Below are 41,555 nucleotides of genomic sequence, written 5' to 3'. Positions count from 1 at the left end.
TTAGAGTAGAGAAAATAAATCTGTCCCCTTTATGCTCCTTTATGGTCCTTTGCCCCTGAGTCACTATTAGGGGCTCCACATGCTTGCAGGCCCCGAGCGTCTTCTTTTGTACCTGATTGAGCGTCAGTACGCCTATGCGTCCCAAGGTGCGCCTTTTGGGACGCCATTTCATGCTCTGCTCCAGCTTCCCTCGCCGCTTCGACAGTCCGCTTGCCGTCACTTTCTCCGATAGCTTTTCTTGCCGCCCGGCGTCAGGCAGTACACCCCTCCGCGCGGGCCCGTGCAGAACGAGCCGCTGCCACAGGCACAGCCCTGCGTCGTGCCTTGCAGACGCTGTACGGCGGGTTGTCCGGTACGTCCGCCGGCGTTGCCGAAGTAGGCCGCGCAACTGCGCTTCGAGGCGCTGATGGAGCCGTCGTTGCAGAGGAAGATATCGCCGTCGCAACCGGCGATACCGCCTTTCTTTCCCGAGCAGGGGCTATTGGCAGCCAGCGCCGGAAGTGCGCAGACCGACAGGAGGAAGAGGGCGATCGAGGCGAAGAGTCCGAATTTCATTGGCGAAGCTTCCGTGCGAATGATGGCTGCATGCTATCTCAGGCGCGCGCCGTGCGCTTTCGCGAGCGCGCCGATTACATGGTCTTACCCGAGCCTTGACAGGTCTTTTCAACGGGGCTTATAAGTGGCGCCATCAGGTCATGCGCATCAGCGTCGATGTCGCGGGACCGAACCTAACGCATACGTACAGAGCAAATGGGCTCTCCCGGGGTTACCCGGGAGGGCCTTTTTTCGTCCCGAAAAAATAACAACAAGAGGTGATATCCATGCGTCACGGCGATATTTCCAGCAGCAACGACACCGTCGGAGTAGCGGTGGTCAACTACAAGATGCCGCGCCTGCACACCGCGGCGGAGGTCCTGGACAACGCCCGGAAGATCGCCGACATGATCGTCGGCATGAAGCAGGGCCTACCCGGCATGGACCTGGTGGTGTTCCCCGAGTACAGCCTGCAGGGCATCATGTACGATCCGGCGGAGATGATGGAAACCGCGGTGGCGATCCCCGGCGAGGAAACCGAGATATTCTCCCGCGCCTGCCGCAAGGCCAACGTCTGGGGCGTATTCTCCCTCACCGGCGAACGGCACGAGGAGCATCCGCGCAAGGCGCCGTACAACACCCTGGTGCTGATCGACAACAACGGCGAGATCGTCCAGAAGTACCGCAAGATCATTCCCTGGTGCCCCATCGAGGGCTGGTATCCCGGTGGCCAGACCTACGTCAGCGAAGGGCCGAAGGGCATGAAGATCAGCCTGATCATCTGCGACGACGGCAACTACCCGGAAATCTGGCGCGACTGCGCGATGAAGGGCGCCGAGCTGATCGTGCGCTGCCAGGGCTACATGTACCCGGCCAAGGACCAGCAGGTGATGATGGCCAAGGCCATGGCCTGGGCCAACAACTGCTATGTGGCGGTGGCCAACGCCGCCGGCTTCGACGGCGTGTATTCCTACTTCGGCCACTCGGCGATCATCGGCTTCGACGGTCGTACCCTGGGTGAGTGCGGCGAGGAGGAAATGGGTATCCAGTACGCCCAGCTGTCGCTCTCGCAGATCCGCGATGCGCGCGCCAACGATCAGTCGCAGAACCACCTGTTCAAGATCCTCCACCGCGGCTACAGCGGCTTGCAGGCATCCGGCGATGGCGACCGGGGCCTGGCGGAATGTCCGTTCGAGTTCTACCGCACCTGGGTCACCGACGCCGAGAAGGCGCGCGAGAATGTCGAGCGTCTGACCCGCTCGACTACCGGCGTGGCGCAATGCCCGGTCGGCCGGCTGCCCTACGAGGGACTGGAGAAGGAGGCCTGACGGCAGACGCCGCCAGCCCGGCGTGCCGTCGCGCGGCACGCCGTCTCCGCCATTTCCCCCCTGTGGCAGAAGGAGTTTCATCCATGCCTTTTCTGAGCGACATGCTCGACCAGTCCCGCCGGCAGCAGGACGAGGAACAGGCCCTGGCGCGGGAGAATCTCGCCGAGGCGAGTCTGCTCCAGGCCCACCTGAGCCACCGCAGCGCCCTGCACAGCCGCTTCCGTTTCGACCCGGCGGCGGTGATGGACTGCCTGCGCGCCGAGGTGCTCGGCCAGGAACCGGCGCTACAGGCCGTCGAGGACATGCTCAAGGTGGTTCGCGCGGACATCGCCGACCCGCGCCGTCCGCTGTTCAGCGCGCTGTTCCTCGGCCCCACTGGGGTCGGCAAGACCGAGATCGTGCGCGCCCTGGCCAGGGCCCTGCACGGCGACGCCGAGGGGTTCTGCCGGGTGGACATGAATACCCTGTCCCAGGAGCACTATGCCGCCGCCCTCACCGGTGCGCCGCCGGGCTACGTCGGGGCGAAGGAGGGCACCACGCTGTTGGAGCAGGACAAGCTGGACGGCAGTCCCGGGCGCCCCGGCATCGTTCTCTTCGACGAACTGGAGAAGGCCAGCCCGGAAGTGGTCCATGCGCTGCTCAACGTGCTCGACAACGGCCTGCTGCGGGTCGCTTCCGGCGAACGCACCTACCATTTCCGCAACACCCTGGTGTTCATGACCAGCAATCTCTGCGCCCATGAGATCCAGCGCTACGACGAGCGTCGCCAACGCCTGCCCTGGCGCCTGCTGCCGGTCGGCGGCGAACGCCGGCGGCGGGACATCGACGGGATGGTCCGGGCCCGGCTGCTGAAGACCTTCTCGCCGGAGTTCGTCAATCGTCTCGATAGCGTGGTCACCTTCAACTGGATCGAACGCAACGTCGTCGCGCGCCTGGTCGAGTTGGAGGTGCAGCGGCTCAACCGGCGCCTGGAGAAGCATCGCTGCCGCCTGGAGGCGACCCCGGAGGTGCTGGCGAAGATCGCCCGCGCCGGCTTCGACCGGCAGTTCGGCGCCCGTGCGTTGCGCCGCAGTGTCCGTCATCATCTCGAGGTACCGCTGGCCGAGCATCTGCTCGACCACCACCAGCCGGGCGACGGGAACTGCACGACCTACCTGGCGAGCCTGGAGCACGAGCGGGTTCGCTTCGTGCGGCGCTGAGCGACAGTCACAGGAGAGGAAACGGATGGGATCGCACCAGGAGCGGCCGCTGATCGGCCTGCTGTTCTCCGAAACCGGTGTCACCGCCGATATCGAGCGCTCGCAGCGCTATGGCGCATTGCTCGCGGTCGAGCAACTGAATCGCGAGGGCGGCGTCGGCGGTCGCCCGATCGAAACGCTGTCCCAGGACCCCGGCGGCGATCCGGACCGCTATCGGCTGTGCGCCGAGGACTTCATTCGCAACCGGGGGGTACGGTTCCTCGTGGGCTGCTACATGTCGCACACGCGCAAGGCGGTGATGCCGGTGGTCGAGCGCGCCGACGCGCTGCTCTGCTACCCGACTCCCTACGAGGGCTTCGAGTATTCGCCGAACATCGTCTACGGCGGTCCGGCGCCGAACCAGAACAGTGCGCCGCTGGCGGCGTACCTGATTCGCCACTACGGCGAGCGGGTGGTGTTCATCGGCTCGGACTACATCTATCCGCGGGAAAGCAACCATGTGATGCGCCACCTGTACCGCCAGCACGGCGGCACGGTGCTCGAGGAAATCTACATTCCGCTGTATCCCTCCGACGACGACGTGCAGCGCGCCGTCGAGCGCATCTACCAGGCGCGCGCCGACGTGGTCTTCTCCACCGTGGTGGGCACCGGCACCGCCGAGCTGTATCGCGCCATCGCCCGTCGCTACGGCGATGGCAGGCGGCCGCCGATCGCCAGCCTGACCACCAGCGAGGCGGAGGTGGCGAAGATGGAGAGCGACGTGGCGGAGGGGCAGGTGGTGGTCGCGCCGTACTTCTCCAGCATCGACACGGCCGCCAGCCGCGCCTTCGTCCAGGCCTGCCATGGCTTCTTCCCGGAAAACGCGACCATCACCGCCTGGGCCGAGGCGGCCTACTGGCAGACCTTGCTGCTTGGCCGCGCCGCGCAGGCCGCAGGCAGTTGGCGAGTGGAAGACGTGCAGCGGCACCTGTACGACATTTGCATCGACGCGCCGCAGGGGCCGGTCCGGGTGGAGCGCCAGAACAACCACAGCCGCCTGTCTTCGCGCATCGCGGAAATCGATGCGCGCGGCGTGTTCCAGGTCCGCTGGCAGTCGCCCGAACCGATTCGCCCCGATCCTTATGTCGTCGTGCATAACCTCGACGACTGGTCCGCCAGCATGGGCGGGGGAGCGCTCCCATGAGCGCCAACTCGCTGCTTGGCAGCCTGCGCGAGTTGCAGGTGCTGGTACTCAACCCGCCGGGAGAGGTCAGCGACGCCCTGGTCTTGCAACTGATCCGCATCGGTTGTTCGGTGCGCCAGTGCTGGCCGCCGCCGGAAGCTTTCGACGTGCCGGTGGACGTGGTCTTCACCAGCATTTTCCAGAATCGCCACCACGACGAGATCGCTGCGCTGCTCGCCGCCGGGACTCCGCGCACTACCCTGGTGGCGCTGGTGGAGTACGAAAGCCCCGCGGTGCTCTCGCAGATCATCGAACTGGAGTGCCACGGCGTGATCACCCAGCCGCTCGACGCCCACCGGGTGCTGCCTGTGCTGGTATCGGCGCGGCGCATCAGCGAGGAAATGGCGAAGCTGAAGCAGAAGACCGAGCAGCTCCAGGACCGCATTGCCGGCCAGGCCCGGATCAACCAGGCCAAGGCGTTGCTGATGCAGCGCCATGGCTGGGACGAGCGCGAGGCGCACCAGTACCTGTCACGGGAGGCGATGAAGCGACGCGAGCCGATCCTGAAGATCGCCCGGGAGTTGCTGGGAGACGAGCCGTCCGCCTGAGCGATACCGGCCTGTTTTCTGGCAACAGGCCGGGGCATGCCGATGTCGGAACGTTCGTCGAAGCATCTTCCTTGGGTTGCGGCGATTCTCTCCAAGTTCTTCGATTCTGTTTGGGAGTGGATCGTTTTCCGCAGGCGCTCGGGTAGAATTCGAAGCCGCTGTCCAGTGCGACTTTAATATGCCCGGAAGTTCGGTAGCGTTCGGGCGGGAAAGCGCAGGCTTGCCCTGGACAGACGCGGGGGCGGCGCGCTTGCGGGCCGTCGCTGTGCGAAGAGGCGCAGATGAACTGCGGCTCCCGCGGTTAGGGCTTCTCAATATTCCGGAGCTGGGTTTTCCTGCGCACTCATAACAGTTCTGAAATGAAAAGGTATTCGCTCTTCGAGAGTTGCGGAGCAATTCCGAATATAGCGTCGGCAAGCGATTTCCGTTTTTGCAACTTCTGCCTATATTCTGAGCGACTCGCTCTCGACTGAGCGTTTTCCATTGTTCGGCGACATTCCTTTCCCTGTTCGAGGCTCTTAATGAAACGACTTCGAGTTGCCGTTTCCTGCGCGCTGCTGGCGGCGCTGGTGGGTTGTTCCAATGGTCAGGTCAAGCCGGAAAACTACTCGGGCTTCATCGGTGACTATTCGACGCTGGCGCCTGCCACCGCGCCTTCCGGAGCGCCGCTCCTGCGCTGGGTAGACCCGCAGGCGGACGTGCGGCGCTACCAGCGGATCTACATCGAGCCCAGCAGGTTCTATCCGGTCCCGAAACCGAACGACAAGGTTTCCGCGAAGACGCTTGCGGACATCACGACCTACTACGATCAGGCATTGCGCCGTGAGCTGGGCAAGAGCCTGCCGCTGGCCAGCGCCCCCGGCCCGGGTATCCTGGTGCTGAAACCGGCGATCACCGCAGTTTCCAGCCATACCCAGGGTCTACGGCCATACGAGGTCATCCCCATCGCGCTGATCGCTGCTGGGATGAGCACGGCGGTCGGGATTCGCGACCAGGATACCCAGATCGCCACCGAGGCCATGCTGCTCGACGGTGGGGACAACAAGGTATTGGCGAAGATGGTGCGCCAGGGCACCGGCAAGGCGCTGGACGATTCCGATCAGCCGATCACGGGAGACGATGTCAAGGCGGTGCTGGACGGTTGGGCGGCCGACATGCGCATGTCGTACGAGAAGACTCTCGGTTCTCGTCGATGACGGTCGGCGGGGAACTGGCTAAGCGTCCCCGCCGCCTTTTCCGACGCTAGCCGAGCGGCCAGTTGATCACCACGACGGCGTCGTTGTAGTCGTTGTCGGTGCTGTCTTCAGAGCCGACCAGGGCGAAGTTCAGCTCATTGGCCAGGATCACCTGCGCCGAAACCAGATCCGAAGAGCGGCCATTGACGCTGACCAGGATCTGCACCTTGCCGCCGCCGCCCGAGTTGAGCACCTTGCTGCCGATGATGGCGTTGTTGGTGCTTTGCCCGGTGAAGGTCGCGACGGTTTCGTTGTTGACCTGCACGTTCACCGTCTGGGTTCCGGCCGAGTTGGCGAAGGCGGTGACGCCGAACTGGGTGTTGGCGGGAAGGGTGAACACTCCTTGTGTTGCCATGATGTATCTCCACTGAATACCTGGCCTGCCTTTTCAGGCAGCCGTCTGGCGCGCGGTATGGCGTGTCGGGAGAGATCCGCAGTCCTTGGCGGCAGGCGATGCGCAGGCAGGAAGGACGCATCGTTCAGCCAATCTACGCCGTCGACCGGGCGCGACCACTGCTAGAGTTCGCAGGAGGGCTACAGGGGTGTCCTGGCACTGGCGATGCATGGCCCGGTGCCGGTCTATGGCAGCCGCCTGCCGGCCCACTCGTTCGATTGTTACGCTGTCTGTAATGATCTATTGCCGATGCCGGCAGGCCAGGGGCGATTGTCTCGAAATATACTGCGTCACCTGGTCGCCGCAGCGGCGACGGCTACCCACTGGCCGTCGTCCGGGTCGCCGGTTCCATCCCGGCCGCGCCAACCCCCGCATTCAGGCCCCGCTGCGGCGACTGCATTCCCGCTGGATTCGAGGCTCGTACCCTATGACTCCCGATCAACGATTTGCCCGTTGGGTTCAAGTCGCTATCGCGGTATTCGTGTTGCTGTTCGTCTACTTCCTGGTCGCCGACCTGTGGATGCCGCTCACCCCGCAGGCCCAGTTGACCCGGCCGGTGGTGCGCGTCGCGCCGCGTGTCAGCGGTCAGGTCGCCGAGGTGCTGGTGTCCAACAACGGCCACGTGCAGCCCGGCGAAGTGTTGTTCCGCCTCGATCCAGAGCCGTTCCAACTGGCCGTGCGCCAGGCCGAACTGGCACTGGAGGAAGCCGAGCGCACCAACCGCGAGCTGGATGCCGCCATCGCCTCGGCCAAGGCCGACCTCCTGGCCGCGCGCAGCAGCGCCGGCGAGCTGGACAGCGAGGCGCGCCGCACCGCCCAACTGGTGCAGCGCCACCATGTGTCGCAGCAGATGCACGAGCAGGTCAGCGCCCAGGCCCAGGCCGCCCGTGCCCGGGTCGCCGCGGCCCAGGCGCGGATCGGCGAGCTGACCGCGCGACGCGGCACGGCCGGCGAGGACAACCTGCGCCTGCGCCAGGCGCGTAACGCCCTGGCCCAGGCCCGTCTGCAACTGCAATACAGCAGCGTCCGGGCCGACCGCGCCGGGACCCTGAGCAACCTGCAACTGACCCCGGGCACCTACGTTCCGGCCGGTACGCCGGTGGCGGCGCTGGTGGACGACCGCATCGACATCGTCGCCGACTTCCGCGAGAAATCGCTGCGCTACGTGCGCCCTGGCGACCGTGCGGCGGTGGTGTTCGATGCGCGTCCCGGCGAAGTGTTCGGCGCGCGGGTGGCGGCCATCGACGCCGGGGTCAAGGAGGGCCAGCTGGACGCCAACGGCGACCTCGCCGCGCCGGTCACCTCCGACCGCTGGGTCCGCGACGCTCAGCGCCAGCGCCTGCACGTGGTGCTCGACGAACTTCCCGAAGGCTTCCTGCCCACCGGTGCCAAGGCCACCGTGCAGCTGTATCCCGGCGACGGCCTGAGCCACCTGCTCGGTCGCGCGCAGATCGTCGCCATCAGCCTGCTGCACTACGTCTACTGACGCCATGCCGGCCAAGCTCGCGATGTCCGCCAACGACCTGCGTCAGTGCCTGCGCATCGCCGGCGGCGGCACCCTGGGGTTCTTCGTCTGCAAGCTGATGAACTGGGACTACGGCTCGTTCTTCGGCGTCTACCCGATGCTGCTGCTCGGCCTGACGCCGGTGATCAACCTGCACATCGTCCGCCAGTTCCTCGCCAACTCGGTGGTGATCAGCGTCGAGGTACTGGTGCTGTACGGGTTGTTCGGCGACCGGCCGCTGCTGATGACGCCTATCGTCTTCGGCCTCTTCGTCTACCGCTTCGCCCTGATGGCGCGCGGCCCGCTGTTCTTCTTCGGCGCACTGAGTTCGGTGTTCCTCTCGATGCTGCTGCACTTTGCCAGCTATCCGGACGTCGATCTGTTCGACATGCTCGCCAGCAACATGGTCGCCACCTGGCTGACGGTGGCCATCGCCGTGCTGATGTTCTACCTGTTCCCCGACGTCGAACCGCGGCCGCCGCGCCAGGCGCCGGCCAAGGACGCCCCCAGCCGGCGCCACGAGACGCTGCTCGGGGCCACGGTGGCGACCCTGTCCTTCGTGGTCTTCCAGACCTTCGACCTGAAGGACTCGCTGTCGGCGCAGATCGCCTCGATCCTGGTGTTGTTTCCCATGCACTGGAAGGGCGTGCACTTCGCCGGGCGCATCCGCGCCCTCGGTACGCTGCTCGGCTGTGCGCTGGCGGTGGGCTTGCAGGTGCTGCTCTACGATCACTACGACATCCTGCCCTTCGTCGCCCTGTTGCTGTGGATCTCGGCGATGTTCTGCGCGCGCATCCACATGCTGGAGAACGGCGTACCGGGGATCGGTTTCGGCGCGCTGACCACCCTGGCGATCGTCCTCGGCCAGTACCTGACGCCGACCCACGACATGATGTACAGCGTGCTCTACCGATTTACCTCGGTGTGCTTCGCGGTGCTGATCACGCTGATGACGGTGCTGGTGATCCACCTGTTTCTCAACCGCTTCGCCGCCACCCGGCACTACAGCCACTGAGGCCTCAGGCGCGCCGGCCCGGCCAGTTGACCAGCGCGACGCCGAGCATCACCAGCAGCATGCCGCCGATCGCCGCCGGCGCCAGGGGCTCGTCGAACAGCAGCCAGGAGGCCAGCGCGGTCACTGGCGGCACCAGGTAGAACAGGCTCGCCACCTTCGACGCGGCGCCATGCCGGATCAGCGTGTAGAGCAGGCCGACGGCGCCGAACGAGAGTCCCAGCACCAGCCAGCCGAGGGTCAGCACGAACGGCGTGCTCCACTGCACCTCGCGGCTTTCGAAAAGCAGCGCGGCGAGGCCGAGCAGGGCGCCGCTGGCCAGGTACTGGACGACGCCGCCGGTGCGCAGGTCCATGCCGCCGCAGAAGCGCTTCTGGTACAGCGTGCCGCAGGTGATCGCCGCCAGTGCCACCAGCACCGCGGCCCAGGCCAGGCCGTCGGCGCCACCGTGGATGCGGCCGAGTACCACCAGGGCTACGCCAGCCAGGCCGAGCGCCAGTCCCAGCCATTGCCGGCGGCTGACCTGCTCGCCGAGCCAGATGCCGGCCAGGGCCGCGGTAGCCAGCGGTTGCAGGCCGACCAACAGGGAGGTCAGGCCGGCCGACATGCCGTGCTCGATGGCGAGGAACACCCCGCCCAGGTACAGGCCATGGACCAGCAGGCCGGCGACCGCGACATGCCCGGCCAGCCGTGCCGAGCCCGGCCAGGGCGCACCGCTGAGCAGGGCGAAGGCGGCCAGCAGGGCGGCCGCGAGGAGCAGGCGGATGGCCAGGAAGGTGAAGGGCTCGGCGTACGGCAGGCCGAACTTGGCGCCGAGGAATCCAGTGCTCCAGAGCAGCACGAAGAGCAGCGGCATGCCGCTGCCGAGCCAGGCGGGTGTGCGCATGCAAGGTCCTCGTCGGGAGGTGGCGGGACGGTCGTGGCGCCCCGCGCGTGTCGGTGTCAGTCCAGCAGCGAGCGGCCTCGCTTCAGGTAGGCGCGCATTTCCGTCTCGGGCACCATGCCGCCGCCGGTGGCCCAGACCAGGTGGGTGGCATTGGCCAGGCGCGCCGAGGTCAGCCCCATGCGTTCGCGATAGCCCTGCGGCTCACGGGTGACCCGGGCGATGCCCGGCGCGCCGGCCAGGGCCGAGGGTTCCAGGCGGATGCCCTGGCTGCGCTCGAGCAAGGCGAGCAGGCGGAACAGTTCGTCGTCGTCCACCGTGTAGTAGCCGTCGAGCAGGCGCTGCATGGCGCGGCCGACGAAGCCCGACGGACGCCCCACCGCCAGGCCATCGGCGGCGGTGCGGTTGTCGATGCCGAAGTCCTGCACCGAAACCTGCTCGTGGCGGCCGGTATAGACGCCGAGGAACATGCAGGGCGAGTGGGTCGGCTCGGCGAACAGGCAGTGCACCGCGTCGCCGAACGCCAGCTTGAGGCCGAAGGCCACGCCGCCGGGACCGCCGCCGACCCCGCAGGGCAGGTGGACGAACAGCGGGTGCTCGCTGTCGACGCGGATGCCGGCGGCGTCCAGCTGGCCGCGCAGTCGCTCGGCGGCGACGGCGTAGCCGAGGAACAGGTCGCGGGAGTTTTCGTCGTCGACGAAATGGGTGTAGGGATCGCCGGCCGCTTCGCGGCGGCCCTGTTCCACCGCGACACTGTAGTCGGAGGCGTACTCCACCACCGTCACGCCGTGGGCGCGCAGCTTGTCCTTCTTCCACTGGCGGGCGTCGGCGGACATGTGCACGCTGGCCTGGAAGCCCAGCGCGGCGCCGATGATGCCGATGGAAAGGCCCAGGTTGCCGGTGGAGCCCACGGCTATCCGGTGGCGGGCGAAGAATGCCCGGCAATCCGCCTCGGCCAGCCGCGAGTAGTCGTCGTCGAGGCCGATCAGGCCGTGCTCCAGGGCCAGGCGCTCGGCATGGGCGAGCACTTCATAGATGCCGCCGCGGGCCTTGATCGAGCCGGAGATCGGCAGGTGGCTATCGCGTTTCAGCCAGAGCCGGCCGGGCAGTTCGGCGGCGTAATGCTGGCGCAGGGCATCGTGGAAGGCGGCGACCTCGACCAGGTCGGACTCGATGATGCCGCCGCTGGCGGCGGTTTCCGGAAACAGCCGGGCGATCAGCGGGGCGAAGCGCTGCAGGCGGGCGCTGGCGTCGGCCACGTCGGCGGCGCCGAGGCCGACGTCGGCCAGGGCTTCGGCGCTCGGCGCGATGGCCGGGTTGAACCACTCGCTCGGGCGCAGGGCGATCAGGTCGGCCAGGCGCGGGAATTCGGCGAGCCAGTCGGCCTTGGGTGTTCCGAGAATCAACGGCAGTACTCCTGTGGCGGGTAGGGCGGCGAAGGCACAGAGGATATACGCCTGGCCGGCGTTTTTCCTCGTACCCGGCAGGCAAGGCAGAACGCCTCTGCGGCGAAAGGCTTTGCACACGCGAGAATGTGCCGCATGCTTGATATCTTGAACAAGCGATGCGTATTTTGTACGCGGCCGCCGCCCGGTGCGGCATCCGCGATACCAACAAGGATAAGAAGTCATGACTATCGAAGGCCAAGGCTCACTCGCCGAACGGCTGGCTGGAGTTGAAGAAATCGAATGCGTCACCCCCGACCTCAACGGGGTGCCGCGCGGCAAGGTTATGACCGGCGAGGGCTTCCTCAGCGGCCGGCGCCTGCAGCTCGCCCGTGGCGTGCTGCTGCAATGCATCATGGGCGGCTACCCGCCGGCGCGCTTCTATGGCAGCGACGATGGCGACCTGGCGCTGGTCGCCGAGCCGACCCAGGTCCATCGCCTGCCCTGGAGCAACACTCCGCGCGCCTTCGCCATCTGCGATGCGCAGGAACTGGATGGCTCGCCGTCCGGGCTGTCCACCCGCGGCCTGCTCAAGCAGGTGGTGGCGCGCTACGCCGCCCACGGCTGGCAACCGGTGGTGGCCACCGAACTGGAATTCTTCGTCTTCGCCCCGAACACCGATCCCAACGAGCCGTTCCAGGCCCCGCTGGGGCCGGATGGCCGGCGCGAGCTGGGCTATTCGGCCTTCAGCGTGTCTTCCAACAACGGCCTGCGGCCGTTCTTCGAGGACGTCTACCGCTGCATGGATGCGCTGGGCCTGGTGCGCGACACCTTCATGCACGAGATGGGCACCAGCCAGTTCGAGATCAACTTCCTGCATGGCGACCCGGTCCTGCTGGCCGACCAGACCTTCCTGTTCAAGCACCTGCTCAAGGAGGTCGCGCTCAAGCACGGCCTGATCGTGGTGTGCATGGCCAAGCCGCTGGCGAAGACGCCGGGCAGCTCGATGCACATCCACCAGAGCATCGTCGAACTGGACGGCGGGCGAAACATCTTCAGCGAAGCCGATGGCGAGCCTTCCGCCGCGTTCCGCCACTTCATCGGCGGCCAGCAGGCCTGCCTGGCGGACTTCACGCCCTTCTTCGCGCCGCACGTGAACTCCTTCCAGCGCCTCTGCCATCCCTACGCATCGCCGAACAACGCCTGCTGGTCCCACGACAACCGCGCCGCCGGCCTGCGCATCCCGGCCAGCGGAGCCTCCGCGCGGCGCGTCGAGAATCGCCTGCCAGGCGCCGACGCCAACCCTTACCTGGCCATCGCCGCCAGCCTGGCCGCCGGTCTCTACGGCCTGGAGCACGAACTGGAGCCGAGCCCGGCGATCCAGGGCGAGTTCGAGGTACCGGAGGAACTGACCCTGCCCTGCACCATGTACGATGCCCTGCGGCGTCTGAAAGGCAGCGCGCTGGCGCGCGAACTGTTCGGCAGCGAGTTCGTCGAAGGCTACGTGGCGACCAAGAGCATGGAACTGACCAGCTTCTTCGACGAGATCAGCCCCTGGGAGCGTCGTGTCCTGGCAGCCCAGGCCTGATCCACCGTGGTACTTTCCTAGCCCTGTGTCACCCCCTGCCGCCTCGCGGCGGCAGGGTCGTGGTGTCGGGTGCCGGCTTCGGCATCCCGCGTCCTGTCCCGGGGCCTCCCCGGGACTCCAACGCTGTGCGAGCCGGGCAGTCCGCGAGCGGCGCCGGCTCCCTTGTACGGGACCGGAGGTCCGATGCGGCGGATTTTCTTCTCTTTTCGCGCTCTCTATTTCGCTACCCTGCTGATGCTCACCGGCTCCGGCCTGCTCAGCACCTACCTGGCGCTGCGCCTGGCGGCGGACAAGGTCGACGGCCTGTGGGTCGGCGCGCTGATGGCAGCCAACTACTTCGGCCTGGTGCTGGGCGGCAAGGTCGGTCACCGGCTGATCGCCCGGGTCGGCCACATCCGCGCCTACGTCGCCTGCGCCGGGGTGGTCACCGCCGCGGTCCTCGGCCATGGCCTGCTGCCCTGGCTGCCGGCGTGGATCGCCTTGCGCATGGTGATGGGCCTGGGCCTGATGTGCCAGTACATGGTGATCGAGAGCTGGCTCAACGAGCAGGCCGATGCCAGCCAGCGCGGCGCGGTGTTCGGCGGCTACATGGCGGCTTCCTACCTGGGCCTGGTGCTCGGCCAGATGATCCTGGTGGCGCATCCGCAACTGGGGCCGGAATTGCTGATGCTGGTGGCCTTCTGTTTCGCCCTGTGCCTGGTGCCGCTGGCCCTGACCCACAAGATCCACCCCGCGGCGCTGCGCCCGGCGCCGCTCGAACCACGTTTCTTCATCCGCCGGGTGCCGCAGTCGCTGACCACCGTATTGGTCTCGGGGCTGGTGGTCGGCTCCTTCTATGGCCTGGCGCCGCTGTACGCCAACCAGTTGGGGTTGCCCAACGAGCAGGTCGGCCTGTACATGGGCGCCTGCATCTTCGCCGGGCTGCTGGTGCAGTGGCCGCTCGGCTGGCTGTCCGACCGTCGCGACCGCGCCTGGCTGATCCGCGCCTGCGCCATCCTGCTGTGCCTGTTCGCCTTGCCGCTGGCATTGTTGCAACAGATGCCGCTGGCGTTGCTGCTGGCCCTGGGAATCGCCGCGAGCATGTTGCAGTTCACCCTCTATCCGCTGGCAGTGGCCTTTTCCAACGACCATGTGGAGACCGAGCGACGGGTTTCGCTGACCGCCATGCTGCTGGTGACCTTCGGCGTCGGCGCCTGCATCGGGCCGCTGGCGGCCGGCGCGCTGATGCGGCTGTTTGGCGCTAACATGCTATATGCGTTCGTCAGCGCCTGCGCGCTGATCCTGGTCTGGCGGGTCCATCCGGAGAAGGTCAGCGGCCTGCACCGGGTCGACGACGCGCCGCTGCACCACGTGCCGACCCCGGACAACATGACCAGCTCCCCGCTGGTCGCGGCGCTCGACCCGCGGGTAGACGAACAGGCGGTGCAGGAACAGATGGTCGATGGCGAGCCCGACGCGCCGCAGGCCGACGGCGCGATGCAGAACTGAATTCCGCTCGCCGCGGGAGCCGATAGGCAGGAGAGGTTGCGATGAGTCCGACGCTTTCCCTTCACCTGATGGTGCGCAACCTGCCGCCCGGGCAGCGGCGGCCGAAGATCGCCCAGGCCATCGGCGAGGAGAGCGCGGGACGCTTGCAGCGGGTATTGCTGGAACGCGCCCTGCGCCTGCCCGATCGCGGTTTCAGTGCCCGCATCCTCTGGTTCGACGACGATCTGGACAGCGATCTGCAGGCGCTGGCGGTGGCGTTGGGCTGGAGCCTGATGAGCCAGCCGGCCGGCGATCCCGGCGAGCGCATGCGGCGTATCGCGGCGCTAGGGTTGGCGGAAAGCGAGGCGGTACTGCTGATTCGGCACGACTGCCCGGTGCTGGACGGCGACTACCTGGAAGCGGCCTGCACCGCCCTGGGCCGCCACCAGGCGGTGCTGGGGCCGGTGGAGCGGGGCGGCTACGCGCTGCTCGGCCTGACCCGGGTCGACCCGCTGTTGTTCGAAGCGATGCCCTGGGGCGGAGACCGCCTGCTGGCGCTGACCTGCGAGCGTCTCCGGCAACTGGGCTGGGAGCATCACCTGCTGCCGGCGCTCTGGGACGTCGACCGTCCCGAGGACCTGCCGCGCCTGGCGGCGCTGGGAGTGGTCCTGTGAGACTCAGAACAGTTCGTCTTTCTCGAAGCGCCGGGCTTCGCGTTGCAACTGGTAGACGAAGCGATCCACCTGGCGCTGGGCGAGGCCGCTCATCTCGCTGAAGCGGACGCCGGCGAAGGTCGCGTCGAGCTTTTCGTCGAAGCGCACGTGACGCAGTTCGATCGCGCTGCTGATCGCGCCCTGTGGCAACTGGGCGCTGAAGTCTTCGTAGATCTCGCCGGGATGCAGGCGTTCGGCGACATTGCCGGCGAAGCGCAGCTTGGCGCCGGTGGCGGAGATATCCAGCAGTTGTCCGCTCAGCGGCGCGCGGAGTTTCTCCCCGGCGATTTCCGCGGCGATCGGCTGGCTCTGCTTGATGCTGGCGCGGTAGGCGTTGCGGCGCTGGTGGTAGAGCACTTCGGCGGGAAGGGCGGCCCAGTAGCAGGGGACGCCGTCGTGTTCGCCGAACTGCACCGGGCGCTCGCATTCCCAGGCGATACGCACGCCTTCGTGGAAGGCTTCGACGCGAAACGCCTCGCCGTTCTGCAGGAAACGTTCGCCGGTGTTGGGGATGAGTTCGTCCAGCGCGACCATCCCGCGGTCGCGGTCGATGTCCACCAGGAAGCTCTGGAAGCGCTGGTTGCGATCGGCAAAGGTGATCAGCAGGGAGTCGCGGCTATCCTGCAGCAGGCGCAGGTTGGCCTGGATTTCCACGGGGGCCTTGAGCACCTTCGGGGGTTGCGGCCCCGCTTCTTCGACGAACGGGTTGGGCACCTTCAATGCTCTCCTGGGGCACGAATGCCTCAATGATAGCACTGTGCCTTGATACGTGTGCTGGTCGGGTTCAGGCCTGGCTGAGCGGGCGTTGCCGGCTGCTCGAGGCGGTGCCGCCGCGGCTGTCGTACAGGCTAGGGGCGTCCTGGCCGCGGAGGATGTTCAGCAGGCTGCCGGTGGAAGCCTGGTTGGCGCGGATGATCCGCCCGTTGCGCAGGTTGGCCTGCTGGCAACGCTCCAGCAGTTCGCCCAGTTCGTCGCCGCGCGCCAGCAGCTCGGCGCCATCCGCGCGCTCGCGGGCGTAGCGGGCAAGGCCTTCGCGGTCGAGGGAAACGCCGGCTTCGCGGAGGATTTCCGCGCGGGCCCGGCCATTTCGCTCCAGTTGCTGCATCAGTGGCTGCTTGGCCCCGAGAAGCTGTTGCAGGACCGGCAGCTCGCGCCGTTCCAGGGCCTGGAATTCTTCGTCGACCAACTGCAGGAGTTGGCTGGCGTGGCCGATATCCTCGGCGAACAGATCGAGCAGGGTAGGGGAGTCAGGCATCTCGGGCTCGGGAGTTCATTCGGCGTCCAATGTCCTCCAGCGCGTCCTTCGAGGTCAGCGCTGGGATTCGAAGTCGAGCAGCTTGCTGGCAACACGCTCGCTGTCGACCTGATAAGTGCCATCGGCGATCGCTTGCTTGATCCGGGCAACCTTATCGTTGTCGACCACCGGCAGGGTCTGCAGCTGGTCCGTGACTTTCTGCATGTTCTGGGCGGTTTCGCTGATCTGCACCGACTCGCCGCTCTTCGGAGCGGAAGTCGCGGCCGGGCCTGCCTTGTCGGCGCCAGTGGCGTCGGGACGCCCCGCGGCGGTGCTGCCGGTACGGCCGGTGGTGGCTGGCGTGCTGCCGGGATTCAGCCGGTTGAAGTCGATGACCATGGTTGTAAACCTCGAAGGTATTGGACGCTTGCCTAGCTTTTCGGCGAAGGCTTGAAAAACTTTAGGACTTATTTTCGTGCGTCGTTTCCCAGTTTAGAGAAACCCGCCGGGGTAGCGCCAGCGCTACCGGCCACGGCTTTCCCTCTACATATTCACCTCGACCGTGCCGGGCTCTATCACGCGGGCCTTGATCACCCGCTGCGAGCGCAGGTTGCGCACGCGGATCTGCTGGCCCGGGGCGCCATCGGACAGCGCCTCGCCGGGCATCTTGACGTTGATGGTGGCGGTGCGCGCGAGAATCACCACCTGATCGCCCTTGCGCACGGCTTCGGCCTGCTCGAGGAAGACCGGCGCCAGCACCTGGTCGTTGACCACCGGTCGGCGCAGCTTCTGCCCGACGACGCGGGCCGGATCGGTCAGGTAGCCCTGGGTCAGCAGGCCGACGTCGCGCTCGACCAGGGCGATGTCGGCATCCTCCAGCACGTGCGCGCGCTTGAGAGGCTGCACTGCGACCACCACCTGGCGGAACAGCTTCACCTGCGCCGGCATGAAGATGGTCCAGGGCGCACTGCCTTCGCAACCGATGCGTACGGTGACCCTGCCGATCGGTTGTGCCGGACTTTCCTGGCTGAGCGTCAAGTCCCTGTCGCATTCGGCCAGGCGCAAGCGCGGGTCGACGCGATTGACCTGAATCTGGTAGCGCCCGTCGAGTCCGCTATTCTGCAGATATTCTTCTACCTTGAATTCAAGAAACCCCTGGGTGGAGCCGATAAGTACCTCGGGAGCGGTAAAACCCTGGGCCTGGCTGTTGTTAGCCGCGCACAGGTAGCCGAGCCCGAGCAAAACGGGTAAAAACCGTAGAGAAGTATGGCTACGGGCCATTATTCGTCGAAAAACTGTCGTTGCCTGTTTCATGCAACGGGTAAAGCAATGGTCGTGCCGGAGTCCGGTACGACCGTCTGAGGGGAGCGCCAATGGCCGGTGTTTTGGATTCAGTCAACCAGCGCACGCAGTTGGTCGGACAGAACCGTCTGGAGCTGCTTCTGTTCCGTCTGGACGGTAACCAGCTCTACGGCATCAACGTGTTCAAGGTGAAAGAGGTGTTGCAATGCCCGCGCCTGACGGTGATGCCCAAGTCCAGCCCGGTGGTGCGCGGGGTGGCGAACATCCGCGGAGGCACCATTCCGATCCTCGACCTGGCGCTGGCCACCGGCCGCCGCGGGTTGCAGGACCTGACCAACAGCTTCGCGATCATCACCGAGTACAACACCAAGGTGCAGGGCTTCCTGGTGCGCTCGGTGGAGCGCATCGTCAACATGAACTGGGAAGAGATCCATCCGCCACCCAAGGGCGCCGGCCGCGAGCATTACCTGACCGCGGTGACCCGGGTGGACAAGCAGTTGGTGGAAATCATCGACGTGGAAAAAGTGCTCGCGGAGGTCGCACCGACGTCCGAGGAAGTGTCCCACGGAGTGGTGGACGCCGAGACCCAGAGCCGCGCGGTGACCAAGCGGGTGCTGGTGGTGGACGATTCGTCGGTGGCGCGCAAGCAGGTGACCCGTTGCCTGGAGGCGGTCGGCGTGGAAATGACCGCGCTCAACGACGGGCGCCAGGCCCTGGAGTACCTGCAGAACATGCTCGCCGAGGGACGGCGTCCGGAAGACGAGCTGCTGATGCTGATCTCCGACATCGAAATGCCGGAAATGGACGGTTATACCCTGACGGCGGAAATCCGTAGCGATCCCCGCCTGCAGAAACTGCACATTCTCTTGCATACTTCGTTGTCCGGGGTCTTCAACCAGGCGATGGTGAAGAAGGTCGGTGCGGACGACTTCCTCGCCAAGTTCCGTCCGGACGATCTGGCGGCGCGGGTGGTGGAGCGGATCAAGGCGGTGGACGCGGGCTGAGCGATCGGCCCTCGACAACAATGTGAATACGGGCGACCGGCTGCGTTCCGGTCGCCCAGGGCGAAGAGGCTTATGCGTGTCGGCAGCTAATGCGGATTTCGAGTTGTTCAGGGTCTTCCTCGAGAAGACCTGCGGCATTGTGCTGGGCAGCAACAAGCAGTACCTGGTCTCGAGCCGGCTGAACAAGCTGATGGAGCAGCAGGGCATCAAGAGCCTGGGAGAGCTGGTGCAGCGCATCCAGACCCAGCGCGGCGGCCTGCGCGAGATGGTGGTGGACGCGATGACCACCAACGAGACCCTGTGGTTTCGCGATACCTACCCGTTCGAGGTGCTCAAGCAGCGGGTTCTTCCCGAACTGATCAAGGCCAACGGCGGGCAGCGCCTGCGGATCTGGTCGGCGGCCTGTTCGTCCGGCCAGGAGCCGTACTCGCTGTCGATGGCCATCGACGAGTTCGAGAAGACCAACCTGGGGCAGTTGAAGGCGGGCGTGCAGATCGTCGCCACCGACCTGTCGGGGTCGATGCTCACCGCCGCCAAGGCCGGTGAATACGACACCCTGGCGATGGGCCGCGGCCTGTCCCCGGAGCGTCTGCAACGCTATTTCGACGCCAAGGGGCCGGGGCGCTGGGCGGTCAAGCCGGCGATCCGCAGCCGCGTCGAGTTCCGCGCCCTGAACCTGCTGGACAGCTACGCCAGCCTCGGCAAGTTCGACATGGTGTTCTGCCGCAACGTGCTGATCTATTTCTCCGCCGAGGTGAAGCGCGACATCCTGCTGCGCATCCATGGCACGCTCAAGCCTGGCGGCTACCTGTTCCTCGGCGCCTCCGAGGCGTTGAACAACCTGCCCGACCACTACCAGATGGTGCAGTGCAGCCCGGGCATCATCTACCGGGCCAAGTAGCGCAAGGAAGCGGACCCGCGCCAGGTTGCGCCGGGGGTGACCTGGCAGCCTGGCGCGGGTCCGCTTGGGACGGGCAGGTGGGACGAGACTTTCGCCCACTGCCCAGGCTCCGAGCGCCACGCGCGGCGGCGCCGTCGCAGCCCGCTCGGCACAGGACGGCTGGCTCGGAGCGGGGCAGTTTAGGACTGCGCGATCTAGTTGTATTGACAGATATTTCTGATAGTCAGGTGATCTGGCAAGTTGCCGCTTTGCCGGGGAACTGCTTACATGATTCAAGCGTTCCCTCGATCCGCCACGCCTACCAGGAGACTTCCATGGCCATCACTGCGCTGCCCTCGGCCGATGGGCAAGAGTTGACCATCCAGATCCAGGGGCGCTTCGACTTCGGGGCCCATCAGGATTTCCGCGACGCCTACGAGCGCGTCGCGATCACTCCGCGACGCTATGTCGTCGACCTGCGCAACGCCACCTACCTGGACAGCTCGGCCCTCGGCATGCTCCTGCTGCTGCGCGACCACGCCGGCGGCGAGAACGCGCAGATCAGCCTGGCGAACTGCAGCCCGGAAGTGCGCAAGATCCTCGCCATCTCCAACTTCGAGCAGTTGTTCAAGATCAGCTGAGATGAATCCCCCGGCGGCGCGGATCGAGAGCCTGACGATTCTCATCGCCGAGGACAACGCGGCCGACCGCCTGCTGCTGTCGACCATCGTCAGCCGCCAGGGGCATCGCGTGCTGACCGCCGGCAACGGCCTGGAGGCGGTGGCGCTGTTCGAGACCGAGCGGCCGCAACTGGTCCTGATGGACGTGATGATGCCGGTGATGGATGGCTTCGAGGCGGCCCGGCGGATCAAGCAGCAGGCCGGCGAGGAGTTGGTGCCGATCATCTTCCTCACCTCCCTCAGCGAAACCGAGGCGCTGGTGCAGAGCCTGGAGGCGGGCGGCGACGACTTCCTCTCCAAGCCGTACAACCGGGTGATCCTCGAAGCCAAGATCAACGCCATGGGACGCCTGCACCTGCTGCAACGAACGGTGCTGGAGCAGCGCGACCTGATCGTCCGGCACAACGAGCACCTGCTCAACGAACAGCGGGTGGCCAAGGCGGTGTTCGACAAGGTGGCCCATTCCGGCTGCCTGAACGCCAGCAACGTGCGCTACCTGCAATCGCCCCTCGCGCTGTTCAACGGCGACCTGCTGCTGGCCGCCTACAAGCCGTCCGGCGGCATGCACGTGCTGCTCGGCGACTTCACCGGCCACGGCCTGCCGGCGGCGATCGGCGCGATGCCGCTGGCCGAGGTGTTCTACGGGATGACCGCCAAGGGCTATCCGATGGCCGACATCCTCCGCGAGATGAACGCCAAGCTGAAGCGCATCCTGCCGGTCGGCGTGTTCTGCTGCGCCACCTTGCTCAACCTGAGCTTCCAGCGCGAACTGGTGGAGGTCTGGAACGGCGGCTTGCCGGACGGCTACCTGCTGCGCGCCGCCAGCGGCGAGCGGGTCGCCCTGGTGTCCCGCCACCTGCCGCTGGGAATCCTCGAGCCGGCGGCGTTCAGCGACCGTTGCGAAACCTATCCGCTGGATATCGAAGATCGGATATTCCTGTTTTCCGACGGTGTCCTCGAGGCCAGCAACAAGGCTGGCGAGATGTTCGGCGAGGCGCGGCTGCTCCAGCTGTTCGAGCGCAATCGCCAGCCGTCCGCGCTGTTCGACGAGATCCAGCGCAGCCTGGCGCAGTTCCGCGGCGCGGTGCAGGACGACGTGAGCATGCTCGAAGTGCGGCTGCAGCCGGATAGCGGCCTGCAATGCCCGCCGCTGGCGTTTTCCGATAGCGGCGTGAGCAGTCCGCTGGACTGGTCGGTGAGCTTCGAATTCCGCGCCGAAACCCTCAAGCATTTCAACCCGCTGCCCCATGTGCTGCAACTGCTGCTCGAGGTCCACGACCTGCGCGCGCGTGGCGGTGCGCTGTATACGGTACTCGCCGAACTCTATTCGAACGCCCTGGAACATGGCGTCATCGGCCTCGATTCGACGATGAAGAGCGACGCGGCGGGATTCGCCCGCTATTACCAGGAGCGGGTCAGCCGCCTGCAGGCCTTGCGCGACGGCTACGTGCGGCTGCACCTGGACCTGGCGCCGCATGGCGCGGGGGGGCGTCTGCTGGTGCGGGTCGAGGACAGCGGCGAAGGTTTCGACGTGGAGCGCGCGCTGAATGCCGTGGAGCGTCAGGAACGCCTCTGCGGCAGGGGTTTGCGCCTGATCCGCGAATTGTCCGATCGTTGCCAGTGGTCGGCCGACGGAAAGGTGGTGTCCGTGGAGTTTTTCTGGTCGCCTCAGGCATAATCGCGCTTTCGTCGCGGTGCTCCTAATGGGTAGGGCATCGGAAGTCGACTTCAGGGAGCGATCGAATGTCCGCGCCGCATCTCGATGATCGTGTTCTGGCTTCGTTGCAGGAGGTCATGGAGGACGAATATCCGGTCCTGCTGGATACCTTCGTGCTCGACTCCGAGGAGCGCCTGCGCAGCCTGCATGCCGCCCTCCAGGCCGGCGATGCCCAGGCTTTGCGGCATACCGCACACAGCTTCAAGGGAGGCAGCAGCAACATGGGCGCGGTACTCCTCGCCGGCTACTGCAAGGAGCTGGAAGAAAGCGCCAGGCGCGGTGACCTGCAACGGGCGCCGGCGCTGATCGAACAGATGGAGCGCGAATTCGCCATCGTCCGCATCCTTTTCAAACAGGAACGTCAGCGCTATCGCTGAGGTTTTCGTCCTTTCCGGCGACAAGGTACCGGCCCGATCGAGCCTCCCTGGCGTATAATGCGCCGCTCGATTTGGAGTCCTTCATGCGCGAGCAAGCCCTACGCATCCTCAAAGACGTTTTCGGTTACGACGCCTTCCGTGGCAACCAGGCACGGATCATCGAGCGGGTGGCCGAGGGTGGCGATGCGCTGGTACTGATGCCCACCGGCGGTGGCAAGTCCCTGTGTTTCCAGGTCCCGGCGCTGCTGCGCGAAGGCCTGACGGTGGTGGTGTCGCCGCTGATCGCGCTGATGGAGGACCAGGTCGCCACCCTGGACGAACTCGGCGTGCCGGCGGTGGCGCTGAACTCCACCCTCAACCCCGAGCAGCAGCGGGACATCGCCGAGCGCCTGCAGCGCGGCGAGATCAAGCTGCTCTACCTGGCACCGGAACGGTTGGTCCAGCCGCGCATGCTGGCCTTCCTGCAACGACTGCCGGTCGGCCTGTTCGCCATCGACGAAGCGCACTGCGTGTCGCAATGGGGCCATGACTTCCGTCCCGAATACCTGCAGCTCGGCCAGCTTGCCGAGCTGTTCCCGCAGGTGCCGCGGATCGCCCTGACCGCCACCGCGGACATGCGTACCCGCGAGGAGATGATCCAGCGCCTGCACCTGCAGAACGCCGAGCAGTTCCTCTCCAGCTTCGACCGGCCGAACATCTTCTACCGCATCGTGCCCAAGGAGCAGCCGCGCAAGCAGTTGCTCGGCTTCCTCTCCGAGCGGCGCGGCGATGCCGGCATCGTCTACTGCCTGTCGCGGAAGAAGGTCGAGGAGGTCGCGGAATTCCTCGGCAACCAGGGCTTCCCCGCGCTGCCGTATCACGCCGGACTGTCCAACGAACTGCGTGCCCACCACCAGAAGCGCTTCCTCAACGAGGAAGGCTTGATCATGGTGGCGACCATCGCCTTCGGCATGGGCATCGACAAGCCCAACGTGCGATTCGTCGCCCACCTCGACCTGCCCAAGAGCCTCGAGGCCTATTACCAGGAAACCGGCCGCGCCGGCCGCGACGGCCTGCCGGCCGACGCCTGGATGGCCTACGGCCTGCAGGACGTCCTGCTGCTGCGGCAGATGATGCAGAGTTCCGAGGGCGACGAGCGGCACAAGCGCGTCGAGCGGCACAAGCTGGAAGCCATGCTGGCGCTCTGCGAGGAAACCCGCTGCCGGCGCCAGGCGCTGCTGGCCTATTTCGACGAGGAGATGCCGCAGCCCTGCGGGCATTGCGACAACTGCGTGGACGGCGTGGAAACCTGGGATGCCACCGAATCCGCGCGCCAGGCGCTGTCGGCGATCTACCGCAGCGGCCAGCGCTACGGCGTCGGCCATCTGGTGGATATCCTGCTCGGCCGCGAGACCGAGAAGATCCGCAGTCTCGGCCACCAGCACCTGGCGGTGTTCGGGATCGGCAAGGGGCGCGGCGAAGACGAGTGGCGGACCCTGTTTCGCCAGTTGGTCGCGCGCGGCCTGGCCGACGTCGACCTGGACGGCTTCGGCGGCCTGCGCCTGACCGAGGCCTGTCGTCCGCTGTTGCGTGGCGAGGTGCGGCTGGAGCTGCGCCGCGACCTCAAGCCACAGCGCGCCAAGGGCTCCTCCAGCGGCGGCGCCAGCGCCGCCAGCCAACTGGTGCGCAGCGAAGAGCGGGAAATGTGGGAGGCCCTGCGCGCGCTGCGGCGCAAGCTGGCCGAAGAGCATTCGGTGCCGCCCTATGTGATCTTCCCCGACGCGACCCTGCTGGAAATGCTCCGCAGCCAGCCGCGCTCGCTATCCGACATGGCCCAGGTCAGCGGGGTCGGCGCGCGCAAGCTGGAGCGCTACGGCCAGGCCTTCCTCGATGTCCTCACCGACTCGCCGGCGGCGCCCGCCGCGCCGCCGCAGGACCTGCGCCACGAATTGGCCAGCCTGGCCTGTGCGGGGATGACCCCGGCGCAGATAGCCCGCCAGCTCAATTGCAGCGAGAAGAACGTCTACGCGATGCTCGCCGAGGCCATCGCCGGTCAGCAGGTGAGCCTGGAGCAGGCGCTGGATCTGCCCGAGGAACTCCTCGGCGAAATCCAGGACGCCTTCCTCGAGGAAGACGGCGAACTGCCGCCGGTGGCGGCGCTGGAGGAGCGTTTCGGCAAGCGGGTGCCGAGTGGCGTGCTGCACTGCGTGCGCGCCGCCCTGCAGGTGGAACTGGAGTCGTGATATGGCCATTTGCCGGTATTTTCTGACGCCAATCTTGTGACCTCCTTCGCAAGCGTCTACTGTGACGCCAAGCCCTCCAAGAGAAGAGGTGTGCGTGACACAGAAGGACCGGTTGGACGACTCCCGTTCCAACCTCTATGCGGACCAATTGAACCGCGGTTTCCGCGGCCTGCGTTTCCTTCCCGAACTGGAGCGTGACTACCGGCGCTACATGCTGGAGGACAGCTTCGCGCTGAAACGCATCGCCCTCAGCGTCGGCATGCTCGTCTGGCTGGCGTTCATCGGCATCGACCTGCTGATCCTCGCTGGTCCTCCGCTGTGGGGCGTACTGGCGGTGCGCCTTGGCGTGCTGGTCCTGCTACTGGTCTGCGGCTGCCTGATCATGCTGCGCCGGCACATCCAGCTGATGGTGCCGCTGAGCATCGCCTGCGTCCTCGCCCTTGGCGTCGGTGCGGCGGCGGTGGTCGGCCTGGCGCATCGGGCGGATCCCGGCTATCCCTACGAAGGCCTGCTGCTGGTCAGTTTCGCCGCCTATTTCCTCGCCGGCCTGCGGTTGTCGCAGGCATTGAGCTGTGCGTTGGTCGTGCTGCTCGCCTACCTGGGTTTCGAGTGGTGGGCGGGTACCCAGGAGCCGCTGGGCAACAACCTGCTGTTCCTGCTGTTCGGTAACCTGATCGGCGCGGTCGGCTGCTACCTGCTGGAGTTCAAGTCGCGCGAGCATTTCCTCATCAGCCGCCTGTTGCGGGTGATGGCCGACCACGACAGCCTGACCGGCCTGCACAACCGGCGCAGCTTCAACCAGCACCTGGACCGCCTCTGGCGCCAGGCCCAGCGCGAACAGAAGACCCTGGCGCTGCTGCTTTGCGACGTCGACCATTTCAAGGCCTATAACGACCGCTACGGACACCAGGCTGGCGATGCGGTCCTGCAGCGCATCGGCGCGGTGTTCGAGGCGAATGCCAGGCGTCCGCTGGACATGGCGGTGCGCCTGGGCGGCGAAGAGTTCGCCCTGTTGCTGTACGGCGCCAACGAGCACGAGGCGAGGCTGCGCGCGGAAGCGCTGCGCGCACAGGTCCAGGCGCTGCGCATGGAGCACGAGGCGTCGGACACGGCGCGCGAAGTGACCCTGTCGGTCGGCGTGTCCTGCCTGTGGCCGACCCCGGGCAACGACCTGAAGCGCCTCTACGATCTCTACGAGCATGCCGATCGCGCGCTTTACGAAGCCAAGGCATTCGGCCGCAATCAGGTGGTGGCCTGAGTCCATGGCCGATTTTGTCCCTGTGGCTGGCGCCGCCGGTGACTGCGGGACGAAGCGGCGAATGCTAGGTTCGACAGGAAAAAATGGCAGGCACGGCCGCTCTTCGCAGAGCTGCCGGCCCCGCCGCGAGACGACTTCCGGACGGACCCCATGCAGCGCTTGATCCAGGCCAACGGCCAACCGCACTACGGCATCTTCCCGAGTGCCCCGCAGCACATCAATTACCGCGATTTCGACTTCCGTTCGCCGATGGGCCGGCGCGTGGGGGCCCTGGGCAAATGGCGACGCTTCCATCAGTTCCAGTACTTCGGCCTGATCAGCCCGGAGCTGATCGGCGGCTGCGCCCTGGCCCAGCTGAGCTTGCTTGGCGTCGGCTTCGTCTACCTCTACCAGCCTTCCAGCGGACGCATGCTGGAGCGGCGCTTCAAGCTGCCGCTGGGGTTCGGAACCCGGTTTTCCCAGACCCCGGACGACGGCGTCTGCGAACTGCGCCAGGGGCGCAACCTGCTGCGCCTGGAGAACCGTACGGCTCCCCGGGAGAAACGCCTGCTGGTGGAACTCGACGATGGCACCCGCATCGACGCCTGCTTCAGCGAGGAGGCGCCGAGCTTCCAGCCGATGTGCCTGTGTACGCCGACCGCGGTGAACGGCTGGGTCTATGCGCAGAAGGTGGCCGGCGTGCGCTGTCGCGGCGACGTGCGCAGCGCCCTCGGCGACCACGACCTGCAGGCGCTGGACGCCTTCGCCCATCACGACTGGTCGGCGGGCTACATGCGCCCGGAAACCTTCTGGAACTGGGCTTGCCTGTCCGGCGAGGCGGACGGCTTGCGGGTCGGCCTGAACCTGTCGTGCGGGGTCAACGAGACCAGCTTCACCGAGAACTGCTACTGGCTGGACGGCGAACTGCTGAAGGTCGACAGCGTGCGCTTCGACTTCGACCGCGACCAGCCGCTGCGGCCCTGGACCATCCGTTCATACGATGGCCAGGTAGAGCTGCGCTTCGAGGCCCACGGCATGCACCAGGAGCGGCTGAACCTCGGTCTGCTGGCGAGCAACTTCAAGCAGATATTCGGTTGTTTCAGCGGTGTGCTGCGTCCGCGAGGTCGTGCCGAGGTGAGGATCGAGCGGCTCTGGGGCTTCGTCGAGGACCAGTACGCCAAGTGGTAGACGGGGCCTGGCCTGGGCATATCGTGCGACAATTTGTCATTGTACGAGGGAAAATTGGACGGGCATTATTAGCCGACTAATAATTAGTCAAATGAAATATCGGACCTCCTTTTTCCTATGGCTCAGACAGACAAGCACTATTTCGGCACCTTGCTAGCCCAGACTTCCCGTGCTTGGCGCGCTGAACTCGACCGCCGCCTCAGTCACCTCGGCCTGTCCCAGGCGCGCTGGTTGGTGTTGTTGCATCTGGCGCGCCATCGCGATTCGCCCACCCAGCGCGAGTTGGCCCAATCGGTGGGGGTCGAAGGCCCGACCCTGGCGCGACTGCTCGACGGCCTCGAGTCCCAGGGCCTGGTACGGCGCCTGGCGGTGGCGGAGGACCGGCGGGCCAAGCACATCGTGCTGACTCCCAAGGCCGATGTGCTGATCGCCGATATCGAGGCCATCGCCGCCAGCGTTCGCAACGACGTACTGACCGGCATCGACGAGTCCGAGCAGGCGCTGTGCCAGCAGGTGCTCTTGCGAATCCTGGCGAACCTGGAAAAGCGCTGAGCACTGCGTCACGAAATTCCGCTAGAATCGCCATTTTTATGGCATCACCTCCTGGGCTTTCGTCCGAAAGCCCTCTACAGAGGTTTTCGTCGGTTTTCTGACGAAAAATCTTGACCGTTTCCACGGCATTCCTCTATTCAGTGATGGCAAAAAGCCATGTCTTGCGCCATGTGGTGCGTTCAGCCCTGTACGGGGCGAAATTCGGGCTAACGTGAAATAGATGTAGCAGTCGACCGCTGGCCGGCTGTGTGCTCGAAGTGCGGAGAAAAGAACGGAATGCCCGGTAAAGCCTTGCGTGTCATGTTGTGTGCCTGGTCGTGCCTGTTGGCCGGGCAGGCGAGCGCCCTGGGAGTGGGAGACATCACCCTGCATTCGGCGCTCAACCAGCCGCTGGATGCGGATATCGAACTGCTTGACGTCGGCGATCTCGGCGCGGACGAGATCGAGGTCCGCCTGGCGGGCGCCGACGTCTTCGCCGCGGCCGGGGTGGAACGCTTGCAGTTCCTCAACGAGCTGCGTTTCAGTCTGGTGCTCCAGGGGCGCGGTGGCAATCGCATCCATGTGTCCTCGAGCCGACCGGTGCAGGAGCCCTACCTGAATTTCCTGGTGGAGGTGGCCCGCCCCAACGGCCGCATTGTCCGCGAATTCACCGTACTGCTCGATCCGCTCGGTTATACGCCGCGCATGCTTCCGGCCGCGCGCAGCGGGATCGAGCCGCAGCGGCAATCCTCGACGCCGGCGCCCGCGCCGCGTAGTGCCGCGGTCGTCGTAGACCCGGCACTGCTGGAGCCGGGCGACGACTACCTGACTCGCCCCAGCGACAACCTCTGGGCCATCAGCGGACGCCTGCGTGGTGCCGGCAACGCCGATCGCGCGCAACTCATGGAGGCCCTGTACCAGCTCAATCCGCAGGCCTTCGTCAATGCCGACCGGCACCGGCTCAAGGCCGGCGCGCGGCTGCGTCTGCCGGCCGGCTACCAGCCGGAGCGAGGCGCGCCCGGCGCCGTGAAGGAGGCGGCCGTGGAAGTCCTGCCGCCAGCCGATGCCGCCGTGGTGGAAAACGCTCCGGCGGCTCTCGTCGAGGCGCAGCGCCAGGCGGATGCCGAGGCCGAGGCGCTGGCCCGGCAACGGGAGGAACTGAGCCAGCGGATGGACGATCTGCAACGCCAGTTGCAGGCCTTGCAGGAACAACTGCAGCAGCGCGATCGCCAGGTCGCCGAACTGCAACAGCAACTGGCCCGGCGCCAGGCGGTGCGGCCCGCGGCGCCGCCGCCCGCCGCGGCCGCGCCTTCGGTTGCGCAACCGGTTGAAACGCCGACGGACTCGCAGCACTGGCGCTGGATGATCGTCCTGCTGCTGGTCCTCGCCCTGCTCGGCGTATTGCTGTTGCGTCGCCGCCGCGAAGAGACTCCTGTCCCGGCGGTCGAACCGAAGCGCCGGGTCGCCCTGAACCTGCCGCTGCGGCGTGCGCCGCGCCCCCCGGCGGCCGCACCGGCGCCGGCAAAGGTCGAGGAACAGGCCAGGCCGCCGGTCGCCGTTCCCTCCAGCCCGCCGCCGTCTCCTCCGCCTGCTCCGGCCGCCGCTCCGCGCGCCGCCATGGCTGCGGCGGACAAGCTGGACGGCGCCGACATCTATATCGCCTACGGTCGCTACGGACAGGCCCGCGACCTGCTGCGTCAGGTACTCGCCGAGCAGCCGCAGCGCCTGAGCGCGCGGATGAAGCTGTTGCTGGTGCTGGCTGAGCTGGGCGATGCGGCCGGCTTCGACGCGCTGGCCGAGGAAACCCTGGCCAGTGGCGGCAACCCGGAGGCCATCGACGAGTTGCGCGGACGCTACCCGGCGCTGCTACAGATGCCGGCGACCGAGACGCCGGCGGCAACCAAGGACGACGACTGGAGCGACCTGCCGCTGGCCGAGCCGCCCGCCGCGCAGCAGCCGGATGCGACCTCGGGCGCCGACGGCTTCGGCGACCTCAACCTCGATCTCGATCTCGACTGGGGCGCCCTGGAGAATCCCCTGGACAACCCCGACCTGCCGCGCCGCGCCGCTGCCGGCAAGGCGGAACCGGCGGAGGAGCCCCTGGCGTTCGAGAGCAATCTCCATGAACTGCCGGATGTCGCCGAGTACGAACACCTCGAACTCGACCAGCCGGAGCCGGCCACGGTGCCGCCGGAGGAGGCCTCGGCCAGCCTGGACCGGGCCCGCGCCTGCATCGACAGCGGCGATCTCGACCAGGCCAGCCGCATCCTGCGCCTGGTGGTGGCGCACGGCGACCCGTGGCAGAAGGCCGAGGCGCGCGAGTTGCTGGCGCTGATCGCCTGAACTTCGCTCAGAAGTTCTGCCCGAGGTTCAGGTAGAACGCCTTGAAGTTCTCGTCGTTGATCCCGTAGCTGAAGGTCAGCGGCCCCAGCGGCGTATCGAAGCCGATCATCAGGCTGGCGGCGTTGATGTAGCCGCTGTCGTATTCGTTGTCGTTGTTCCAGATGCGTCCGCGCTCGATGCTGCCGCCCAGGTACAGCGGGAAGTCCAGCGGCAGGAAGGAACGTTCGGTGAGGCGCCGGTAATAGACGATCCGCCCCAGGCTGTAGTTCTGCCCGGACAGCGCATCGCGGCGGAAGCCCGACAGCTCGCGGGCGCCGCCGAGGGTGAAGCTGGAGGTGACCACCTCGGCGTCGTCCAGGGTGCGCCCGTAGCCGCCGCCGAACACCCAGGTGTCGGCGCCGAAGCTGAGCGCCTTGTTCAGCCGCAGGTCCCACTGCCGGTAGCTGTCGTCCGAGCCGAGGGACTTGTCGTAGCGGCGCATGGTCAGGCCGATCTCCTCGCCCTCGTGGGGGAAATTGACGTCGTCGACGGTGTCGAACGAGTACTTCAGTTCGTAGTAGCCCTCGGTGAAGTCGATGTCCGGCAGGCTCGGGTCGCCGATGCGTACGTCGGCCTTGCCGTAGGCCTGCACCGCGCCCAGGCGGATTTCGCCGTTGTTGGCGATCTGCCGGCCGACGTTGAGGCCGTAGCCGTAGCGCTCCAGGCGATAGCGCAGCAGCGGGTCGTTGTTCTCGGTGACGTCGACGTTCTGTGCCTCGTGGAACAGGAAGGGCGCGACGAAGTAGCGTGAGCCGACGTCGAGCGGCTGGTAGAACTCGCTGTAGAGTTCCTGGCGGTCGCCGAGCTGGACCCGGGTCAGCCACTCGGCGCCGAGCCGGTTGAGGCCGTTCATGCGGTAGCTGCCGCCGAGGTTGAAGGTGCTTTCGCCGCGCATGTCGTCGGACAGGTTGAGGCCCAGGCGAAGGAAGTCGGTGCCGCCTTTCTTGCCGGTGGCGTGGATCACCAGGGTGTTGAGCTTCTTCTCCTTGACCACCCGGTACTGCACCTGGTCGAAGTAGTCGAGGCCGTAGAGGGTGCTCATGTCGTCCTGCAGGCGGCCGAGGTCGAGGCGCGTGCCGAGCGGCTGGCGGATGTAGTGGCGGATCACCTCGTCGCTGACCTTCGAGTTGTTCTCCACGCGGATCGCGTCGATCACCGGCTTGCGCTGGTTCGGCGTGCGCGCCACGTCGAGCGCTTCGCTGTTGAGGTCCTTCGGCTTGCGCAACTCGGCGAGGCGCGCGGCGAGCACCGTGGTGGCGCGGTAGCCGGCGTCGATCAGTTGCGGCACGCGGCCGAAGTCGGTGGTGCCGTAGCCGGACAGCGGCGGCTGGATCAGCACGTCGCCGGGCTTGAGCGTGGCCAGCTGGGCTTCGGAGTTCTTCCGGGTCATCAGGGTGATCGACTGGTTCATCACGTCGAGCACGGTGCTCAGGTCCTTGCGGTCGCGCAGCGGGTTGCCGATGTCGACCACGATCACCACGTCCACGCCCATGTCGCGCGCCACGTCCACCGGGATGTTGTCGACCATGCCGCCATCCACCAGCAGCCTGCCGTCGATCTCCACCGGGGCGAACACGGCGGGGATCGACATGCTGGCGCGGATCGCCTGGGGCAGGTGGCCCTTGCGGAACACCACTTTCTCGCCGGTTGCGATATCGGTGGAGACGGCGCGGAAGGGGATCGCCAGCTTGTCGAAGTCGCGGTTGTCGCTGGTGTGCACCAGCAGGCTTTCCAGCACCATCGCCAGGTTCTGGCCCTGGATCACCCCCAGCGGCAGGCCGAGGGTGCCGTCGTCGCGGAAGCTGATCTTCTGCTTGACCAGGAAGTCGCGGTCGTCCTGCTTGCGCCGGAACGGCACGTCCTTGCGCGGCGGCGCGTCGGACAGCGCCTGCTGCCAGTCCATCTCCAGGGCGATGCGCTCCAGTTCGGCGGGGGTGTAGCCGGAGGCGTACAGGCCGCCGACCACCGCGCCCATGCTGGTGCCGGCGATGGCGTCGATCTGGATGCCCTGTTCGTCGAGGGCCTTGAGCACGCCGATATGGGCCAGGCCACGGGCGGCACCTCCGGAGAGGACCAGGCCGATCTTCGGCCGGGCCTCCGTGGCGAGGGCGGACAGGGGAAGCAGGAGCAGCAGTACGAGCAGCAGGCGGCGCATGAGAACGATCCGGAGCCGGGTGAAAAGGCGGCTATTATAGGCGCGACCGTTTCCCCTGAGCCGCCGACATGCCCACCGCCAAGCCCGAAATCGTCATCACCTATTGCACCCAGTGCCAGTGGCTACTGCGTGCCGCCTGGCTGGCCCAGGAACTGCTCAGCACCTTCGCCGACGATCTCGGAAAAGTCTGCCTGGAGCCCGGAACCGGTGGCGTCTTCCGTATCACCTGCGACGGCGTGCAGGTCTGGGAGCGCAAGGCCGACGGCGGCTTCCCCGAGGCCAAGGCGCTCAAGCAGCGGGTTCGCGACCGCATCGACCCGCAACGCGACCTCGGGCACAACGATCGTCCTTCCCGCTGAACCGCTGCCGTCCGCCCATGGCTTGTTGCAGGTCAACGGGCGGCACGGCGCATAGGCATAGCCTGGGGGCATTCATCCTGTCGAAGGGAGTGCCCATGAGCATCATCGTCACCGGCGCCGCCGGCTTCATCGGCAGCAATCTGCTGCAGGCGCTGAACCGGCGCGGCGAGACCGACATCATCGCGGTGGACGATCTCACCGACGGCGAGCAGTTCCGCAACCTGGCGGACGCCGATATCGCCGACTACCTGGACCAGAACGACTTCCTCGAGCGTTACGCCCGCGGCGACTTCGGCACGGTCCGCGCGCTGTTCCACCAGGGTGCCTGCGCCAGCACCCTGGAAAGCAATGGCCGCTACATGATGGAGAACAACTACCGCTACAGTTGCCGCCTGCTGGAAAGCAGCCTGGAACTCGGCGTGCCGTTCCTCTACGCCTCGTCGGCGGCGGTCTACGGAGCCGGCCGGACCTTCCGCGAGGCGCGCCAGTACGAGCGGCCGCTGAACGTCTACGGCTATTCCAAGTTCCTCTTCGACCAGCGTGTGCGGCGGGCGCTGCCGCAGGCGCGCAGCCAGGTGGTCGGCCTGCGTTACTTCAACGTCTACGGGCCGCGCGAGGAACACAAGGGGCGGATGGCCTCGGTGGCCTACCACTGCTACCAGCAATTGCGCCGCGACGGGCGGGTCGAACTGTTCGGCGAACACGGTGGCTTCCCGCCCGGCGGCCACCTGCGCGACTTTGTCGCGGTGGAGGACGTGGCGCGGGTCAACCTGCATTTCTTCGATCATCCGCAGCGTTCGGGAATCTTCAACCTCGGCAGCGGCCAGGCGCGGACCTTCAACGAGGTCGCCCTGGCGGTGATCAATAGCGTCCGCGCCAATGCCGACCAGCCGCCCCTGTCGCTGCAGCAGGCGGTGGAAAGCGGCCTGCTCGGCTACCGCGAGTTCCCCGAGTCGCTGCGGGCGCGCTACCAGAGCCACACCTGCGCCGACCTGGAGCTGCTGCGCGAGGCGGGCTACCGCGACGATTTCCAGAGCCTGGAAGAGGGCGTCGCCGGCTACTGCCGCTGGCTGGCGCGCAGCGCCTGAGGGATCCCGCTCAGCGGCCCAGCGCCCCGCCCACCGGGGCGCGGGCGAAGCGCAGCTCCGGCAGCAGGGTCAGCAGCGCCAGCACCCCGAGGGCCGCGCCGACCCAGAGCGCGCCCTGCAGGCCGAATCCGCCGGCGATGCCCAGGCCGCCGATCCAGGAACCGGCCATCACGCCGAGCATGATGCAGGCAGTGTGCACCGAGTTGACCAGCATGTTGTTATGGCCGACACGTGCGCCGCGGGTCACCAGCGCTGGGTTCATCGACACCCCGGTCAGGCCGATCACCACCAGCGCCGCCACCGCTACCGCCGGAACCTGTCCGAACAGGGCGAAGGCCACCATCGCGGCGATGGCCGCCAGCAGGCCGAAGGCCAGGACCGCGATGGTATGGCGGTCGGCCAGGCGGCCGACGATGTTGTTGCCCACCAGCGTCGCCAGGCCGTAGACCACCAGCAGCAGCGGTACGGTCGAGGCGGAGAAGCCGCTGACCTCGGTGAGGATCGGCACGAAATAGGTGAAGCCGGCGAAGGTGGCGCCGATCAGCAGTAGGCTGGTGGCGTAGACCCACCATAGATGGGCGTTCCTGAACACCTTCAGTTCCTCGCGCAGCGAGCCGCTGCCCGCCGACCCCGGGATCGCCGGCATCAGCTGCAACACCAGCAGGCCGACCAGCACCGCCACCAGCGCCACCGCGAAGAAGCTCGCGCGCCAGCCGTACCATTCGCCCAGCCAGGTGGCGACGGGCAGGCCAAGCACGGTTCCGACCATCAGGCCACCGAGCACCAGCGACGACGCGCGGCCGAACTGGTTGCCTTCGACCAGTTCGGCGCAGGCGGTCAGCGCCACGCCGAAGAAGGCCGCGGCGGCGACCGCGGTGACCAGTCGCGCCGCGACCATCACCGCATAGCCCGGCGCCAGGGCGCCGATGACCTGGCCGACCACGAACAGCGCGATCAGGCCGAGCAGGGCGTTCTTGCGCGGCACGCGGAGCAGGGCGGTGGTCAGCAGCGGGCCGCCGAGCGCCATCGCGCCGGCGTAGAAGGTGACCAGGTAGCCGATCGCGGCGAAGGACACGCCGAATTCGGCGGCCAGCGCCGGCATCAGCCCGGCGACCATGTATTCGCTGGTGGTCAGGGCGAAGATCGCGGCACCGAGCACGTAGACAATCAAAGGCATGTTTCCAGCTCCCGAGCGGTTCAGACGACGATGAAGCGAGCCACGGCGAGCTGCCCGTGCCGTGGCTGCGCGATGAATGCACGACGGCGACTCATGCCGCCGACGAACCGAAGCCCTGGTCGGCGCCTTCGGGCAGCACCGTCACGCAGTGGGCGAACAGGTTCGAAGCGCTGCGCACCACGGTCAGCCCGCACTCGGCGAGCAGGGCGTGGAGGCAGGCGCGCGAATACGAGCGCGAGTAGAAGCCGTCGCTGCCGGTGAACACGGTGCCGTCGTCCCGCGCGTGCAGCTCCAGGCCCTGCACCCCGCAACGGCGGTAGTAGCTCTGGCGGACGCGGGTGGCCTCGGCGCTGTCGCCGAACACCGAAACCACCGCCGCCACGCTGCGCTCGGCGAGGGAGTCGAGCAGCCGTTTCGGCTCGCGGAAGTTGCCCAGCAGGTTGAACGGCAGCAGGTAGAGTGCGCGCGAGCCGACCGAGGCACCGCGCCTGGTGTGGTTGAGGATGTCGTCGACCACCGTGTCCGCGCGATCGCTCATGCCCTCGCGCTCGATCCGCGTGCGCAGCGTCTCGATCGCCCGCTGGTCGAGGTCGACGCCGAGATAGCGGGCATTGAGCAGGCGCGCGATTTCCAGCGCCCGGCCGTCGTAGCAGCCTAGCTCGACCAGTGCGTCGCAGCGCAGGTAAGCCATCGCCTCGAAGGTCATCAGGCTTTCCATTTGCAACAACGGCAGCACGTCGTCCGGAAAGTTGGCCAGGGTCATTATCGTCCTCGGTCCGAACTCCAGCTCGTAGAAAGCCGACTCCCGATGCGTCCCGATCGTGAGATCCATGTTCTGACTCACCTCTTCCTCCAGCGAATCTCGCTCTGGTGTTGGTTGATCGAAGGCGATGCGCGTTCCCGTGTCCCGGCACCGCCTTCGCCTGGCAGAGAAGCGACGGAGCGCCGGCGTTCGCTGGCCTCAGGCGGCGCGGTGCTTCTCGACCAGCTGGAACAGTTCGTCCACCGTTTCCAGCAGGTCGAGTTCGTCGTCGACCCCGGTGACGCCGAACTCCTTGCGCAGCTTCAGCGACAGCTCGCTGACCACCAGCGAATCGAAAGCCAGGTCTTCCATCCTGCTGTCCCGGCTGATTTCCTCCTTCGGCACGCCGCTGGCGACGCTGAGCACGGTGAGGAGATGGTCTTCCATGTCGTTGGGCATTGTTCTTCCCTCTTCAGTCCATTGTCGGAACGATCTTCGGCCAGCGCAGGGCGACCGAACCCCAGGTCAGTCCGGCACCGAAACCGGTGAGGACCATGTTGCCGCCGTCGCGCAGGATGCCTTGGCGCAGGCCGTGGGCCAGGGCCAGGGGAATCGAGGCGGCGACGGTATTGCCCACCTCGGCGATGTTGCTCACCACTCGCTCGACGGGAAGGTCGAGCTGGTCGGCGACCGCCGCGAGAATGCGTGTGTTGGCCTGGTGCGGGACCAGGTGATGGAGGTCCGAAGCTTGCCAGCCGACCCGGTCGAGCACCCGCCGCACCGAGTCGCTCATCTGCGTCACCGCCTGGCCGAACACTGCCTTGCCGTCCATCCGGAAGTAGTTGGAGGCCTGTCCGGAACTGCGTTCGGCGCGACTCACGGCGGGGGTCATCAGCAGGTCGAACTGGTGGCCGTCGCTGCCGAGGTCGAAGGCCAGCAGCGCGCCTTCTTCCTCGGCATCGCCGGCACGCAGCACCACCGCTCCGGCGCCGTCGCCGAACAGTGCGCGGGTCGAGCGATCGGCGGGGTCGAGGGTATGGCTGAAAGTGTCCACCCCGACCAGCAGCGCGCTGTCCGCCAGCCCGGCGCTGATCAGCGAGCCGACGCTGGCCAGGCCGTAGACGAAGCCGGTGCAGGCGGCGGACAGGTCGAACGCGAGCGCGCCGACCAACCCCAGGCGCGCCGCGACCCTGGGCGCGGTGGCCGGGCAGCAGAAGTCGCCGGTGCTGGTTGCCAGCACCACCGCGTCGACTCGCTCCAGCCCCGCCGAGGCGAGCGCGGCGGAGGCCGCCCGCAGGGCCAGGTCGCCGCTGCCGAGGTCGCCGGCGATATGCCGCTGGCGCACGCCGGTGCGGCTGCTGATCCAGGCGTCGGAAGTGTCCAGCTCGGCGGCGAGCATGTCGTTGCTGAGCACGGCCTCGGGCAGGTAGCTGCCCAGGCCGCAGACCACGGCGGCGCGCGGCATGGCTCAGGCTCCCTGGACGATCTTGGCGGCGGCCTCGACCCCGCCCAGGGCCTCGAGGTGCCGCAGCGGATTCCAGAAGTCGCGGTAGAGCAGGATCTGTCCGTCGCGGGTGCGCAGCACCGAGATGTAGTCCTGCGCCAGCTTGCCGCCGGAAACGGTGGCCACGCCGTCGCCATGGAATTCGCCGATGGCCAGGTCGGGGTCGGCGGTCTCGTAGAACTGCACGTCGGTGAAGCGCACGGTCAGGTGCTCGGGAAACAGGCGCATGTGCGCCCAGATGGTTTCGCGGCCCTCGAAGCGGGTCTTCCAGCCCGGCGGGGCGTAGGGGAATTCGAGTACGCCTTCCGGATGGAACAGGTCGCACCAGCCACGGGCATCGCCGTTTTCCAGGAGGCGCAGGCTGTGGACGAGAATTTCCTTGGCATTCATTGGGCGATCCTCTCGATCGGGTTGGCGTGGGAGGCGGTGTTCGCCGGGGCGCTGCATCCGGTGCGCACCGGCACGCTGATCAGGGCTCGGAGGAAGGTGATCGGCAGCCATTGCAGTTCCGCGTGGGGCACCGCCAACTGGAGGTCGGGGAAGCGCGCGAGCAGGCGCTGGATGGCGATCCGCCCCTCCAGCCGGGCCAGCGAGGCGCCGACGCAGTAGTGCACGCCGAAGCCGTAGCCGAGATGGCCATCGGTGTTGCGGGTGAGGTCGAGGCGGTCGGGATCGCCGAAGCGCTCGGCGTCGTGGTTGGCGGTCAGGTTGGAGACCAGGATGTATTCGCCGGCGGGAATGGTGACCCCGTCCAGTTCTACGTCTTCCACGGTGAAGCGCAACATCGAGGCGCGCACCGGGCTGTCGTGGCGGACCAGTTCTTCCATGGCGTTGGGCAGGAGTTCCGGCTGCGCCCGCAGCAACGCCAGTTGCTCCGGGTTGACCAGCAGGGTGACCAGCGCGTTGCCGATCATGTTCATGGTGGTCTCGAAGCCGCTCATCATCAGCAGGTGGGCCATGGAGACGAGTTCCGCCTCGCTCAGTTGGCCGCTCTCGTCGGCGGCCTGCACCAGCCCGCTGTAGACGTCGTCGGCCGGCTGCCGGCGCTTGGCCTCGAGCAGCACGCGCAGGTAGTCGACCTGCGCATCGGCCAGGGCCTGGGCCTCCTCCGGCGACAGCAGTTCCGCCTGGCGCTCCCAGGACTGGCGGGCGTGTTCGCGCTCGGCCTCGGGAATGCCCAGCAGCTCGAAGATCACCGCGATGGTCAGCGGGATCGCGAAGTCGGCCATCAGGTCGGCCTGTTCGCGGCCGGCCATGGCGTCCAGCAATTCCTCGGTGATCCGTTCTATATGCGGTTGCAGGCGTTCCACCTGGCGCGGGGTGAAGGCGCGGCCGACCAGCGAGCGCAGGCGGGTATGGTCCGGCGGGTCGAGGTTGAGCATGTGGTGGCTGAGTCCCTCGCCGATCCCCGCGCGCGGGCTGCCGGTACGCTTCGCGTAGAGTTCGGCGGCCTGCCGGGCGTCGCGGCGGACGCCCGGATGGTTGAGGACCTTGCGCGCGTCGCGGTAGCGCGTCACCACCCACACCGGATGCTCGGCGGCGCGATGCGCGGGACGCGGCGCGCCGTCCACCTGCAGGCCGTCGTAGAGCGCGTGCAGTGGCGAGATCAGTTCCTCGCCCAGTCTCAGTTTGCGATCAGGCACGTTGCTCCTCCTTCGCCGCCGGGGCGGCGGTGACGATGGGGCGGAACATCCCGTCGATCACGCTATCGGGCAGCAGCCGCGCCAGCAGGGTGCCGCGGCGCACGTCGGCGCCGACCCGGTAGCGGGTCCGCGGCTTGGCCGCGGTGAGCGCGGCATGCACCGCGGCGGCGACGTCGGCGGGCTTGGTCGCGCTGTTGCGCGCGCCGTCCTCGTTGGCCTGGAGGAAGCGCAGGTAGGTATCGCGATAGAGGTCGGCGACGGCGTCGGGGGCGTCGGCCAGGGCGCGCTCGCCCTCGCTGGCGATCTTGCCCCAGATCGGCGTCCAGATCGCCCCGGGGCTGACCACCGAGACCTGGATGCCCATGGGCGCCAGCTCGCGGCGCAGGGCGTCGCTCACTCCCTCCTTGGCGAACTGCGCGGCGGAGTAGGCGCCCAGGTAGGGAATGGCGACCGAGCCGAGGCCCGAGGTGACGTTCACCAGGCGCGCCGCGCCGCCACGGCGCAGCAGCGGCAGGATCGCCCGGGTCACCGCGAGCTGGCCGATCAGGTTGACTTCCAGCTGGCGCCGCAGCAGGTCGCTGGAGACGCATTCCAGCGGCGCGGAAATGCAGATCCCGGCGTTGTTCACCAGGCCCCAGAGCCCGGTATCGCCGACTTTCTCCGCCACCTGCGCGGCGGCCCGGCCAATGGATTCCTCGTCGGTGACATCGATCAGCAGCGTGCTGATCCGGCCGGACGGGCAGGCGTTCGCCAGGCGCTCGCCATCCTCCTGGCGGCGCACCCCGGCGATCACCTGGAAACCCTGTTCGGCCAGGTGCAGCGCGGTTTCCCGGCCGAGGCCGCTGGAGGCGCCGGTGATCAGTACGTGGCGGCCCTGGGGCGAGAGAGGTTTGCTGGTGAATAACATGTCATTGCTCCTCGAGGGCGGATCGTTGGGGGGCGTGGATCGCCGACAGCAGGGTGCCCAGGCAATCTTCGGCCAGGCGTTCGGCGCGTTCGCCGGGGACCGCTTCGTCGATATAGGTGAAGTTCCAGAACAGCCGGCCATGGCTGGAGTTGATGGCGGCCACGAAGTAGCCGTTCACCGAGATGCCGGTGAGGAACTGCGCGTCGGAGAGGCGCAAGGCGCCGATCCGCTCGGGGAACGGATAGCGACCGATGTTGGAGGAGCACAGGTTGATCGGCCCTTCGGCTTCCATGAAGGCCATGAATGGCCGCGCGTCGGCCATGCAGCGCGGCGCAGCGCTGGCGACCAGGGTGACCAGGTTGAAATGATGGCCCTGGCGACGGCGTTCGCCGAGGTCGTCGGTGAGCGCGCGGGCGACCTCCCAGAACGGTCGGGCGATGTCCAGCACCACCGGTACCGTGGCGACGTAGGTGCCTACTTCGTCGGGGCGCACCGGCGGCTCCAGTTCGTCGCGGAAGTCGATCGGCGAGCCGATGGCGATGTGGCTCGGGCGGCGCTGGTGGTCGTGGCCGGCGGCGATGGCCAGCGCCGCGGTCAGCGCGCCGTGTACCGTGGTGCCGTGTTCGCGGGCGCGTCGTTGCAGCTGTTCCAGCTGCGCGCCGTCCAGCTCCCGGTGCAGCAGGCGGGTACGCCGCGCTTCCAGCGGCACCGGGTTGCTCGGCTCGATCCGGCCCGGGCGGTGGCGGCCGACCAGCGCTTCGTCCTGGGCGGTCTGCTCGGCCAGGCGCGCCGCGCCTTCGTCGCCGGTGAAGCGGCGCGGACGCAGATCCTCCGCCGGCGGCAGGGCGCTGGCGGTCCAGGGTTGCGCGGCGGGGTCGGCGGCCAGGGCCAGCCATTGTTCGGCGAGGGTCAGCACGGTAGTGCCGTCGGCGATGATGTGCGGTACCACGACCAGCAGGTCGTGGGCACCGGCGTCGGTGGTGATCGCCACGGTACGGATCAGTGGCCCGCTGTCCGGATCGATGCGTTCCGGCAATTCGCGCTCGTTGATTTCCCGCAGCCATTGCTCCTCGCCACCACCGCGCACCTCGCGCAGCGGGATGGGCCGCTCGCAGGGCACCCAGCGCGGGTCGAACCCGGCATCGTGCTCGATCCGCGCGCGCAGCAGCGGATGCCGCGCCTGCAGCGCGTCGAGGCCGCGGCGCAGGTCGTCGATGGACAACTGGCCATGGACCCGCACCCGGGAAATCACGTTCAGCGCGGAGAACTGGTCGCTGAGCCAGTACCAGCGTTCCACCGCGGACAGCGGGCGTCGTATCTCGGCCATCATTCGACTCCTGGGAAGGTCAGTGCCAGTTCGTTCTGCCGGGCGAAGGTTCGCTCCGGAGCGAAGCGGAAGTAGAGATCGCGGGCGACGGTGCGCAGCGGATGCTCCAACTGCTCGATGCGGCTCAGCGCCCGCGAGGTCTCGACCATCGCCCTGGCGCGGTCGCGACGGCGGTTCTCGTAGGCGCGCAGGGCGGCTTGCGGGTCGTCGATGGTGGCCAGGCAGTGGGCCAGCACCGCGGCGTCTTCGATGGCGATGGCGGCGCCCTGGCCGAGGCTGGTCAGCATCGGATGCGCGGCATCGCCGAGCAGGGTCACCGGGCCGTCGCCCCAGCGCTCGAGGAACGGTCGGTCCTGGGCCGGCAGGCTGCTGATGTCGGCCTCCGGGGTCGCCTCGATGACCGCCTGCACTTCGTCGGCCCAGCCGGCGTAGAGGCGCTGGATGCCCGCCTTGCCGCCGCGCCAGTCCTTCGCCTGTTCGGCCGGCATGTTGCGGGTGCCCCACCAATAGACGTTGCCTTCGCCGATGTCGGCGAGACCGAAGCGCTGCCCACGACCCCAGTAATGGGCGACGTAGCCCGGCGTCACCTTCGGATGGCGGAACGCCGGCGTGGCGCGCCAGATCACGTAGTGCCAGTCGGTGGGACGCTCCGGGCCGGTCATGGTGGCGCGGATCGCCGAGTTGAAGCCGTCCGCGCCGATCAGCACGTCGGCGTGCACTTCGCGGCCGTCGCTGCAGAGCACGGTGACGCCTTCGCCGTCGGCGTGGCGCAGGTAGCCGGTGGCGCTCACGCCCAGTTCGATGCGGCAGTCGCGGGCCTGTTCCAGCAGCGCCTGCTGCAGGCTCGCGCGGTGGATCGCCAGGCTCGGCTGGCCGAGCTGGCGGGC

The 41,555-nt window shown here is 67.2% G+C and carries 40 protein-coding genes; 22 read left to right on the top strand and 18 right to left on the bottom strand.

The window, feature by feature from the left end; genetic code table 11:
- Positions 1-216: 216 nt before the first annotated feature.
- Positions 217-555, bottom strand: a complete 339-nt coding sequence (locus tag HMPREF2581_RS08385) for a YdcA family protein (RefSeq protein WP_003109297.1) — start codon at positions 553-555, stop codon at positions 217-219.
- 266 nt (positions 556-821) lie between these two features.
- Between HMPREF2581_RS08385 and HMPREF2581_RS08380 the strand changes: the two genes are divergently transcribed.
- The 5 genes from HMPREF2581_RS08380 (at position 822) to HMPREF2581_RS08360 (ending at position 6,027) form a co-directional block, all read left to right on the top strand.
- A complete protein-coding gene (locus HMPREF2581_RS08380; RefSeq protein WP_003091756.1) occupies positions 822-1,862 on the top strand; it encodes an aliphatic amidase in 1,041 nt (346 codons plus the stop codon).
- Positions 1,863-1,945: 83 nt separating this feature from the next.
- Positions 1,946-3,061: an AAA family ATPase gene (locus HMPREF2581_RS08375; RefSeq protein ID WP_003091753.1), complete on the top strand. Its 1,116-nt coding sequence runs from the start codon at positions 1,946-1,948 to the stop codon at positions 3,059-3,061.
- A gap of 25 nt (positions 3,062-3,086) precedes the next feature.
- Positions 3,087-4,244 carry an aliphatic amidase expression-regulating protein AmiC gene (amiC, locus tag HMPREF2581_RS08370; protein WP_003091751.1) on the top strand — a complete coding sequence of 386 codons (1,158 nt, stop codon included), beginning with the start codon at positions 3,087-3,089 and terminating at the stop codon, positions 4,242-4,244.
- On the top strand, positions 4,241-4,831 hold the full coding sequence (amiR, locus tag HMPREF2581_RS08365; protein ID WP_003138254.1) for a transcriptional antitermination factor AmiR: 591 nt from the start codon (positions 4,241-4,243) through the stop codon (positions 4,829-4,831). Before amiC ends, amiR begins: the two co-directional genes overlap by 4 nt.
- A gap of 521 nt (positions 4,832-5,352) precedes the next feature.
- Positions 5,353-6,027, top strand: a complete 675-nt coding sequence (locus HMPREF2581_RS08360; protein WP_003091746.1) for a DUF3313 domain-containing protein — start codon at positions 5,353-5,355, stop codon at positions 6,025-6,027.
- 46 nt (positions 6,028-6,073) lie between these two features.
- Here the strand turns inward: HMPREF2581_RS08360 and HMPREF2581_RS08355 are convergent, their stop codons facing one another.
- Positions 6,074-6,421, bottom strand: a complete 348-nt coding sequence (locus HMPREF2581_RS08355; protein ID WP_003138256.1) for a fucose-binding lectin II — start codon at positions 6,419-6,421, stop codon at positions 6,074-6,076.
- 466 nt (positions 6,422-6,887) lie between these two features.
- Here HMPREF2581_RS08355 and HMPREF2581_RS08350 point away from each other — a divergent pair, with 466 nt between their 5' ends.
- Complete coding sequence (locus HMPREF2581_RS08350) at positions 6,888-7,946, top strand: HlyD family secretion protein (RefSeq protein ID WP_003138259.1); 1,059 nt, start codon at positions 6,888-6,890, stop codon at positions 7,944-7,946.
- Positions 7,947-7,968: 22 nt separating this feature from the next.
- Positions 7,969-8,979 (top strand): DUF2955 domain-containing protein, encoded by a 1,011-nt coding sequence (locus HMPREF2581_RS08345; protein ID WP_003119630.1) that lies wholly within the window; start codon positions 7,969-7,971, stop codon positions 8,977-8,979.
- A gap of 4 nt (positions 8,980-8,983) precedes the next feature.
- On the opposite strand, the gene HMPREF2581_RS08340 is transcribed toward HMPREF2581_RS08345, so the two are convergent.
- Positions 8,984-9,862 carry a DMT family transporter gene (locus HMPREF2581_RS08340; RefSeq protein ID WP_003138261.1) on the bottom strand — a complete coding sequence of 293 codons (879 nt, stop codon included), beginning with the start codon at positions 9,860-9,862 and terminating at the stop codon, positions 8,984-8,986.
- A gap of 56 nt (positions 9,863-9,918) precedes the next feature.
- Positions 9,919-11,265 (bottom strand): D-serine ammonia-lyase, encoded by a 1,347-nt coding sequence (gene dsdA, locus HMPREF2581_RS08335; protein WP_003138263.1) that lies wholly within the window; start codon positions 11,263-11,265, stop codon positions 9,919-9,921.
- Between the two features lie 325 nt (positions 11,266-11,590).
- Between dsdA and HMPREF2581_RS08330 the strand changes: the two genes are divergently transcribed.
- The 3 genes from HMPREF2581_RS08330 (at position 11,591) to HMPREF2581_RS08320 (ending at position 14,973) form a co-directional block, all read left to right on the top strand.
- Positions 11,591-12,832 (top strand): glutamine synthetase family protein, encoded by a 1,242-nt coding sequence (locus HMPREF2581_RS08330; RefSeq protein ID WP_003138264.1) that lies wholly within the window; start codon positions 11,591-11,593, stop codon positions 12,830-12,832.
- Between the two features lie 183 nt (positions 12,833-13,015).
- A complete protein-coding gene (locus HMPREF2581_RS08325) occupies positions 13,016-14,320 on the top strand; it encodes an MFS transporter (RefSeq protein WP_003091737.1) in 1,305 nt (434 codons plus the stop codon).
- A gap of 41 nt (positions 14,321-14,361) precedes the next feature.
- Positions 14,362-14,973 (top strand): TIGR04282 family arsenosugar biosynthesis glycosyltransferase, encoded by a 612-nt coding sequence (locus tag HMPREF2581_RS08320; RefSeq protein ID WP_003109303.1) that lies wholly within the window; start codon positions 14,362-14,364, stop codon positions 14,971-14,973.
- 3 nt (positions 14,974-14,976) lie between these two features.
- Here HMPREF2581_RS08320 and flgZ read toward each other — a convergent pair whose 3' ends face one another.
- The 4 genes from flgZ to flgA form a co-directional block, all read right to left on the bottom strand.
- On the bottom strand, positions 14,977-15,768 hold the full coding sequence (flgZ, locus tag HMPREF2581_RS08315; protein ID WP_003119635.1) for a flagellar brake protein FlgZ: 792 nt from the start codon (positions 15,766-15,768) through the stop codon (positions 14,977-14,979).
- Between the two features lie 28 nt (positions 15,769-15,796).
- Entirely contained in the window at positions 15,797-16,267 is a 471-nt protein-coding gene (locus HMPREF2581_RS08310) for a flagella synthesis protein FlgN (protein WP_003091733.1), read from the bottom strand.
- Positions 16,268-16,321: 54 nt separating this feature from the next.
- Positions 16,322-16,645, bottom strand: a complete 324-nt coding sequence (gene flgM / locus HMPREF2581_RS08305; protein ID WP_003091732.1) for a flagellar biosynthesis anti-sigma factor FlgM — start codon at positions 16,643-16,645, stop codon at positions 16,322-16,324.
- A gap of 144 nt (positions 16,646-16,789) precedes the next feature.
- Positions 16,790-17,488, bottom strand: coding sequence for a flagellar basal body P-ring formation chaperone FlgA (gene flgA / locus HMPREF2581_RS08300; protein ID WP_003091731.1), 699 nt, complete (start codon positions 17,486-17,488; stop codon positions 16,790-16,792).
- 131 nt (positions 17,489-17,619) lie between these two features.
- On the opposite strand from flgA, the gene HMPREF2581_RS08295 reads away from it, so the two are divergent.
- From HMPREF2581_RS08295 to HMPREF2581_RS08250, 10 genes are all read left to right on the top strand, one after another.
- The gene (locus tag HMPREF2581_RS08295; RefSeq protein WP_003091730.1) at positions 17,620-18,552 is read left to right on the top strand and encodes a chemotaxis protein CheV; all 933 of its coding nucleotides are present in this window, start codon (positions 17,620-17,622) and stop codon (positions 18,550-18,552) included.
- Between the two features lie 76 nt (positions 18,553-18,628).
- Positions 18,629-19,453, top strand: a complete 825-nt coding sequence (gene cheR, locus HMPREF2581_RS08290) for a protein-glutamate O-methyltransferase CheR (RefSeq protein WP_003091728.1) — start codon at positions 18,629-18,631, stop codon at positions 19,451-19,453.
- A gap of 314 nt (positions 19,454-19,767) precedes the next feature.
- Positions 19,768-20,073: an anti-anti sigma factor HsbA gene (gene hsbA, locus HMPREF2581_RS08285; RefSeq protein WP_003091727.1), complete on the top strand. Its 306-nt coding sequence runs from the start codon at positions 19,768-19,770 to the stop codon at positions 20,071-20,073.
- Position 20,074: 1 nt separating this feature from the next.
- Positions 20,075-21,790, top strand: a complete 1,716-nt coding sequence (gene hsbR / locus HMPREF2581_RS08280) for a two-component system response regulator HsbR (RefSeq protein ID WP_003098751.1) — start codon at positions 20,075-20,077, stop codon at positions 21,788-21,790.
- A 65-nt stretch (positions 21,791-21,855) separates the two neighbouring features.
- Positions 21,856-22,206 carry a two-component system sensor histidine kinase HtpB gene (gene htpB / locus HMPREF2581_RS08275; protein ID WP_003091725.1) on the top strand — a complete coding sequence of 117 codons (351 nt, stop codon included), beginning with the start codon at positions 21,856-21,858 and terminating at the stop codon, positions 22,204-22,206.
- A gap of 83 nt (positions 22,207-22,289) precedes the next feature.
- Positions 22,290-24,428, top strand: a complete 2,139-nt coding sequence (gene recQ / locus HMPREF2581_RS08270) for a DNA helicase RecQ (protein WP_003091724.1) — start codon at positions 22,290-22,292, stop codon at positions 24,426-24,428.
- 88 nt (positions 24,429-24,516) lie between these two features.
- Positions 24,517-25,686, top strand: a complete 1,170-nt coding sequence (locus tag HMPREF2581_RS08265; protein WP_003119637.1) for a GGDEF domain-containing protein — start codon at positions 24,517-24,519, stop codon at positions 25,684-25,686.
- A 150-nt stretch (positions 25,687-25,836) separates the two neighbouring features.
- Entirely contained in the window at positions 25,837-26,853 is a 1,017-nt protein-coding gene (locus tag HMPREF2581_RS08260) for a DUF2804 domain-containing protein (protein ID WP_003109306.1), read from the top strand.
- A gap of 117 nt (positions 26,854-26,970) precedes the next feature.
- Positions 26,971-27,405: a MarR family transcriptional regulator gene (locus tag HMPREF2581_RS08255; protein ID WP_003091721.1), complete on the top strand. Its 435-nt coding sequence runs from the start codon at positions 26,971-26,973 to the stop codon at positions 27,403-27,405.
- A gap of 276 nt (positions 27,406-27,681) precedes the next feature.
- Complete coding sequence (locus HMPREF2581_RS08250) at positions 27,682-29,727, top strand: motility hub landmark protein FimV (protein WP_003138267.1); 2,046 nt, start codon at positions 27,682-27,684, stop codon at positions 29,725-29,727.
- A gap of 7 nt (positions 29,728-29,734) precedes the next feature.
- Here HMPREF2581_RS08250 and plpD read toward each other — a convergent pair whose 3' ends face one another.
- The gene (gene plpD, locus HMPREF2581_RS08245; RefSeq protein WP_003091718.1) at positions 29,735-31,921 is read right to left on the bottom strand and encodes a patatin-like phospholipase PlpD; all 2,187 of its coding nucleotides are present in this window, start codon (positions 31,919-31,921) and stop codon (positions 29,735-29,737) included.
- 68 nt (positions 31,922-31,989) lie between these two features.
- Here plpD and HMPREF2581_RS08240 point away from each other — a divergent pair, with 68 nt between their 5' ends.
- Positions 31,990-32,280: an Rdx family protein gene (locus HMPREF2581_RS08240; RefSeq protein WP_003091717.1), complete on the top strand. Its 291-nt coding sequence runs from the start codon at positions 31,990-31,992 to the stop codon at positions 32,278-32,280.
- Positions 32,281-32,375: 95 nt separating this feature from the next.
- Positions 32,376-33,368, top strand: coding sequence for an ADP-glyceromanno-heptose 6-epimerase (gene rfaD / locus HMPREF2581_RS08235; protein ID WP_003106207.1), 993 nt, complete (start codon positions 32,376-32,378; stop codon positions 33,366-33,368).
- 10 nt (positions 33,369-33,378) lie between these two features.
- Here the strand turns inward: rfaD and HMPREF2581_RS08230 are convergent, their stop codons facing one another.
- From HMPREF2581_RS08230 to HMPREF2581_RS08190, 9 genes are all read right to left on the bottom strand, one after another.
- Entirely contained in the window at positions 33,379-34,545 is a 1,167-nt protein-coding gene (locus HMPREF2581_RS08230; RefSeq protein WP_003109309.1) for an MFS transporter, read from the bottom strand.
- Between the two features lie 91 nt (positions 34,546-34,636).
- Positions 34,637-35,389, bottom strand: a complete 753-nt coding sequence (locus tag HMPREF2581_RS08225) for an SAM-dependent methyltransferase (RefSeq protein ID WP_003130295.1) — start codon at positions 35,387-35,389, stop codon at positions 34,637-34,639.
- A 117-nt stretch (positions 35,390-35,506) separates the two neighbouring features.
- Positions 35,507-35,746 (bottom strand): acyl carrier protein Acp3, encoded by a 240-nt coding sequence (locus HMPREF2581_RS08220; RefSeq protein WP_003106204.1) that lies wholly within the window; start codon positions 35,744-35,746, stop codon positions 35,507-35,509.
- Between the two features lie 13 nt (positions 35,747-35,759).
- Positions 35,760-36,752 (bottom strand): beta-ketoacyl-ACP synthase III, encoded by a 993-nt coding sequence (locus HMPREF2581_RS08215; RefSeq protein ID WP_003091712.1) that lies wholly within the window; start codon positions 36,750-36,752, stop codon positions 35,760-35,762.
- 3 nt (positions 36,753-36,755) lie between these two features.
- A complete protein-coding gene (locus HMPREF2581_RS08210) occupies positions 36,756-37,181 on the bottom strand; it encodes a nuclear transport factor 2 family protein (RefSeq protein WP_003091711.1) in 426 nt (141 codons plus the stop codon).
- Positions 37,178-38,434, bottom strand: a complete 1,257-nt coding sequence (locus tag HMPREF2581_RS08205) for a cytochrome P450 family protein (RefSeq protein ID WP_003138269.1) — start codon at positions 38,432-38,434, stop codon at positions 37,178-37,180. Before HMPREF2581_RS08205 ends, HMPREF2581_RS08210 begins: the two co-directional genes overlap by 4 nt.
- Complete coding sequence (locus HMPREF2581_RS08200; protein ID WP_003106196.1) at positions 38,427-39,341, bottom strand: SDR family NAD(P)-dependent oxidoreductase; 915 nt, start codon at positions 39,339-39,341, stop codon at positions 38,427-38,429. The genes HMPREF2581_RS08205 and HMPREF2581_RS08200 overlap by 8 nt, the downstream gene beginning before the upstream one ends.
- A 1-nt stretch (position 39,342) precedes the next feature.
- Complete coding sequence (locus tag HMPREF2581_RS08195) at positions 39,343-40,671, bottom strand: condensation domain-containing protein (protein ID WP_003138270.1); 1,329 nt, start codon at positions 40,669-40,671, stop codon at positions 39,343-39,345.
- Positions 40,668-41,555, bottom strand: an 888-nt coding sequence (locus HMPREF2581_RS08190) for an FAD-dependent monooxygenase (RefSeq protein WP_070867312.1), incomplete at its 5' end; no start/stop codon positions are given. The genes HMPREF2581_RS08195 and HMPREF2581_RS08190, both read right to left, overlap by 4 nt.

It is taken from the genome of Pseudomonas sp. HMSC057H01 (assembly GCF_001836405.1).
GTDB lineage: Bacteria > Pseudomonadota > Gammaproteobacteria > Pseudomonadales > Pseudomonadaceae > Pseudomonas > Pseudomonas aeruginosa.
The sequence above is the reverse complement of the archived record's forward strand: the minus strand, read 5'-3'. Positions and strand labels throughout refer to the sequence as shown.

Bases quoted from the DNA above. Each gene is read 5' to 3' on its own strand.
- HMPREF2581_RS08385 (WP_003109297.1), bottom strand. From the start codon at position 555: ATGAAATTCGGACTCTTCGCCTCGATCGCCCTCTTCCTCCTGTCGGTC.
- HMPREF2581_RS08380 (WP_003091756.1), top strand. From the start codon at position 822: ATGCGTCACGGCGATATTTCCAGCAGCAACGACACCGTCGGAGTAGCG.
- HMPREF2581_RS08375 (WP_003091753.1), top strand. From the start codon at position 1,946: ATGCCTTTTCTGAGCGACATGCTCGACCAGTCCCGCCGGCAGCAGGAC.
- amiC (WP_003091751.1), top strand. From the start codon at position 3,087: ATGGGATCGCACCAGGAGCGGCCGCTGATCGGCCTGCTGTTCTCCGAA.
- amiR (WP_003138254.1), top strand. From the start codon at position 4,241: ATGAGCGCCAACTCGCTGCTTGGCAGCCTGCGCGAGTTGCAGGTGCTG.
- HMPREF2581_RS08360 (WP_003091746.1), top strand. From the start codon at position 5,353: ATGAAACGACTTCGAGTTGCCGTTTCCTGCGCGCTGCTGGCGGCGCTG.
- HMPREF2581_RS08355 (WP_003138256.1), bottom strand. From the start codon at position 6,421: ATGGCAACACAAGGAGTGTTCACCCTTCCCGCCAACACCCAGTTCGGC.
- HMPREF2581_RS08350 (WP_003138259.1), top strand. From the start codon at position 6,888: ATGACTCCCGATCAACGATTTGCCCGTTGGGTTCAAGTCGCTATCGCG.
- HMPREF2581_RS08345 (WP_003119630.1), top strand. From the start codon at position 7,969: ATGTCCGCCAACGACCTGCGTCAGTGCCTGCGCATCGCCGGCGGCGGC.
- HMPREF2581_RS08340 (WP_003138261.1), bottom strand. From the start codon at position 9,862: ATGCGCACACCCGCCTGGCTCGGCAGCGGCATGCCGCTGCTCTTCGTG.
- HMPREF2581_RS08330 (WP_003138264.1), top strand. From the start codon at position 11,591: ATGACCGGCGAGGGCTTCCTCAGCGGCCGGCGCCTGCAGCTCGCCCGT.
- HMPREF2581_RS08325 (WP_003091737.1), top strand. From the start codon at position 13,016: ATGCGGCGGATTTTCTTCTCTTTTCGCGCTCTCTATTTCGCTACCCTG.
- HMPREF2581_RS08320 (WP_003109303.1), top strand. From the start codon at position 14,362: ATGAGTCCGACGCTTTCCCTTCACCTGATGGTGCGCAACCTGCCGCCC.
- HMPREF2581_RS08310 (WP_003091733.1), bottom strand. From the start codon at position 16,267: ATGCCTGACTCCCCTACCCTGCTCGATCTGTTCGCCGAGGATATCGGC.
- flgM (WP_003091732.1), bottom strand. From the start codon at position 16,645: ATGGTCATCGACTTCAACCGGCTGAATCCCGGCAGCACGCCAGCCACC.
- HMPREF2581_RS08295 (WP_003091730.1), top strand. From the start codon at position 17,620: ATGGCCGGTGTTTTGGATTCAGTCAACCAGCGCACGCAGTTGGTCGGA.
- hsbA (WP_003091727.1), top strand. From the start codon at position 19,768: ATGGCCATCACTGCGCTGCCCTCGGCCGATGGGCAAGAGTTGACCATC.
- hsbR (WP_003098751.1), top strand. From the start codon at position 20,075: ATGAATCCCCCGGCGGCGCGGATCGAGAGCCTGACGATTCTCATCGCC.
- htpB (WP_003091725.1), top strand. From the start codon at position 21,856: ATGTCCGCGCCGCATCTCGATGATCGTGTTCTGGCTTCGTTGCAGGAG.
- recQ (WP_003091724.1), top strand. From the start codon at position 22,290: ATGCGCGAGCAAGCCCTACGCATCCTCAAAGACGTTTTCGGTTACGAC.
- HMPREF2581_RS08260 (WP_003109306.1), top strand. From the start codon at position 25,837: ATGCAGCGCTTGATCCAGGCCAACGGCCAACCGCACTACGGCATCTTC.
- HMPREF2581_RS08255 (WP_003091721.1), top strand. From the start codon at position 26,971: ATGGCTCAGACAGACAAGCACTATTTCGGCACCTTGCTAGCCCAGACT.
- HMPREF2581_RS08250 (WP_003138267.1), top strand. From the start codon at position 27,682: ATGCCCGGTAAAGCCTTGCGTGTCATGTTGTGTGCCTGGTCGTGCCTG.
- plpD (WP_003091718.1), bottom strand. From the start codon at position 31,921: ATGCGCCGCCTGCTGCTCGTACTGCTGCTCCTGCTTCCCCTGTCCGCC.
- HMPREF2581_RS08240 (WP_003091717.1), top strand. From the start codon at position 31,990: ATGCCCACCGCCAAGCCCGAAATCGTCATCACCTATTGCACCCAGTGC.
- rfaD (WP_003106207.1), top strand. From the start codon at position 32,376: ATGAGCATCATCGTCACCGGCGCCGCCGGCTTCATCGGCAGCAATCTG.
- HMPREF2581_RS08230 (WP_003109309.1), bottom strand. From the start codon at position 34,545: ATGCCTTTGATTGTCTACGTGCTCGGTGCCGCGATCTTCGCCCTGACC.
- HMPREF2581_RS08220 (WP_003106204.1), bottom strand. From the start codon at position 35,746: ATGCCCAACGACATGGAAGACCATCTCCTCACCGTGCTCAGCGTCGCC.
- HMPREF2581_RS08215 (WP_003091712.1), bottom strand. From the start codon at position 36,752: ATGCCGCGCGCCGCCGTGGTCTGCGGCCTGGGCAGCTACCTGCCCGAG.
- HMPREF2581_RS08210 (WP_003091711.1), bottom strand. From the start codon at position 37,181: ATGAATGCCAAGGAAATTCTCGTCCACAGCCTGCGCCTCCTGGAAAAC.
- HMPREF2581_RS08200 (WP_003106196.1), bottom strand. From the start codon at position 39,341: ATGTTATTCACCAGCAAACCTCTCTCGCCCCAGGGCCGCCACGTACTG.
- HMPREF2581_RS08195 (WP_003138270.1), bottom strand. From the start codon at position 40,671: ATGATGGCCGAGATACGACGCCCGCTGTCCGCGGTGGAACGCTGGTAC.